Origin of the sequence: Flavobacterium mesophilum, assembly GCF_039581405.1 — a bacterium.
Lineage (GTDB): Bacteria > Bacteroidota > Bacteroidia > Flavobacteriales > Flavobacteriaceae > Flavobacterium.
Genome location: NZ_JBCPXZ010000005.1, coordinates 346029 through 401147, shown reverse-complemented (window position 1 = coordinate 401147; position 55119 = coordinate 346029). Strand labels below are relative to the sequence as shown.

General features: G+C 36.4%; 65 protein-coding genes and 2 tRNA genes (2 of these 67 running past the window's edge). 22 read left to right on the top strand and 45 right to left on the bottom strand.

Going from position 1 to position 55119, the window contains the following annotated elements; all coding sequences use genetic code 11:
* The 5 genes from AAYQ19_RS17435 to serB all read left to right on the top strand — a co-directional run.
* Nucleotides 1-254, top strand: the 3' portion of a protein-coding gene (locus AAYQ19_RS17435; RefSeq protein ID WP_026730666.1) for an SRPBCC family protein. It extends 151 nt beyond the left edge of the window; only the last 254 of its 405 coding nucleotides appear in the window; its start codon lies beyond the left edge, outside the window; its stop codon occupies nucleotides 252-254.
* 119 nt (nucleotides 255-373) lie between these two features.
* On the top strand, nucleotides 374-781 hold the full coding sequence (locus tag AAYQ19_RS17430) for a VOC family protein (protein ID WP_343537980.1): 408 nt from the start codon (nucleotides 374-376) through the stop codon (nucleotides 779-781).
* Between the two features lie 2 nt (nucleotides 782-783).
* Nucleotides 784-1221 carry an SRPBCC domain-containing protein gene (locus tag AAYQ19_RS17425; protein WP_343537978.1) on the top strand — a complete coding sequence of 146 codons (438 nt, stop codon included), beginning with the start codon at nucleotides 784-786 and terminating at the stop codon, nucleotides 1219-1221.
* A 34-nt stretch (nucleotides 1222-1255) separates the two neighbouring features.
* The gene (locus AAYQ19_RS17420) at nucleotides 1256-1693 is read left to right on the top strand and encodes a VOC family protein (protein WP_343537976.1); all 438 of its coding nucleotides are present in this window, start codon (nucleotides 1256-1258) and stop codon (nucleotides 1691-1693) included.
* A gap of 158 nt (nucleotides 1694-1851) precedes the next feature.
* Nucleotides 1852-3081 (top strand): phosphoserine phosphatase SerB, encoded by a 1230-nt coding sequence (gene serB, locus AAYQ19_RS17415; RefSeq protein WP_343537974.1) that lies wholly within the window; start codon nucleotides 1852-1854, stop codon nucleotides 3079-3081.
* A gap of 311 nt (nucleotides 3082-3392) precedes the next feature.
* Here the strand turns inward: serB and AAYQ19_RS17410 are convergent, their stop codons facing one another.
* From AAYQ19_RS17410 to AAYQ19_RS17395, 4 genes are all read right to left on the bottom strand, one after another.
* Nucleotides 3393-3932 carry a hypothetical protein gene (locus AAYQ19_RS17410; protein ID WP_343537972.1) on the bottom strand — a complete coding sequence of 180 codons (540 nt, stop codon included), beginning with the start codon at nucleotides 3930-3932 and terminating at the stop codon, nucleotides 3393-3395.
* 174 nt (nucleotides 3933-4106) lie between these two features.
* Nucleotides 4107-4655, bottom strand: coding sequence for an STM3941 family protein (locus tag AAYQ19_RS17405; RefSeq protein WP_343537970.1), 549 nt, complete (start codon nucleotides 4653-4655; stop codon nucleotides 4107-4109).
* Nucleotide 4656: 1 nt separating this feature from the next.
* Nucleotides 4657-4899 (bottom strand): redox-active disulfide protein 2, encoded by a 243-nt coding sequence (locus AAYQ19_RS17400; protein WP_343537968.1) that lies wholly within the window; start codon nucleotides 4897-4899, stop codon nucleotides 4657-4659.
* A 22-nt stretch (nucleotides 4900-4921) separates the two neighbouring features.
* Nucleotides 4922-6433: a GH3 auxin-responsive promoter family protein gene (locus AAYQ19_RS17395; RefSeq protein ID WP_343537966.1), complete on the bottom strand. Its 1512-nt coding sequence runs from the start codon at nucleotides 6431-6433 to the stop codon at nucleotides 4922-4924.
* 239 nt (nucleotides 6434-6672) lie between these two features.
* Between AAYQ19_RS17395 and AAYQ19_RS17390 the strand changes: the two genes are divergently transcribed.
* Entirely contained in the window at nucleotides 6673-7467 is a 795-nt protein-coding gene (locus AAYQ19_RS17390) for a DUF2797 domain-containing protein (RefSeq protein ID WP_343537965.1), read from the top strand.
* 251 nt (nucleotides 7468-7718) lie between these two features.
* Nucleotides 7719-8768 (top strand): glycosyltransferase family 9 protein, encoded by a 1050-nt coding sequence (locus AAYQ19_RS17385; RefSeq protein ID WP_343537964.1) that lies wholly within the window; start codon nucleotides 7719-7721, stop codon nucleotides 8766-8768.
* A 79-nt stretch (nucleotides 8769-8847) separates the two neighbouring features.
* On the opposite strand, the gene AAYQ19_RS17380 is transcribed toward AAYQ19_RS17385, so the two are convergent.
* The 3 genes from AAYQ19_RS17380 to sppA all read right to left on the bottom strand — a co-directional run bounded on the left by AAYQ19_RS17380 (nucleotide 8848) and on the right by sppA (nucleotide 14335).
* On the bottom strand, nucleotides 8848-11448 hold the full coding sequence (locus AAYQ19_RS17380; protein WP_343537963.1) for an AsmA-like C-terminal region-containing protein: 2601 nt from the start codon (nucleotides 11446-11448) through the stop codon (nucleotides 8848-8850).
* A 154-nt stretch (nucleotides 11449-11602) separates the two neighbouring features.
* Nucleotides 11603-12562: an alpha/beta hydrolase gene (locus AAYQ19_RS17375; protein ID WP_343537961.1), complete on the bottom strand. Its 960-nt coding sequence runs from the start codon at nucleotides 12560-12562 to the stop codon at nucleotides 11603-11605.
* A gap of 15 nt (nucleotides 12563-12577) precedes the next feature.
* Nucleotides 12578-14335 (bottom strand): signal peptide peptidase SppA, encoded by a 1758-nt coding sequence (gene sppA / locus AAYQ19_RS17370; protein WP_343537960.1) that lies wholly within the window; start codon nucleotides 14333-14335, stop codon nucleotides 12578-12580.
* Nucleotides 14336-14503: 168 nt separating this feature from the next.
* Between sppA and folK the strand changes: the two genes are divergently transcribed.
* A complete protein-coding gene (folK, locus tag AAYQ19_RS17365; protein ID WP_343537959.1) occupies nucleotides 14504-15640 on the top strand; it encodes a 2-amino-4-hydroxy-6-hydroxymethyldihydropteridine diphosphokinase in 1137 nt (378 codons plus the stop codon).
* 1 nt (nucleotide 15641) lies between these two features.
* On the opposite strand, the gene AAYQ19_RS17360 is transcribed toward folK, so the two are convergent.
* The 5 genes from AAYQ19_RS17360 to AAYQ19_RS17340 form a co-directional block, all read right to left on the bottom strand.
* Nucleotides 15642-15992, bottom strand: a complete 351-nt coding sequence (locus AAYQ19_RS17360; RefSeq protein WP_343537958.1) for an MmcQ/YjbR family DNA-binding protein — start codon at nucleotides 15990-15992, stop codon at nucleotides 15642-15644.
* Between the two features lies 1 nt (nucleotide 15993).
* Nucleotides 15994-18156 (bottom strand): Ig-like domain-containing protein, encoded by a 2163-nt coding sequence (locus tag AAYQ19_RS17355; RefSeq protein ID WP_343537957.1) that lies wholly within the window; start codon nucleotides 18154-18156, stop codon nucleotides 15994-15996.
* Nucleotides 18157-18212: 56 nt separating this feature from the next.
* Nucleotides 18213-21215 (bottom strand): Ig-like domain-containing protein, encoded by a 3003-nt coding sequence (locus AAYQ19_RS17350; RefSeq protein ID WP_343537956.1) that lies wholly within the window; start codon nucleotides 21213-21215, stop codon nucleotides 18213-18215.
* 106 nt (nucleotides 21216-21321) lie between these two features.
* Nucleotides 21322-21864, bottom strand: a complete 543-nt coding sequence (locus tag AAYQ19_RS17345) for an RNA methyltransferase (protein WP_343537955.1) — start codon at nucleotides 21862-21864, stop codon at nucleotides 21322-21324.
* An 80-nt stretch (nucleotides 21865-21944) separates the two neighbouring features.
* Entirely contained in the window at nucleotides 21945-22373 is a 429-nt protein-coding gene (locus AAYQ19_RS17340; RefSeq protein WP_343537953.1) for a DUF1573 domain-containing protein, read from the bottom strand.
* Between the two features lie 156 nt (nucleotides 22374-22529).
* Here AAYQ19_RS17340 and mutS point away from each other — a divergent pair, with 156 nt between their 5' ends.
* From mutS to AAYQ19_RS17320, 4 genes are all read left to right on the top strand, one after another.
* The gene (gene mutS, locus AAYQ19_RS17335) at nucleotides 22530-25136 is read left to right on the top strand and encodes a DNA mismatch repair protein MutS (RefSeq protein WP_343537951.1); all 2607 of its coding nucleotides are present in this window, start codon (nucleotides 22530-22532) and stop codon (nucleotides 25134-25136) included.
* 159 nt (nucleotides 25137-25295) lie between these two features.
* Nucleotides 25296-25368: transfer RNA gene (locus AAYQ19_RS17330), tRNA-Gly, on the top strand.
* 14 nt (nucleotides 25369-25382) lie between these two features.
* Nucleotides 25383-25468, top strand: a tRNA-Leu gene (locus AAYQ19_RS17325).
* Nucleotides 25469-25522: 54 nt separating this feature from the next.
* Nucleotides 25523-26812, top strand: a complete 1290-nt coding sequence (locus tag AAYQ19_RS17320) for a tyrosine-type recombinase/integrase (RefSeq protein ID WP_343537950.1) — start codon at nucleotides 25523-25525, stop codon at nucleotides 26810-26812.
* Nucleotides 26813-26874: 62 nt separating this feature from the next.
* Here AAYQ19_RS17320 and AAYQ19_RS17315 read toward each other — a convergent pair whose 3' ends face one another.
* The 23 genes from AAYQ19_RS17315 to AAYQ19_RS17205 all read right to left on the bottom strand — a co-directional run bounded on the left by AAYQ19_RS17315 (nucleotide 26875) and on the right by AAYQ19_RS17205 (nucleotide 43534).
* Nucleotides 26875-27516, bottom strand: coding sequence for an RloB family protein (locus AAYQ19_RS17315; protein ID WP_343537949.1), 642 nt, complete (start codon nucleotides 27514-27516; stop codon nucleotides 26875-26877).
* Complete coding sequence (locus AAYQ19_RS17310) at nucleotides 27516-28799, bottom strand: AAA family ATPase (RefSeq protein ID WP_343537948.1); 1284 nt, start codon at nucleotides 28797-28799, stop codon at nucleotides 27516-27518. Before AAYQ19_RS17310 ends, AAYQ19_RS17315 begins: the two co-directional genes overlap by 1 nt.
* A gap of 416 nt (nucleotides 28800-29215) precedes the next feature.
* Complete coding sequence (locus tag AAYQ19_RS17305) at nucleotides 29216-29380, bottom strand: hypothetical protein (protein WP_343537947.1); 165 nt, start codon at nucleotides 29378-29380, stop codon at nucleotides 29216-29218.
* 31 nt (nucleotides 29381-29411) lie between these two features.
* Entirely contained in the window at nucleotides 29412-32036 is a 2625-nt protein-coding gene (locus AAYQ19_RS17300) for a zincin-like metallopeptidase domain-containing protein (RefSeq protein ID WP_343537946.1), read from the bottom strand.
* A 25-nt stretch (nucleotides 32037-32061) separates the two neighbouring features.
* Nucleotides 32062-32535, bottom strand: a complete 474-nt coding sequence (locus AAYQ19_RS17295; RefSeq protein WP_343537945.1) for a hypothetical protein — start codon at nucleotides 32533-32535, stop codon at nucleotides 32062-32064.
* Nucleotides 32536-32571: 36 nt separating this feature from the next.
* Entirely contained in the window at nucleotides 32572-33105 is a 534-nt protein-coding gene (locus AAYQ19_RS17290) for a hypothetical protein (RefSeq protein ID WP_343537943.1), read from the bottom strand.
* A 206-nt stretch (nucleotides 33106-33311) separates the two neighbouring features.
* Nucleotides 33312-33830 (bottom strand): hypothetical protein, encoded by a 519-nt coding sequence (locus tag AAYQ19_RS17285; protein ID WP_343537941.1) that lies wholly within the window; start codon nucleotides 33828-33830, stop codon nucleotides 33312-33314.
* Between the two features lie 34 nt (nucleotides 33831-33864).
* A complete protein-coding gene (locus tag AAYQ19_RS17280) occupies nucleotides 33865-34206 on the bottom strand; it encodes a hypothetical protein (RefSeq protein ID WP_343537940.1) in 342 nt (113 codons plus the stop codon).
* A gap of 97 nt (nucleotides 34207-34303) precedes the next feature.
* Nucleotides 34304-35932 (bottom strand): polysaccharide deacetylase family protein, encoded by a 1629-nt coding sequence (locus AAYQ19_RS17275; protein ID WP_343537939.1) that lies wholly within the window; start codon nucleotides 35930-35932, stop codon nucleotides 34304-34306.
* Nucleotides 35933-35935: 3 nt separating this feature from the next.
* Nucleotides 35936-36148 carry a hypothetical protein gene (locus AAYQ19_RS17270; protein ID WP_343537937.1) on the bottom strand — a complete coding sequence of 71 codons (213 nt, stop codon included), beginning with the start codon at nucleotides 36146-36148 and terminating at the stop codon, nucleotides 35936-35938.
* A 19-nt stretch (nucleotides 36149-36167) separates the two neighbouring features.
* Nucleotides 36168-36668, bottom strand: a complete 501-nt coding sequence (locus AAYQ19_RS17265) for a hypothetical protein (protein WP_343537936.1) — start codon at nucleotides 36666-36668, stop codon at nucleotides 36168-36170.
* 57 nt (nucleotides 36669-36725) lie between these two features.
* On the bottom strand, nucleotides 36726-37268 hold the full coding sequence (locus AAYQ19_RS17260; protein ID WP_343537935.1) for a hypothetical protein: 543 nt from the start codon (nucleotides 37266-37268) through the stop codon (nucleotides 36726-36728).
* 86 nt (nucleotides 37269-37354) lie between these two features.
* Nucleotides 37355-37723 carry a carboxypeptidase-like regulatory domain-containing protein gene (locus tag AAYQ19_RS17255; protein WP_343537934.1) on the bottom strand — a complete coding sequence of 123 codons (369 nt, stop codon included), beginning with the start codon at nucleotides 37721-37723 and terminating at the stop codon, nucleotides 37355-37357.
* Between the two features lie 3 nt (nucleotides 37724-37726).
* Nucleotides 37727-37972 carry a hypothetical protein gene (locus AAYQ19_RS17250; RefSeq protein WP_343537932.1) on the bottom strand — a complete coding sequence of 82 codons (246 nt, stop codon included), beginning with the start codon at nucleotides 37970-37972 and terminating at the stop codon, nucleotides 37727-37729.
* A gap of 2 nt (nucleotides 37973-37974) precedes the next feature.
* Nucleotides 37975-38397 carry a hypothetical protein gene (locus AAYQ19_RS17245; protein WP_343537931.1) on the bottom strand — a complete coding sequence of 141 codons (423 nt, stop codon included), beginning with the start codon at nucleotides 38395-38397 and terminating at the stop codon, nucleotides 37975-37977.
* A gap of 15 nt (nucleotides 38398-38412) precedes the next feature.
* Nucleotides 38413-38859, bottom strand: coding sequence for a hypothetical protein (locus tag AAYQ19_RS17240; protein WP_343537930.1), 447 nt, complete (start codon nucleotides 38857-38859; stop codon nucleotides 38413-38415).
* A complete protein-coding gene (locus AAYQ19_RS17235) occupies nucleotides 38860-39051 on the bottom strand; it encodes a hypothetical protein (protein WP_343537929.1) in 192 nt (63 codons plus the stop codon).
* Nucleotides 39038-39886 (bottom strand): hypothetical protein, encoded by an 849-nt coding sequence (locus AAYQ19_RS17230; RefSeq protein ID WP_343537928.1) that lies wholly within the window; start codon nucleotides 39884-39886, stop codon nucleotides 39038-39040. The genes AAYQ19_RS17235 and AAYQ19_RS17230 overlap by 14 nt, the downstream gene beginning before the upstream one ends.
* Nucleotides 39887-39907: 21 nt before the next feature.
* A complete protein-coding gene (locus AAYQ19_RS17225; RefSeq protein ID WP_343537927.1) occupies nucleotides 39908-40171 on the bottom strand; it encodes a hypothetical protein in 264 nt (87 codons plus the stop codon).
* An 11-nt stretch (nucleotides 40172-40182) separates the two neighbouring features.
* Nucleotides 40183-40539, bottom strand: coding sequence for a hypothetical protein (locus AAYQ19_RS17220; RefSeq protein ID WP_343537926.1), 357 nt, complete (start codon nucleotides 40537-40539; stop codon nucleotides 40183-40185).
* Nucleotides 40540-40624: 85 nt separating this feature from the next.
* A complete protein-coding gene (locus tag AAYQ19_RS17215; protein ID WP_343537925.1) occupies nucleotides 40625-41212 on the bottom strand; it encodes a hypothetical protein in 588 nt (195 codons plus the stop codon).
* A 69-nt stretch (nucleotides 41213-41281) separates the two neighbouring features.
* Entirely contained in the window at nucleotides 41282-41752 is a 471-nt protein-coding gene (locus tag AAYQ19_RS17210) for a hypothetical protein (RefSeq protein ID WP_343537923.1), read from the bottom strand.
* A 51-nt stretch (nucleotides 41753-41803) separates the two neighbouring features.
* Nucleotides 41804-43534 carry a hypothetical protein gene (locus AAYQ19_RS17205; RefSeq protein WP_343537922.1) on the bottom strand — a complete coding sequence of 577 codons (1731 nt, stop codon included), beginning with the start codon at nucleotides 43532-43534 and terminating at the stop codon, nucleotides 41804-41806.
* Nucleotides 43535-43855: 321 nt separating this feature from the next.
* On the opposite strand from AAYQ19_RS17205, the gene AAYQ19_RS17200 reads away from it, so the two are divergent.
* The 6 genes from AAYQ19_RS17200 to AAYQ19_RS17175 all read left to right on the top strand — a co-directional run bounded on the left by AAYQ19_RS17200 (nucleotide 43856) and on the right by AAYQ19_RS17175 (nucleotide 47803).
* Entirely contained in the window at nucleotides 43856-44068 is a 213-nt protein-coding gene (locus tag AAYQ19_RS17200) for a hypothetical protein (RefSeq protein ID WP_343537921.1), read from the top strand.
* A 91-nt stretch (nucleotides 44069-44159) separates the two neighbouring features.
* Nucleotides 44160-44621 carry a LexA family protein gene (locus AAYQ19_RS17195; protein ID WP_343537920.1) on the top strand — a complete coding sequence of 154 codons (462 nt, stop codon included), beginning with the start codon at nucleotides 44160-44162 and terminating at the stop codon, nucleotides 44619-44621.
* A 1-nt stretch (nucleotide 44622) separates the two neighbouring features.
* Nucleotides 44623-45882 (top strand): Y-family DNA polymerase, encoded by a 1260-nt coding sequence (locus tag AAYQ19_RS17190; RefSeq protein WP_343537919.1) that lies wholly within the window; start codon nucleotides 44623-44625, stop codon nucleotides 45880-45882.
* Nucleotides 45883-45886: 4 nt separating this feature from the next.
* Nucleotides 45887-46735, top strand: coding sequence for a hypothetical protein (locus tag AAYQ19_RS17185; protein WP_343537918.1), 849 nt, complete (start codon nucleotides 45887-45889; stop codon nucleotides 46733-46735).
* Nucleotides 46736-46737: 2 nt separating this feature from the next.
* Nucleotides 46738-47388, top strand: a complete 651-nt coding sequence (locus tag AAYQ19_RS17180; protein ID WP_343537917.1) for an SOS response-associated peptidase — start codon at nucleotides 46738-46740, stop codon at nucleotides 47386-47388.
* A 10-nt stretch (nucleotides 47389-47398) separates the two neighbouring features.
* Nucleotides 47399-47803: a hypothetical protein gene (locus AAYQ19_RS17175; RefSeq protein WP_343537916.1), complete on the top strand. Its 405-nt coding sequence runs from the start codon at nucleotides 47399-47401 to the stop codon at nucleotides 47801-47803.
* On the opposite strand, the gene AAYQ19_RS17170 is transcribed toward AAYQ19_RS17175, so the two are convergent.
* The 9 genes from AAYQ19_RS17170 to AAYQ19_RS17130 form a co-directional block, all read right to left on the bottom strand.
* Entirely contained in the window at nucleotides 47800-48138 is a 339-nt protein-coding gene (locus AAYQ19_RS17170) for a hypothetical protein (RefSeq protein WP_343537915.1), read from the bottom strand. The genes AAYQ19_RS17175 and AAYQ19_RS17170 overlap by 4 nt on opposite strands.
* 31 nt (nucleotides 48139-48169) lie before the next feature.
* Nucleotides 48170-48433 carry a hypothetical protein gene (locus tag AAYQ19_RS17165; RefSeq protein ID WP_343537914.1) on the bottom strand — a complete coding sequence of 88 codons (264 nt, stop codon included), beginning with the start codon at nucleotides 48431-48433 and terminating at the stop codon, nucleotides 48170-48172.
* Between the two features lie 15 nt (nucleotides 48434-48448).
* Entirely contained in the window at nucleotides 48449-49237 is a 789-nt protein-coding gene (locus AAYQ19_RS17160; RefSeq protein WP_343537913.1) for a DNA adenine methylase, read from the bottom strand.
* Between the two features lie 31 nt (nucleotides 49238-49268).
* Nucleotides 49269-49610, bottom strand: coding sequence for a hypothetical protein (locus AAYQ19_RS17155; protein WP_343537912.1), 342 nt, complete (start codon nucleotides 49608-49610; stop codon nucleotides 49269-49271).
* Nucleotides 49607-49834 (bottom strand): hypothetical protein, encoded by a 228-nt coding sequence (locus tag AAYQ19_RS17150; protein ID WP_343537911.1) that lies wholly within the window; start codon nucleotides 49832-49834, stop codon nucleotides 49607-49609. The genes AAYQ19_RS17155 and AAYQ19_RS17150 overlap by 4 nt, the downstream gene beginning before the upstream one ends.
* Nucleotides 49834-50139 (bottom strand): hypothetical protein, encoded by a 306-nt coding sequence (locus tag AAYQ19_RS17145; RefSeq protein ID WP_343537909.1) that lies wholly within the window; start codon nucleotides 50137-50139, stop codon nucleotides 49834-49836. The genes AAYQ19_RS17150 and AAYQ19_RS17145 overlap by 1 nt, the downstream gene beginning before the upstream one ends.
* Nucleotides 50140-50172: 33 nt before the next feature.
* Nucleotides 50173-51912 (bottom strand): hypothetical protein, encoded by a 1740-nt coding sequence (locus AAYQ19_RS17140; RefSeq protein WP_343537908.1) that lies wholly within the window; start codon nucleotides 51910-51912, stop codon nucleotides 50173-50175.
* A gap of 22 nt (nucleotides 51913-51934) precedes the next feature.
* Nucleotides 51935-52354: a hypothetical protein gene (locus tag AAYQ19_RS17135; RefSeq protein WP_343537907.1), complete on the bottom strand. Its 420-nt coding sequence runs from the start codon at nucleotides 52352-52354 to the stop codon at nucleotides 51935-51937.
* Between the two features lie 283 nt (nucleotides 52355-52637).
* The gene (locus AAYQ19_RS17130) at nucleotides 52638-52835 is read right to left on the bottom strand and encodes a hypothetical protein (RefSeq protein WP_343537906.1); all 198 of its coding nucleotides are present in this window, start codon (nucleotides 52833-52835) and stop codon (nucleotides 52638-52640) included.
* Between the two features lie 196 nt (nucleotides 52836-53031).
* Between AAYQ19_RS17130 and AAYQ19_RS17125 the strand changes: the two genes are divergently transcribed.
* Nucleotides 53032-53355 carry a hypothetical protein gene (locus AAYQ19_RS17125; RefSeq protein WP_343537905.1) on the top strand — a complete coding sequence of 108 codons (324 nt, stop codon included), beginning with the start codon at nucleotides 53032-53034 and terminating at the stop codon, nucleotides 53353-53355.
* A 130-nt stretch (nucleotides 53356-53485) separates the two neighbouring features.
* Here the strand turns inward: AAYQ19_RS17125 and AAYQ19_RS17120 are convergent, their stop codons facing one another.
* The gene (locus AAYQ19_RS17120; RefSeq protein WP_343537903.1) at nucleotides 53486-53665 is read right to left on the bottom strand and encodes an IS630 transposase-related protein; all 180 of its coding nucleotides are present in this window, start codon (nucleotides 53663-53665) and stop codon (nucleotides 53486-53488) included.
* Nucleotides 53666-53822: 157 nt separating this feature from the next.
* On the opposite strand from AAYQ19_RS17120, the gene AAYQ19_RS17115 reads away from it, so the two are divergent.
* The 3 genes from AAYQ19_RS17115 to AAYQ19_RS17105 form a co-directional block, all read left to right on the top strand.
* Nucleotides 53823-54209 (top strand): helix-turn-helix domain-containing protein, encoded by a 387-nt coding sequence (locus AAYQ19_RS17115; protein WP_343537902.1) that lies wholly within the window; start codon nucleotides 53823-53825, stop codon nucleotides 54207-54209.
* A gap of 62 nt (nucleotides 54210-54271) precedes the next feature.
* On the top strand, nucleotides 54272-54745 hold the full coding sequence (locus tag AAYQ19_RS17110; RefSeq protein ID WP_343537901.1) for a hypothetical protein: 474 nt from the start codon (nucleotides 54272-54274) through the stop codon (nucleotides 54743-54745).
* Nucleotides 54746-55067: 322 nt separating this feature from the next.
* Nucleotides 55068-55119 carry the 5' portion of a DUF1508 domain-containing protein gene (locus tag AAYQ19_RS17105; protein WP_343537900.1) on the top strand. 323 nt of this gene lie beyond the right edge of the window, so the window shows 52 of its 375 coding nt (coding positions 1-52); the start codon lies at nucleotides 55068-55070; the stop codon falls past the right edge of the window.

Below are 55119 nucleotides of genomic sequence, written 5' to 3'. Positions count from 1 at the left end.
AATCGACGATGGCGGCTAAAGATGGCAGTATGAGTTTTGATTTTGGAGGCGAATTTACATTGGTAAAACCTGAAGAAGCACTTTCATATGTTTTGGGCGATGGCAGAAAAGTTGAAATAACGTATACAGAAACAGCAGACGGTGTAGAAATCGTTGAACGTTTTGATCCTGAAACGGTAAATCCTGAGGAGATGCAACGCGCGGGCTGGCAGGCAATTTTGGATAATTTTAAAAATTACGTCGAAAATAATTAGTTTTAGGCGAAAAGGCTTAAATATACAGAGGTTCAGGATATTATAATACAGATTTAAACTTAAATTGACTTACATAACTAATGATTTAAATAAATTGTTTAACAAAAAAATCTAAAAAAATGACAAAACAAATATGGTTGAATCTTCCTGTAAAGAGTGTAGCAAAAGCGAAAGATTTTTTCTGGAAAATAGGTTTTTCGTTTAATGAACAGCACGATACGCCAAGTTCTACTTGCATGGTAGTGGGTGAAGGACATTTTGTTGTAATGCTTTTTGAGGAAATGCTTTTTTCTAGTTTTTCTCAACATGGACTTACAGACACAAAGTTAAGTTCTGAAGTTTTGATTTCTATTGATGCCGAAAGCAGAGAAGAAGTGGACGAGTTGGCTAAAAAAGTGACAGAAGCCGGCGGAACCGTTTTTGCAGCGCCAGCAGAAAGCCAAGGATGGATGTACGGCTGTGGATTTGCAGATTTAGATGGCCATAGATGGAATGTTTTGTATATGGATTTTAGTAAATTATCTTAATTATGGAAACATTAGAATTCAAGAGTAGGATTAAGGCTCCCGCGACAAAAGTGTGGGAGGTTTTATGGAATGATGACACGTATAAAGAATGGACTGGTGCTTTTTGTGAAGGTTCATATGCGGTAAGTGATTGGAATGAAGGAGACAAAATTCATTTTATGTCACCAAATGGAGAAGGAATGAACAGTCTTATTGAGAAAAAAATCCCAAATGAATACATGGCTTTTAAGCATATTGGAGAAATTAAGGATTTTAAAGAACTTCCACTAGACGAAGAAACCAAAAAATGGAGTGGCGCAATGGAAACCTATCGTTTAACATCAGAAGATGGATTTACTGATTTGACTGCGAAAGTAGATGTTGTTGAAAAGTACATTGATTATTTTAAAGAAGCTTTTCCTAAAGGTTTAGAGAAAGTAAAAGAATTATCTGAGAATTAAGAATAAAACATTAACAATTAAAAAATAAAAAAAAATGGCAACAGTAAACCCTTATTTGTTATTTAACGGAAATTGCGAGGAAGCATTTTTGTTTTATAAATCCGTTTTTGGAGGTGAATTTCCTTATATCGGAAAATTTAAAGATATGCCAAAAGAAGAAGGCTGTGACGAAGTTTCTGATGCAGATGCTGACAGAATCATGCACGTTTCACTGCCAATTGGCGACACTATTTTAATGGGAAGCGATAGCTCGACAAGATTTGGAGATTTGCCTTTTGGTGAAAATTTTTCAATTTCAATCAATACAGAAAGTACTGAAGAAGCAGACCGAATTTTCAACGGACTTTCGGCTGGAGGAAAAGTCGAAATGCCGATGAACAAAACTTTCTGGGGTGCTTATTTCGGAATGTTCAAAGATAAATTCGGAATCAACTGGATGGTGAATTTTGATGAAAATCAGCCAGGGAAATAATCATTAAAGTTATGTTATTCTAAAAGCGGAACATAATTGTTAAATTACTCGAAAAAGCACATGTTTATGTGCTTTTTCTTTTCAAAAAAACAATGATTATTCTTTTTTATCAATTATAGATTGCCGATTTTTGTCGCTTCAAAATCAATAAAGAAAAAATGGCAATAGAGGATAAAGAAATTATTTTATTAAAAGTTTCAGGACATGATAAAATAGGGGTTACAGCAGGTTTGACAGCTGTATTGGCGGCTTATGATGCTAATATTTTAGATATCGGTCAGGCCGATATTCATGATACACTTTCTTTAGGAATTTTGTTCGAAATTGCTGCAGGTTCTTCTTCGGCGCCAGTTTTGAAAGATCTTCTTTTCAAAGCGTACGAGCTTGAAATCAAAGTGAAATTTATTCCAATTTCTATCGACGATTACGAAACATGGGTAAAATCACAATCAAAACAACGCTACATTATCAATATTTTAGGCGAAAAACTAGCGGCTTCTCAGTTGGCGGCAGTGACTAAAATCATGTCAGATCAAAACCTTAATATTGATTCTATTATACGATTAACGGGACGAACTTCTATTGTTGAAAAGGAACAATATCCACGTTCTTGCATTCAATTATCGGTAACGGGTGAAATTGTAAATAAAATTGTTATGACGGCAAGTTTTATGGAAATTTCAAGAACGTTGAATGTTGATATTTCTTTCCAAGAAGATAATATATACAGAAGAAATCGCCGTTTGGTTTGCTTCGATATGGATTCAACTTTGATTCAAACTGAAGTTATCGACGAATTGGCAGAATTGAATGGAGTAGGAGATCAAGTACGAGCGATTACAGAATCGGCGATGAATGGCGAAATTGATTTTAACGAAAGCTTCAAACAACGTATGGCACTTTTGGAAGGTTTGAGTGAAGAAGTTTTGCAAAATGTAGCCATCAATTTGCCAATCACACAAGGTGCGCATCGTTTGATGAAAGCGCTGAAATATTACGGTTATAAAACTGCAATTCTGTCTGGAGGATTTACTTATTTTGGAGAATACCTGCAAAAAGAATTAGGAATTGATTACGTTCACGCTAATCAATTAGAGATCAAAGACGGAAAATTGACAGGAAAATATATAGGTGATATTGTCGACGGACAAAAGAAAGCCGAGCACTTAAAAGCAATCGCTGAGAAAGAAGGAATCCATATCAACCAAACAATTGCTGTTGGAGACGGAGCAAATGATTTGCCAATGCTAAATTTAGCTGGCTTAGGAATTGCTTTCCACGCAAAACCAAAAGTAAAAGAAAGCGCTTCAACCTCAATTTCAAGTTTAGGTCTTGATGGTGTTTTATATCTTTTAGGTTACCACGACAGATATATTGATATGATGTAAGCAATTTGTCACGCTGAACGAAGTCGAAGGGCTTAACGTTTAAAGGACTTCGACTTCGCTCAGCCTGACAAATGAAATTCAACCCATTTTTGTCATTTCGACGAAGGAGAAATCGCACTAGTGACTCGACAAAGATTGCCAATATACTTTATGGAATTTCGAGTGCGATTTCTCGTTCCTCGAAATGACATATCTGGTGTTAATAAAAAACAAAACCTCAGTCTTTAAAAAAGAGCTGAGGTTTTTTTATTTGGGCATGTCCCTCCGGGGGCTCATGAGAGTTTACTGGAATTAACGTTTTAAAAGAGAAATTAAGTGTTGTAATTTATTTGCCTTTTGCGAGTATCGTAATTGTTGTCGTAGAAATAAAAATAACTATTAAATACTTTGTTATACAATCTATTGTTATGAATGTCAAACGAAAAAGGAGAACTTGTGCCTAATTTTTTATAAATCTTTAATAGTTTTTCCGCAACAATTAAGTCGTCTTTTTTTAAACATCTTATGCCAAAAAGAAACATATCATTTTGATCGGTCGGATCTTTTTCTAAATCAAAATACGCAAATACCTGTTCGTCGTTTTTTGAATGTAAGACTTCAACGTCATGATTTTTTGGATCTATGTATTTTTCTATTATATACTCTTTATCGAAATTTATATTTAAAAAATCAAGTAACTCAGCTATTTCTGTACCATCAAAACTAGTTTCCCAATATGAATTTTCAACATTCAAGATTTCAAAAAAACAAGCGTGAAAATAAAATTCCACATAATTTATGGTATGTAAACCATTTCTTTTTCCGTAATGTAAGTCAATTTTTTTTCTTAATTCAATATCTTCCGAATCCATTTTGTAATACTTTTTCTAGATTTAATATATCCTTTCAAGTCAGATTGTTGTAACATTTAGCTTCGAATTAAAATTTAAATTCTGCATAATTTCATTCAGACTTTTTTGAAAGTTACTTCCTCAATTTCAATTCCTTTTTAATCTCTTTCAAATTATTCAGATTCAAGAAAAGGATTATATTGGTTTAGTGGAATCTTCCTTTTTGTATTTGTCCCATTCTTTAAGTATTAATTTTTCAAGATCATCGAAATTATAATTTAAACTATTAGAAGTAATTGATAAAGGAGTTCCATACATTTTTAAATTAGCTTTCATCAGTGACGCTTTAAAACGCGAACTATTTTCAATAAACGCTTGGGGATTTGAAACATCAATTAATAAAAATTTAGTCGACATGACTTGACGTGTTCTTATTCCTTTGATTTTCGACCAATCAATTAATCCAACACTTCCATAATGGGAATTGTCAGTAATTCCATTATCATTAATTATTAATCCTGGCTTTTTGTCAAAGATTTTAAAAAGCAAAAAAATCAAACATATTCCAGAAAAAATGATTGAGGCAAAACCAGCAATTTTTATAAATCCAGGATTTCTATAGGAGTGTGAAACAAAATGTTCGGGATTTAGAATAAATTGAATTCCTAAAAAAATAAAGATTATTGAACCTATTAAAGCTAAAAATATTTTTCTTTTGTTTAAGTCAATTCTGATTTCACTCATTTTACTTCCTCGAATCTAGCTCCTTTTTAATCTCTTTCAAATTATTCAGATTCAAGAAAAGAATAGGCAATAAAGCAATTGGAACAACACTCATTGCACTGAAGCCTTTATTGAAAATAATGAAGATGTTAAGTGCAAACAACACAATTAATGCGATAGCAAAAATAGTATTAACAGTTTTCAATGTTTTGTGGTTTTTGATGAGTTCTTCAGTACTCATTTCGCTGAATTTCGTGTTTTTCATTTTCTATAAATAAAAGTTGTTTTTAACACATTTCCTTTAATTGCTCCAAATAATCCCTTTGATTTGAAAGTCTTGGAATTTTATGTTGGCCACCAAGTTTGTCTCTTTCTTTCAACCAATCATAAAAAAGATTTTCTCTAGCAACATTAATTACCAAAGGATTTAAAGTCATATTGTTGTAGCGTTTCGCTTCGTAATCAGAATTTAAAGTTTGTAAAGTCTCATCTAAAACTTTTTGGAAAAGACCAACATCAGCTGGATTTTTCTTGAATTCGATCATCCATTCGTGCGCGCCTTTTTCTTTGTCATGCATAAAAATAGGGGCAACCGTATAATCGATAACTTCGGTTTGGGTAATTTGGCAAGCTTTTGCGATAGCTTGATCGGTGTTTTCGACCATTAATTCTTCACCAAAAACATTAATATGATGTTTGGTTCTTCCCGTAACTCTGATTCTGTATGGATTTAATGAAGTAAATCGAATGGTGTCGCCAATTAAATAACGCCATAAACCAGAATTGGTTGTAATAACAATTGCATAGTTTTTATTCAATTCAACGTCTGCTAAACGAACTACTTTTTGATTTAGAGTTCCAAAAGTGTCCATCGGAATAAATTCATAGAAAATTCCATAGTCCAGCATCAGCAATAAATCGCTCGAATAATTTAAATCCTGAATGGCAAAAAAGCCTTCAGAAGCATTGTAAATTTCGTAATATTTAAAATCAGAACTTGGCAGAATTTTTTTGTATTGGTCTTTATAAGGAGAAAAACTCACACCTCCATGAAAGTAAACTTCAAGATTTGGCCAAAGTTCCAACAAGTTTTGACTTCCCGTATTTTCTAAAACTTTATTCATTAAAACCAGCATCCAGGAAGGAACTCCAGCAAAACTGGTTACATTTTCGTTTTTGGTTTCATTGATAATCGCCGCAATTTTGCTTTCCCATTCGCTCATTAGCGAAGTTTTGCTGCTTGGCGTACTACTGAATTCGGCCCAAATTGGCATATTTTCAATTAAAATTGCCGATAAATCACCAAAAAAAGTATTGTTGTTTTCGTATATCTGAGAACTTCCGCCCAAGCGAAGACTTTTTCCTAAAAACAATTCAGAATCTTCATTATTATTCAAATAAAGGCAAAGTAAATCTTTGCTCCCTTTATAATGACAATCTTCAAGCGCTTCGTTGCTTACGGGAATAAATTTGCTTTTAGCATTTGTAGTACCGCTTGATTTGGCAAACCATTTAATTGGTGTTTCCCAAAAAACGCCTTGCTCGCCTTGACGTGTGCGTTCAATCAAAGGCTGTAATTCTTCGTATGTTGAAATCGGGACTCTTTCTGAAAAAGTTTGATAGGAACTTATTGAAGCAAAATCGTATTTTTTTCCCACAACCGTATTTTCTGACGCTGTCAATAAATTATGCAACAGTTCTTCCTGAACTTCATTCGGATATTTTAGAAAAAGTTCAATTTGGTGTATCCTTTGTTTAAGGACCCAAGATGCGAAAGAATTGATGATAGATACAGGCATGCAGATTTTTATTTTAGATTTTGAAATTTTGCCCAAAAAGCAAAACTCATAAATTTAAGATTTGAATATCGACCGACAAATAGTAACTTTGTCCTTGTATCAAAAATAGTATTTTTTTGGAAAAAACAATTCTATTTGAGACAAGATTCCGAGCTAAAATTTGGAAATTTAACACTAAAAACTCTATTTTCTCAGAGTTATTATGAATCTAAAATAAGCAATTTAAAATTAAAAATTCTATGCAATATCAAGGAGTACTTACAAAAATGCAGACTGAAATGGGAAATCCAATTCAATATTATTTGGTTTTCGAAGATAGTTTCTTAAGTATGAATCAATTATTGAATAAAGATATTGAGATAAATTTTGCAGGTTTTCAATGTTTAAATTGCGGTAAAAAGAAAAAGATTTACAGACAAGGTTTTTGTTACGATTGCTTTTATTCAAGTGCGGCTGTGGGCGACTGGATTATGCGCCCTGAATTGAGTACCGCGCACTTAGGAATTGCAGATCGTGATTTAGAATTTGAATCAAAAGCGCAGTTGCAACCTCATATTGTATATTTAGCTTTTTCAACAGAAGTGAAAGTAGGGGTGACGAGAAAATCTCAAGTTCCAACAAGATGGATCGATCAAGGGGCAACACAAGCAATTGCAATTGTTGAGGTTCCAAATCGTTATTTGGCAGGAATTACCGAAGTTGCTCTAAAAGATCATTATACTGACAAAACCAATTGGAGAAAAATGCTTCAATGTACCTCAGAATCATGTGATTTAATTCTTGAAAAATCAAAAGTAGAAAGCTTGATTCCTGAAGAAGTAAGGGATTATTTTTACAGTGAAAAGAATGATGTTTACGAATTAAATTATCCTGTTTTGAGTTATCCGGCAAAAATCAACAGTTTGAATTTAGATAAAACGCCTTCGTTTCAAGGAAAATTAGTTGGAATCAAAGGGCAATATTTATTATTTGAAAACGGAACAGTTTTCAATATTCGTGGTTCAGAAGGTTATGTAGTTACTATAAATGTCTAGTGTAATTCGTTATTCGTCTATTTATTTTTAGTCTCTGTCTATTAAATATAAAAAAGCGCCAAAATCCTTGTATTTTCGGCGCTTTTTAAAATTATTGATGTGAATATTGTTAAATTAATTTACAATTATGTAATGTTTACTTATTCAAACATTTTAATTTTAAGAAAAAATTAACTTATATTTGGTTGGTTCAATACTGCTGAATTACCATTTAAGGCAAGAACTTTTTTTAATTCTAAAAATAAAAATGAATGAGTAACTTAAAAAAAGTTAACGGATTCAGACGCAGTTTAATGCGTGGTTTAACCAAGAACATTGGCCGCTCAAATATGCAAAAAGGCGAGCCAATAAATACGAGCGAAATCAAAAAAGTATTAATCGCTAGGCCAAATCAGAGATTAGGAAATTTGATTTTAATTTCCCCTTTAGTCCAGGAAGTGACCAAAACATTTCCGAATTGTAAAATCGACTTATTTGTAAAAGGAACGTTGGCCCCGATTGTTTTTGAAAACTATGAAAACATTGACAAGGTAATTGATTTGCCTAAAAAGCCTTTCAAGGAATTAGTAAAATATTTGAAAGTTTGGACCTTGATTCGAAAGCAAAATTATGATGCCGTAATCAATGTCGATCAAAATTCTTCTTCAGGAAGATTGGCAGTGAAATTCTCGGCAGCAAAATATAAGTTTTTTGGCGACTTGCCAGAAAATGTTCAACTGCCTTATGATGACTATGATCATATTGCAAAATATCCAGTTTATAATTTTAGATATGCTTTGAGCCAGTTAGGTGTTGAAGATAAAAAAGAACCTGTAGGTCTTATTGATTTAAAGCTATCTGAAGATGAAATTGCAAAAGGAAAAACAATATTAAATGGTATCGTAGACCAAACTAAAAAATCGATTGCCATATTTACTTTTGCAACTGGCGAAAAATGCTATAAAGTTGATTGGTGGGAAGAGTTTTATGCCGCGTTGAAGAAAGAATATGCAGAGCAATATAATATTTTCGAAATTTTACCTGTTGAAAATGTATCTCAAATAAACTTTCAAGCACCTTCATTTTATAGTAAAGATGTTCGTGAAATTGGTTCTGTGATGGCTAATAGTGCAGTTTTTATTGGAGCAGACAGCGGCATTATGCATTTGGCAAGTGCTTCAAAAGTTGCTACAGTTGGGTTGTTTTCGGGTGCAAATATTAAAAAATACGAACCGTACGGGAACAACAGTATTGGAGTTGATACTAACACAAATTCGATTCCTGATTATATCCGAATCATTAATACAATTTTGAATAAATAATAACATTACATTCTGCTATAAATAAAAAATCCTGCCCTATAAAGAGCAGGATTTTTTTATGAAAATCATTTGAGATGATTTAGTTTTTCTTCTTAAATAATCCATTAAGCAAGTCGCTTGCTTTTTTGGTTACTTCTTGAGTTTTTTGTTCTTTCTCAGTTTTTGCAGCCTGAGTGGTATCTTTTGCTTTTGTGTTTTTGTTGATTAAATCAGTTAAAGCTGCAGTACCTTTTTGCGTTAATTTTTCTTTTTGTTGATTGGCAACTTGACCCGCTAAATTGCTCACAGCGGCTTTCATATCAGTGCTGATTTTTGGGCTAGAAAAATTACCGGTAACCATTGCATTGATCGGAATGTTTTCCAATTTCGCTGCATCAGCAGGAGACATTTTTGCAATCAAAGCATTTGCTTCGCTTCCTAAATATTTAGCTGGAACATCAAATTTTAAATTGTAATTCATCGTTTGGTCAAAACCGTGCGTTCCGCCAACTGTTACTTTAATGTCTTGATATTTAATATCGAAAGGTTTTACATTTACTTTTCCGTTATCAAAAGTCAAGGCCGCTTTAATGTCATTTAAATTTACCTTATTCATGTCGATAAATTTAATGTTTGAGCTAAGAGAATTAAGTAAAGTTGAATTTTTAGCATTTACAGTTGTCGAAAGCAATTGACCGATCAAATCTCCTGAAATAGATTTTAAATCTGGCGTTAATTCATTTGCATCAAGATTTCCGTTTAATTTGATTGTTGAATTCAGTTTTCCATTGATAATTCCTGCAATCGGAGCAATTTTTTTCATCATGTCTAATTGCGTAAAAGTCTGCGCAATGTCAACTTGATTGAAACCTAAATTCATATCAAATGTTGGTACTTTTTCTTTTGTTGAAACCGCTCCAGTCAAGCCAATTGTTCCACCAAAAATTGAAGTTTTGAAGTTTTCCAACAATGCTTTTTCATCTTTGATGATCAATTTTCCAGAAACATCTTTCAGTTTCAAATTGTCATACAAAACAGTTGTTGCTTTTGCGTTTAAAGTACAATTTAAGAAAGCTGGAATTTTCATTGCTTCAGCAGGTTTTGCTGGAGTTTTTGTTTCTGTTTTTGTAGGCTCGCCAGCAGTCATAAAATCATCAACAGCTAATTGATTTGAACTCATATTGAACTTTCCTTTCAATTCCTGTTTTTTGAACATGAAACCATAGAAGTTTTCTAAAACTCCATTAATAGCAAGATCACTTTTTCCAGTAGTGGCATTAAATTGTTTTAAGTTGATTTTGCTTGGGTTGAACTCAACTAAAGCAGTACTGATGTTCATTGCTTTGCCATTTTCGTCAGTGTATTTAAACCCTGACAAACTCATCGTTCCAGCATTTTTGATATTTTGATATTGGCTTTTTTCAACAGAAGCCATATCAAAGTTAGTCGTAACATCAGCTTTCAAAATACCTGCAAGAGGTTTATCCATTTTGATTGGATAGGCTTTTGAAAGATTTGCCAAGTTGATTGTTCCTTTCAAAGCTGCGTCAACAATTGGGTTTACAGTAATGTTTTTAATATTTGCTTTAGCGTTAAAAACGTCTTGATCAATTCGGAAAGAAAGTTTGTCTAAATTAACGTAGGTGTCGTTTAGAATCCCTGTTTCGTTTATGATTTTAGTGTCAATTACGATATTTTGAACTGATTTTGGCAAGTTAGGATATTGAAATGAAGAATTGCTTGAAGCAATTTCAATATTGAATTTAGGAACCGTTGTATCTGTCAATTCTCCTTTCGCAAAACCATTAACTGTAAAGTCTCCAGTAGTTTTTACACCTTCCAAACTTGATGCATAAGCCGAAGGAATCAATCCTAAGAAGTTTGTAAATGATGAAGTTGGCGTTTTAAATTTCAAATCATAGATCTGCGCTTTTTCAGTCATCTGAATAAATCCGTCAAATTCTAATGGCAATTGATTGATTAAAGCTTTGTTTTCTTTAAAAGTATATTTGCTCTTTTCAAGATCGATTCCTAAAATCGCGTCCAAAGTCAATTTTACATTTTTCATGTAATTGATTTTGTCCATATCCAAAGATACTTTTGCAGTCGATTTTGTAGTTAAATCTAATTTTGAATTGGTAAAATCTCCAGTACCTTCATGGTTTAAACTATCGATTACCATTTTAATTTTAGAACCTTGATCGATATATCTAAAAGTGAAATTTTCGATTTTGTAGTTCTGAATTTTTAATGCAAGCGGTTTGCTTTTTTCGTCTTTAGTTTCTTCTTTTTTGTCCTTTAAAGCAATGTCAAAGTTTCCAACACCGTCTTTATTAAAAATAATGTTGATTAAACCATTTTCAGAAGTGATTCCTTGAATGCTTAAGGGTTCATTTTCTCCTTTGAAAAGTTCTTTAATGCTCATTTTTAAGTTTAATTGACCTAAGGAAACCAATGTGTCACCTTCAAAAGGTGCTTTGTTGATGATTACCAATTTTTCAATTCCAACGGCCGCATTTGGGAAGTTTCGGAACAAACTTAAATCGGCATCAGCAAAACTTACTTTGGCATCAACGCTTTCATTGATTGCTTCAGAAATTTTTGCTTTGATCTGATCCTTGAAGAAGTAAGGAATGGCGAATAGCGCGGCCACGAAAACCACAATTACAATGGCGGTTATTTTTAAAATTTTCTTTAACATATTTATAGATTTGAGGGTTTTACTTAAAATCAGACTCTGCAAAAATAGTTTTTTTTACTACAGTTTGACGATAAAGTTTTCTTAAAAATGTAAGAAATGCTTTCTATTTGTGAATAAAAAAATCCGTTTGACGATTTTCAAACGGATTGGCTCTTTAATGTGATATTGGCTTTTTTATAAAGGAAACAATTTTATTCGTCAATACATCTGAAATCGGCAATGTTTCATTATTGTAGCTGTCAAAATTTGCTTTATTGTCACCTTCAATAATTTTTAGAACGTGATTCATTTTGTCCACAATTACCAATTCAGAATTCTTATTGGCTTTTGATAAATTTTCAGCATCAGTAACGCTTACTTGCAAATCACTATTTCCTTGAAGAATTAAAATAGGAACGGTAAGTTTTTTAAGTTCTATTTGAGGATCATATTTGAACCAAGAAATCAAATAAGGCTGAATACTTGGCCTAAACAGCGAGTTTAAAAGTGGGTCAACTTTGTTTACTTTATTTCCCGCTTTTAAACTGTCAATAATCGGGAAGGTCATATTCTCGATTTGTTTGTTTGATTTCGACGAAATTTGCTCTTTTAACAATTTATCTGCTGATTCTCCTGCACCTGCAATCGAAATAAATTTGTTGGCTTTTGCTCCTGCAATCATTCCAATTAATGATCCTTCGCTATGCCCAATAACCGTTAATTGTGAAAAACGTTTGTCTTGCTTCAAAAAGTTGATCCAGCTTTTTGCATCTTCGGTATAATTTTCAAAAACCAAACTCGACTCTGTTGTTGCTGCTGTTTTGCTTTCGCCAATTCCTCTTTTGTCGTATCGCAATGATGCAATTCCGTTTTTTGCCAAAGCTTCTGCGAGCATTTTCAACGAATTGTTTTTCATTGTAGGGTTATTTCCATTTCTGTCGGTTGGGCCAGAACCTGCAATGATTAACGCAACGGGGCATTTTTTTGTCACATCAGGAACTGTCAGCGTGCCGTAAAGTTGATCAACATTGATTTTTAAGGTAACGTTAGTTTCTTTAAAGGTATGTTGCTCTGTATTTTGCGCATTTACAGATGAAAGAAATAAAATACTCAAAAACAAAAATATCTTTTTCATTTTTTAAGATTTGAATTACTTAATGTTAATTCCAAAAGGCATCATAGCCTGAACTCCTTTTTGTTTTTGAAGTTTTTTGATTTGCTCAATCATCAAGTAGTTTTCTTCTCCAATTTCTTCTTTGATGAAAGTTTCTTTTGATTTTGCAAAAGGCATTTTTGAGATCAAATCGCCAAAAGTTTTTTCGTATTCAGGATAGTTTTGAGTTGAGTAAGTTTTTACTTTAGCCATTTTAGCCGCTTCTGCGATAGCATCATTTAATCCACCGATTTTGTCCACCAAACCAATTTTTAAAGCTTCGCTTCCAGACCAAACTCTTCCTTGCGCAATAGCATCAACTTGATCAAAAGTCATTTTTCTTCCTTCGGCAACATGCGTTACAAAAGTTTTGTAAATATGCTCAACTCCTTCTAAAGTAAAGGCTTTGAACTTTTCATCAACAGGAACAAACGGACTGTAATTAGCCGAGTTTTCGTGTGTTTTTACTTGTTCTGTATTGATACCTAATTTATTGGCTAATGGGCTGAAGTTTGGTAATATTCCAAAAACTCCGATAGAGCCTGTAATTGTATTGCTTTCAGCGAAAATTTTATTAGCGTTGCAAGCAATATAATAACCTCCAGAAGCCGCATAATTACCCATTGAAACTACGACCGGTTTTACTTTTTTGGTAACTTCAATTTCTCTCCAAATCAAATCTGAAGTCAAAGCGCTTCCTCCTGGGCTGTCAATTCTCAAGACAATTGCTTTTACATCTTCATCTTTTCTAGCTTCTTGAAGGGCGCGTCTCATTGAACCTTCGCCAATTACATTTACATCGCCTTCACCACTTTCAATTTCGCCTTGAGCGTAAATAATTGCAATTTCGTCAGTTGCTGTATTTGTTAGTGCTGTGGTAACGTTGTTTTGTGTATAATCTTCAATCGAAATTTTATTGTAATCGTCATCACCAGTTACTTTTAATTGTTTTTTGATCGCGTCATGATAAACATCTTCATATGCGATAATGTCAACTAAGCCATTAGCTTTTGCCAATTCGGGAGTTCTTGCCAACAAACCGTTTGCAATTTCATTTAACCTCGGAAGTGGAATATTTCGGCTTTTTGAAATATCAGTAGAAACTGTTGACCAAATTGAGTTTAACAAAGCGGTCACTTGTTCTCTATTAGCGTCGCTCATTTTGTTTTCTAAAAATGGCTCGACCGCACTTTTATATTTTCCATGACGAATCACTTCCATATGAATGCCTGATTTGTCTTGGAAATCTTTGAAAAACATCACTTCAGATGAAAGCCCTTTAAAATCTAAATCTCCGGCAGGATTCAAATAAATGGTATTAGCAACAGAATTTAAATAATATTCTTTTTGCGAATAAGTATTGGCGTAAGCCCAAACAAATTTTCCTGATTTTTTGAAGCTTTCAAGAGCATTTCTCAAATCTTTGTATTGCGCAAGACCTAATGAAGATTCATCATTTAAGATAGAAATTCCTTTGATTTTGTCATCTGTTTTCGCTGCTTCGATGGCATTGATGACATCAGTTATACCAATTCCTTTTTGTTCTGAAAAAACAGTTACCCATGGATCTTTATATTTTCCTGCGTAGTCATTTTTGATTTCTTTTAAATTCAATTCGATAACCGAATCTTTTTTAACCGAAACCGTATCGTCGCCTCCAAAGATTGCTCCAATAAGGATTACTCCAAAAAAGAATATCATGATAAATACAAAAATACCAATCACTGTGGCAATTACATTTCCTAAAAACTTCATAAGTATGTTTTTTTTAAATAAGTAGCTAAAAAGACTGCTTTGTTACAAATATATAAATGCGATTTAATTCTGTAATCCAAATTATGAAATATTTGTAGATTTTACATTTTCAAAGTCGATAAATAATACGGCCAATTCTAAATAGTTTTTAGTTACTTTGCATTAATTATGAAGTCACAGCATCAAGTCGTTTTATCAATAGGGAGTAATCAAGGAAACAGATTAGCAAACATCGAAAGTTGTATTGCGTTAATACATCAAGAGATAGGAACTGTTATCAAGGTTTCAAAACTATACGAAACTCCCGCTTGGGGATTTGAAAGTGATGCTTTTTATAATTGCGCATTGCTTTTGCATACCACTTCATCGGCACAAAAAATACTGAATCAGGTTTTAAAAGTTGAAAAACAATTAGGAAGAATTCGATTGAATCAAGAAGGGTATCAATCCAGAGTTATTGATGTCGATATCATTGCTTTTGATGATGAAATTATTGAGACCGAAAAATTGCAGATTCCGCATCCGTTAATGCAAAACCGGAATTTTGTTTTGTTGCCATTTAACGATTTGAAGTTAGATTGGAAACATCCAGTTTTGCAAAAAACAATTCAAGAATTAATTGCAGTTTCTCCAGATGATAGTGTTTGTACTGTTGTTCAAAAATTGAAAAGCCCGTTGCAAGAAATTGCTTTGGAAAATTTCAATTATATTGCTTTTGAAGGAAATATTGGAGCAGGTAAAACAACATTGGTACACAAAATTGCCGAAGATTTTAATGCCAAAACTGTTTTGGAAGGTTTTGCAGATAATCCTTTTTTGCCGAAGTTTTATAAAGACCAAAACCGTTATGCTTTTCCTTTAGAAATGTCTTTTTTGGCCGATCGTTATCAGCAGTTAGCTGATGATCTAAAGCAATTTGATTTGTTTAAAGATTTTATTGTTGCCGATTATCACATTTTTAAATCGCTAATTTTTTCAAAAATAACGCTTGGCGAAGACGAATATCGATTGTACCGAAATCTGTTTGACATTATTTACAAAGAAATGCCAAAGCCAGATTTGTACATTTATTTATATCAAAATACAGAAAGATTGCTCCAAAATATTAAGAAACGTGGTCGCAGTTACGAACAAAATATTGAAGCTAGTTATTTGGACAAAATCAATACAGGTTATTTGGATTACATCAAATCGCAAACCGATTTGAATGTTTTGATTATTGATGTTTCTGATCGTGATTTTGTAAAAAAACACGAAGATTATCTTTTTATTCTAAATGAAATTAAAAAGAAAATAGCTTCTTAAATTATATTATTCCGAGTTGTTTTCGAAGTTTCGCTGATAATTTTTCCTGAACAAGATTATACGATTGCTGAATGTATTTTTCCCATTCAGACTTTTTCATTCGCGTAATATCATCAATTAAAACCCATTTGTATTTTGCGACATAAGGCGCAGGTTTGAAACCAGGTCTATTCCTCATTTCTTCAAATTCTTCATCTAAAACTTTAAACGAAGCCGAAGTTGGATTTTGATCAAGCCCAACAACACAATACATTTTTGTTCCAACCGAAAACACAAGATCATGATCCCATTTTATGTCTTCAGTTGTGCCAGTTAATTTTTGGCAAATTTCGCGAATTGTTTCTATATCCATTTTATCTTTTTAATGTAAAGTGTCCTCTTAAAATAGGATGATTGTCGTCAATTTTTAGAGCATACCAATAGTCTGACGCAGGTAAAGGTACTTTATTTAGGGTGCCATCCCAATATTTTTTTGAAGTACTGAGTTGCGCAATTAATTTTCCGTAACGATCAAAAATAGTAATTTGTGCTTCGGGATAATTCTCAATTCCTGTTACTTCCCAAACATCATTATATGAATCATTATTTGGTGTAAAAAATGCAGGGAAAACGAGAACAATAAAACTTTTTGAAGCAGTTTTGCAAGCACTTTTTTCTCTGGCATAAGCCGTTTGCAAACCGCCTGGGACATTATAAAAAACATTAGAATCCTGAAAGTTTATTCCGTCAATAGAATATTCAAAATAACTTTGAGGATTGCTAAGGACAATAGTTACAGTTCTATTGTCAACTTCGATTTTTTGAATTTCGGGAGCAGGGAGTTCAATTACTTTGATGGTTTTTCGGTTTGTACAATTCCCAGCTGTTGAAGCTGTAACGTCAACAAAATAAGTTCCTAATTGCGAAACTGTGATTTTTTGAGTCGTTTCTCCAGTTGACCACAGGTAACTCATATTCTTAATTCCTGCATCAAGTGTAACCGAATTTGGAGCGCACAAAACAACTTCCTCATTTTGAACATCAGGAAGCGGGAATATTTCTATTTTAATTGGTGTTCTTGTTAGGGAACGGCAATCATTATTGTTGGCTTCGACATAATACATTGTATTTGCAGAAATAGAAGGTGTAATGAATAAGGGGCCTGTTCCTAAAACTGTTCCTCCTGTTTCAGAATCATACCAATTTGCGTCACCTTCAGAAACAGTAGCTTCTAAAAAAAATATTTCAGAACTACATTCAGGTGCAGGATTTGAAACAGAAGTTACTTCGGGAACTTTATTCACTCTTACTTCAACAGGAATTCTTTTAGAGAAACAACCGTTGTATTCGGCACCAACAAAATAGGTTTGATTTGTATTTAAAACCGGAGTAGTAAAACTAGGGCCAGTTGCAATTAAACTTGATCCAGTTTCATCGGTATACCAATTTATGGTTCCTGCTGCACTTTTCGCTTCTAATATTGTTGTTCCTGATCCACAAATATCAGGAGCTTTTGTTTCGGTAATTGAAAGCATAGTTAGGGAGGTACTTGCAGTTATTTGTGGGTAAACATCACCTGGCATTCCTCCATATTCAACAATATAGCCTCGAGGATAATTTACATTTGTTGGGTCAGAACTTCCATAAAGCGAAGCATCATTCCATCTTCCTTTTTGGCCATATCCTGGTGGTGTGATATAAGCATAATCTTCAACACCGATTAATTTTATTTCCCCTCCGTTATCAGGTTCTTTAAAATTGTTCCAATAAGCAAAAGTTGTTGTTGATCCACTTTCGCGACCATACCAAAATTGAGTTCCTTCTTCTGGACCTGTTTCCCATCGCCATTCTGGTTCTTTCCGAGTGTCGCTTCCGCCAATCCATCCCGTACCCGAAAGTTGTTCGCCTACAAAAATTGCTTCATCTAAAGTTGTAATGGTTACCAAATAACCTTTTAATCCAAAATAATTGCTTGCCGCAGCAGCTCTTTTGGCTTCTCCCCAAGAAATTCCTGGACTAGATACAAATTTGTAATAATGTTTAGACGAAGGCAAATAATTAGCTTGTCCTAGACTTATCGAAAAGTTTCTAATGCCTTTTGGGCTTGCTGAACTGTTTTTGAATTCAACGGCCTTGATTGCGGTAATAAAATCAGAAAGTGAAGCTGTTTTTCCGGTACTATTCAAAATAGTGAGAGTGCCAGAATCAGAATTCCAGTTTGAGGTCAAATTAGGATGTGTGCCGATTAAAGTTAATAAGTCTTCATTGATCACATAGCCAGAAGAAATTTGAATGTAGATTGCATTAATTTCTTCTGTTGCATTTATGGCAACATCAGTTACAATTTTTATCGAGCTTTGCGGGCAATATACTTGATCTCCGGTTGCAGTAATTACTGATGCAACTGCTGTTGTTTTTCTTGCGGATTCTTTTTTAGGTTTTCTTTCAGGCAGACTTCTTGTATTAAAAGCAAATAGTATATTACAATAAAGTAATATAAGTGCCAAAGTAGAATTGCTAAAGAATTTAGTCTTCATATCTAAAAATACATTTTTTAATTGAAAACCGCCTATCGAACGTTCAAAAATGAGTTTTATCTTTTTAAAGAAAAATGACCTCTCAAAATAGGATGATTGTCATCAATTTTCAAAGCATACCAATAGTCAGAAGCGGGAAGAGGAGCATGGTTGAAATTCCCATCCCAACTCATTCTTAAAGCTGATAATTGAGCTAATAATTTTCCGTATCGATCAAAAATTGTGACTTGTGCTTGTGGATAATTCTCCATTCCCGTTACTTCCCAGACATCATTATAGCTATCATTATTTGGAGTAAAGAAAGGTGGGAAAACCAAAACAACAAAGTTTTTAGTAGTGCCACCACAGCCATTTTTTTCTCTTACATAAGCAGTTTGCAAACCACCTGGAACATCATAAAAAATATTTGAATCTTGAAAATTTGAACCATCTACAGAATATTCAAAATAAGGTTGTTCTTTTTTAAGGTAAATTATTGCCCTTGTTCCTTCTACATCAATACGATCAATTTGTGGGATTTCATGCTCTTCTACGACAATTGTTTTTCGGCTTGTACAATTTTGAGGAGCTGGACTGGTTACATCAACAGTGTAAGTTCCTCCAGTTCCTATTTCAATAGTTTGAGTTGTAGCGCCAGTGGACCACAAATAGCTCATTCCTGAGATTCCCGCGTCTAGCATTTTCTTTTGAAATTGGCACAATGCAACAGTTTCGTCAGTGACTGCGGGTGGTGTGTAAATGGTAATGGTTACGGGAGTACGAGTAGTATTTAAACAGCCATTGTTTGAAGCTTCAGCATAATAAGTTGCTGATGTTGTAATTGTTGGGGTTGTAAAATTATTTCCTGTAAAAATGCTTGTTCCTCCAGTTGAGGATGTATACCAATTGATTACTCCAACATCAGTTGTAGCTTGAAGATCTACACTTCCTGGTCCACATCTTGAAATATTTGAAGAAGGTACGGTTGGAGTGTTTGGCGTTTTATTGATTACTACAGTAACTGATTTTCGGTTGCTTTCACATCCAGCATCGACGTAATAAGTTGTAGTAGTATTTAATACAGGTGTTGTATATGGGCTACCTGTTGCAACTGCAGTTCCGCCGGTTGCTTGAGTGTACCAGCTTATTGTTGCTCCTGTGGTAGCTGTTGCATTTAACGTAAAACTTCCTGAGTCACAAATAGGACTAGGAGTCAATACATTTGCTTCTGGAATTGTAATTTTTGTACTTGCCGCTATTTCTAAAGGAGCTTCACCTGCAGATCCGCCATATTCAACTACATAACCTTTTGGTTGATAAGCATCTCCGGATGTTAAAGATCCAGTATTTGACAAATCATTCCAAGAACCTCTAACTCCAATTCCTGGTTGTGTAATATGTGCGTAATCTTCATCTCCTTGATTGTTTGGTTCTCCACTGTTCCAAAATGCAAAATTCGGTGTCGATCCATTTGCAGCTCCATTCCAAAAAATAGTTCCAGCTTCTGGGCCAGTTACCCATTTCCAAATGCCTTCAGCTTCTGCATCGCTTCCGCCAATCCATCCTGTTCCAGAGGCTTGTTCTCCAATTAATTTAGCCTCATCAGCGGATAGGATAGTGGCTAAATATCCTTTTAGGCCGTAATAAATGCTTGCGGCCGCAGCATCTCGTGCCGAAGTCCAAGTAATTCCAATACTCGGAACAAATAAATAAAAGTGCTGTGTTGAAGGCAGGTAATTAGCATTTCCAATCGTAATTGAGAAAGTTCTCGTTCCAGATGCAGTCGCTGATGAATTTGTAAAAACGACATCTTTTACTGCGTCAACAAAATCTGAATACAAAACATCTGCTCCAGTTGGGCTTGATAATTGTAATTTTCCTGCTGTTTGGTCCCAGCTTGTTGTAATGGTGGGGTGAAGTGCAGGATTTGAAAGGGTTAATAAATCAGAGCCATTTGAATAACCTGAAGAAATTTGAATATAAACCGCTTTGGTTCCTGGTTCTGTTAGATCATTTTTGATACTGAAATCAGTTACTATTTTTATGCTAGTTAATGGACAATAAAATTGATCTCCGGTTGCTTTGACAATTGGTGCAGTTGTTGAGGAAGGTTTACTGCAGTCATTTGAATATTTTGTTGCATTGTCTTTAGAGGTCGTCCAGTTTGAATTTGAATAAGCTTCATCATCTACTTGTATACAGGTTAAGCCAGAGTTTGATTTAAAATTTGCAAGGATTATTTTTGCGTTCTGTCCGTTTTTAAAATTCAAATTTGTTAGCTGGTTATTATTACATGCAAAAATGGTTAGATTAGGATTTTTAGAAACATCTAAACTAGATAGTTGATTGTTTTGACAGGTAAAGTATGTTAATTTTGAATTATTAGAAATATCTAAAGAAGTTATTTGATTATTCTGAACATCTAAAATATCTATTAATGTGTTTTTAGAAACATCAATATTTGATAAATTGTTACTGCTGCAGTTTATATCTGTTAAAAGAATGTTTTTCGATACATCTAAAGTTGTTAGCTGATTAGAATTGCAATTAAAAGTTGCTAAAGAAGTATTTTTAGTAATGTCTAGGCTTGTTATAAGATTGTTGGGGCAATAAAGCTTGTCTAAAAGTGTGTTTTTTGAAACATCGAGGCTGCTTAATTTGTTGTTTTCTATAAATAAAACTTTTAATGCTGTATTTTTGGAAAGATCTATATTCACTAACGCATTGTGACCGCATGCTAAATAAGTAAGGTAAATGTTATTTGTAAGATCTAAATTGACAAGATAGTTTTTTTTACCCGGATCTGAGTCAATTACCCCAACATCTAATCTTGTCAGTTTTTCAAAATCCTCAATGCCACTTAAGTCAGTAATGTTTTTGCCTGGAATTTGCAGTGATGTTATGTCTTTGATATTTGCCGTCAAAACTTGACCATCAGGAGCGCCAGAATCAATGTTTAAATCAATTAAAGCCTGCTCAAAATTTCGATCAGGAATACTGGTATATTGCGCAAATCCAAAAAAATTGGATAGCAATGAGACAAATAAAAAAGATATTTTTAAGAAGTAATTTTTTTTCATTTTATAAAAGTATCACTTTTATAATAATAAAAAAAAATATTTCAATTTCTAACAATTAAAGTCTGAAAACAACTATAAAATCACTTTTTTTTAAGTGAAATACGCTTTAATTGCCCGCAGGCCAGTTTAGTTTTTGAAATAAATCCCAAACCACAATTCCAGCACTTACAGAGATGTTCAAAGAGTGTTTTGTTCCGAGTTGCGGAATCTCAATACAGCCATCACAAATTGCAACAGCTTCCTGTGCTACACCATAAACTTCGTTTCCAAAAACCAATGCATATTTTTGGTTTTTCTCCACTTTAAAATCTTGAAGAAAAATAGCGCTTTCAACTTGTTCTATGGCAAGTGTCAAGACGTTTTCTTTTTTAAGGTTTTCTATAACTTCCAATACATTTTCATGATGTTCCCAAGTTACGGTTTCCGTTGCGCCAAGAGCAGTTTTGTGGATTTCCTTATTTGGAGGAGTAGCTGTAATACCGCATAAAATGATTTTTTCAATCAAAAAAGCATCGGCAGTTCTAAAAACAGAACCAATATTATGCAAACTGCGAATGTCATCCAAAACCAAAATTAAAGGTGTTTTGTCTGATTTTTTAAAATCTTCAATTGATTTGCGTTCTAATTCGCTATTTTCAAGTTTTCTCATTTTAGTTGTATTCAGGTCATAAAAAAAGCTTCCAAAGATAAGGAAGCTTTTTCAATTATTTTATTTTGTTTTCTTTCAGATTAGCTTTTTACTGGATCTGGTAAAACAGTACCTTTAATAGTAAGTACTTTTGTTGGTTGTCCTTCAGCATTTGAAGTAACAGTTACTGTTTTTGTAAAAGCACCAACTCTGTCAGTAGCATATTTTACACCAATAATTCCTTTAGCACCTGGAGCGATTGGCTCTTTTGGTGTAGTAGGAACAGTACATCCGCAAGATCCTTGCGTGTTTGTAATGATAAGTGGTTTAGTTCCATTGTTAACAAAAACGAATTCACGTTTTCCGTCAGCATTGTGAGCGATTGTTCCGTAATCGATAGTTTCTGTTTCAAAAAGCATTCCTGCTCCTTCAACTTTAGCAACTTTAGTTGCTCCTTTTTTAGTGCTTTGTGCGTTAGAAGCTGTAACTCCAGCCACCGCTAGCATTACAAATAAAATTATTTTTTTCATTTTTATAGTCTTTGTTTAAATGATAAAACAAATCTATGTAAAATTCTGAAATGTAGGCTTAAAAAACTCTTAAAAATTTTTAATTTTTGAAGCCTTCGATATGCCGTTAAAAAATTATAAATTCGCTGTCTTAATTTTCATTTAAAACATATCGATTTGGCAGCTAAAGAAAAAGTGGTGAAGGAAACACCTTTAATGAAACAGTACAACGAAATCAAGAGAAAATATCCTGATGCATGTCTGCTTTTCAGAGTGGGGGATTTTTATGAGACTTTTGGAGAAGATGCGATTAGATCTTCTAAAATTCTTGGAATTACGTTGACCAAAAGAGGTGCTGGTTCTGATACAGAAACGGCTCTGGCTGGTTTCCCGCATCATTCGATCAACACCTATTTGCCAAAATTGGTTAAAGCAGGACTTCGTGTAGCGATTTGTGATCAGCTTGAAGATCCAAAAATGACTAAAACGATCGTGAAACGTGGTGTTACCGAATTGGTTACTCCGGGAGTTTCTTTAAATGATGAGGTTTTACAATCTAAATCAAATAATTTCTTGGCATCGGTTTATTTTGCCAATAAAAATATCGGAATTTCTTTTTTAGATGTTTCAACCGGTGAGTTTTTGACGGCTCAAGGAAATGTAGAATATATTGATAAGCTTTTGCAGAATTTCAATCCGAGTGAAGTTTTGGTTCCAAAAGCAAATAAAGGAGATTTTAAAGATGCTTTTGGAGAAGATTTTCATAGTTTTTATTTAGAAGATTGGATCTATAAAGAAGATTACGCTTTAGAAACATTGACAAAGCATTTCCAGACCAATTCATTAAAAGGTTTTGGTGTCGAAGAATTGAAAGAAGGAATTATCGCCTCTGGAGCAATTCTTTATTATTTATCGGAAACACAGCACAATCGTGTGCAGCATATTACCGCAATTCAGCGAATTGCTGAAGATGCATATGTTTGGATGGACCGTTTTACGATTCGAAATTTAGAGTTGTATCACAGCTATAATCCAAATGCGGTTACGCTTTTGGATGTTATTGACAAAACGCTTTCTCCCATGGGAGGTCGTTTGTTGAAGCGTTGGCTTGCTTTGCCTTTAAAGGATGCCAATAAAGTAAAAAGCCGACATGAAGTTGTGGCGTACTTAAAGTCAAATGCTGAAATTCTCAATAATATTCAATACCAGATAAAGCAAATTTCAGATTTGGAGCGTCTGATTTCTAAAATTGCAGCAGGAAAAGTTTCGCCACGGGAAATTGTGTATCTGAAGGAGTCTTTAGATGCTATTATTCCGATAAAAACATTAGCGCTCGAAAGTCCGCAGGAAGCTGTAAAAGTTATTGGGGATAGTTTGCATGCTTGCGATTTGCTTCGCGAGAAAATAAAAGTGACCTTAAATCAAGATGCGCCAGTTGCGATTGCGAAAGGAAATGCAATTGCGAGCGGTATCAATGAGGAATTAGATGAATTGCGCGCAATTTCAACTTCTGGAAAAGAATATTTAGAAGGAATTGAAAGACGTGAATCAGAGCGTACCGGAATTTCTTCTTTGAAAATATCTTTCAATAATGTTTTTGGATATTATATTGAAGTTCGAAATACACACAAAGACAAAGTTCCTGCAGAATGGATCAGAAAGCAAACTTTGGTCAATGCGGAGCGTTATATTACAGAAGAATTAAAAGAATACGAAACCAAGATTTTAGGTGCAGAAGAAAGAATCTATAAAATTGAGGCCGATCTTTTTGAGCAATTAGTAGCTTGGATTGCGACATATATTAAGCCGGTTCAAATGAACGCGAATTTAATTGCGCAATTAGACTGTCTGTGTTCATTCACGCAATTGGCGATCGAAAATAAATATGTATGTCCGGAGATTGATGATACATTTGAATTGGAAATCAAAGAAGGAAGGCATCCGGTAATTGAAAAACAATTGCCAGTTGGAACTCCGTATATTTCTAATGATGTTTATTTGGATAGAGAAACACAGCAAATTATCATGATTACAGGGCCAAATATGTCGGGTAAGTCGGCAATTTTGAGGCAGACTGCTTTGATTGTGTTATTAGCTCAAATGGGAAGTTTTGTTCCGGCCGAAAGCGTTAGAATGGGGATTGTAGACAAGATTTTTACCAGGGTAGGAGCTTCTGATAATATTTCAATGGGAGAGTCTACTTTTATGGTGGAAATGAATGAAACGGCCTCTATTTTGAATAATATTTCAGACAGAAGTTTGGTGCTTTTGGACGAAATTGGAAGAGGAACAAGTACGTATGACGGGATTTCGATTGCTTGGGCAATTGCGGAGTTTTTGCACGAACATCCTTCAAGAGCCAAAACATTATTTGCTACGCATTACCATGAACTAAATGAAATGACGGAATCGCTTCCGAGAATTCAGAATTTTAATGTAGCGGTGAAAGAATTGAAAGATACGGTTCTTTTTGTTCGTAAACTGGTAAAAGGAGGAAGTGCGCATAGTTTTGGAATTCATGTGGCGAAAATGGCTGGAATGCCGCAATTGGTGATTTCGAAAGCACAAAAGCTTTTGAAGAAATTAGAAAAGAATCATTCAAGTGAAGCTTTAAGCGGTGTAAAATCGGCTAATGATGAAATGCAGATGAGTTTCTTTAATTTAGATGATCCTTTGTTAGAAGAAATAAAAGAGGAGATTTTAGGTCTTGATATTAATGCAATAACACCAGTTGAAGCCCTAATGAAGCTGAATGAGATCAAAAGAATGTTGGTCAAAAAATAAAATCAAATTTTTTCAATTTTAAAGTTTAGGTTATCAGAAGGTTATAAAATAAGTAAACTTTTTTTTCAAAAAACGCTTGTGTAATTGAATAAATGTCCTAAATTTGCACTCGCAATACGAAACAAATCAAGTATTGCGGTTCTTACAAAGAATTGAAATGCGAAAATAGCTCAGTTGGTAGAGCGCGACCTTGCCAAGGTCGAGGTCGCGGGTTCGAGCCCCGTTTTTCGCTCAAAACCATATAATGCTCGGATGGTGAAATTGGTAGACACGCTGGACTTAAAATCCAGTGAACAGCAATGTTCGTGCGGGTTCAAGTCCCGCTCTGAGTACAGAGAAAACCCCTTATTTTAAGGGGTTTTTTTGTTTTTGGCTCGATTTGAATTATGAAGAAATTTGAAATCATCATCAAAAGCGAGCCTGCAAACGAGCCTGTTGTAATCAGATTGAACGTTGGTATGCGAGACTACTCCGAAGTTAAATTATACATCCCGAAAGTTGACGGAAAACCGTCTGTCCTGCCAAAACACCGCTGGTACGTTTACTACTATTTCCGCAATCCGGACAACGGGAAGATGGAGAAGCAGAAGGACTACTGCAAGATAAACACCTACAAGACAGTCGAGGAAAGAAAGGAGATCGGCAGGGTATGGGTCGATGCCTACACCGTGCTTCTGAATCAGGGCTTCAATCCTTATATAGAAAACACCATCGAGCCGGCGAAGCCTTTCGAGGAGCAGTTCTACAGCGTACGCACCGCTTTCGAGTACGCCTACGACAACAAGCTTGGCTCTTGGAAGTCCGCCACTGCAAACGACTATAGGACACGCCTGAATGTATTCCTTGAATGGGCCGCCAAGAACGGCATGGCGCACAAGGACATAAAGGAGCTGAAGGACGTCCATATCATAGCATTCATAAACTGGCTTATTAAGCCAATCAAAAGGGGAGGCCGTGGCGTCGGAGGAACTTCTCAGGACAACTACAAAAGATGCCTGTCTGGATTGGTAGGAAAGCTTGTTTCGGACAAGATAATCGCAAAGAACATCGTTTCGGATATTTCGACCGCTAAGGACGACCCGATCAAGAACACGCCTTTTACAGGTTATCAGGTAAAGGCTATCAGGGATTATCTTTTGGAGAACGACAAACAGCTATACCACTTCATCCAGTTTGTAATCTTTACGTTCCTGCGTCCGCGCGAGATCATCAGGCTGACGGTCGGGGATTTCAATTCTAGGGAAAAGTACCTGGCTGTCGAGACGAAAACCAAAAGGAAGCAGATCAAGAAGCTGGTTGCGCCGATTCTGAACTACATCGACGAAATCCAGATCGACAACCTGCCAAAAAAGGCGCACCTTTTTACCAACACCGGAAAGTTTGAAATATGGTCTGCAACCGAGAAAAGCAAAGTCGATCATTTCGGAAATAGATTTGCAAAAGTAAAGACGTATTTCAACTTCGGCGCTGAATACGGAATCTACAGTTTCAGGCATACTGCGGCACTGGATCTGTTTCATTCCTTCATAAAGCAGGGATTGACCGAACGTGAGGCAATTTTGAAGCTTATGCCGATTACCGGCCATTCGACCGAAGCGGCACTCCGCAATTATCTTCGTGATATCGGGGCTATGCTTCCTAAGGATTATGGAGAGGATTATACATTAGAATTTTAATAAGTACTTGCTTGATGCAAAAAGCCTCTTTTTGTAAGAGGCTTTTAATGATTGTATTTATATTATTCTTTTTTTGTTATAAGTTCGTAAAGGTAATTTACAAGTTCATGTATATTTGAATAAGAAGAAAGATTGTAGATTTTTGTGCCTATTTCGATGTCGTCTTCACATCGTTCACATACCCATTCGCTATTTGCAAGACCAGTGTCCTTGTGTGGAGCAAGTATTTTGAAAATGTTTGTTGCTTTCTCGTAATCAGGAATATGGTTCTTTTTGATTTCAGATATAACATCGTCGCATTTAGTGTATGGTTTCATTGTTCGATCGAAATGCAATAAAACATAATATTCGAAACACGGAGTTGTAAAGGCAATATTAATTTCTGCTACTCTTGCAATTTCGAAAGCTTTCGCAATTCCTGCATGGCCGTCTTTGTCAAAAACGACCCAAACAAACGCATAAGGGTTTTTATCCTGTCGTTTAGCTTTTTTGATTAATTCCTTTGCTTTGTTGACTAATCCAACTGGAGAATGATCCTTAGGTTTGAATATTTCTACACTAATTGATGAAAACTGACGGCGGTATTTGTCCTGTGTAATTAATCCTCTAAAATAATTTTCTTCTGTTTCTCCTTCACATAGAATTAAGCCTCTTTTACCGAGAACCACCGATTTGCGTGGTTCTCTTTTTGAACGCCCCGCCATTAATATTGGAAACTTAATTCGTTAGTATTTATAACTGGCGTTGCTCCAAATCTGCCGCTCATGTAATACTTCTCGAAAGGAACATTTGCTCGCACTCCGGGAACGTCGGATAAAGAGTAATAATGACTATTTCCTTCGTATTCTTTTTCGGCAAACCATATTTGGTCTCTCCTGAAGATTTCATTATCTAAAAGTGATACATCATGTGTAGCGAAAATAAGCTGGGCATTTTTCGGGTTGTTTTTTTTGCAATGGAATAATTTTATAAGCGCTCTAGTTAATTTCGGATGCAAGCTTTTGTCAATTTCGTCAATGATCAATACTTGACCAATTTCCAAAGCTTCGATGATCAGGCCTCCAATTGCTAATAACTTTTTAGTACCTGTCGATTCGTCGGTCAGCCTCATTTCGACCGGCTCCATTTCGGTATCACCATCAAATCTTTTATGTACAGTCCTGATTTTATATTTGAATCGTTCAATTATCTCCTTTTTTTTCTCGTCGCTCATGTCCTTCGGGAAATTGAATGTGCTTGCGTCTTCCTCTTTGATAGTTAGTTCTTCAATTCCAGTATCTGCAACACGCATCAAAGTATTGATATTTTGTGTAAAGAATGGATTGCTATTTTCACCTAATTTATTAGAGAATACTTGAACTAAAGCATCTTCATAATCAGTATCGTGGATATTTGATATATAAATTTTTTCTGTAAAAAATTTATATACCTCTTTTAGCTTGTCAATCTTTTCAGTACCAACTTTCGACAAAAAAAGCTGATTTGGATAAAGTAGGTTTTCTATATCTTTTTTTCGACCCAAAAGTTGATCAGAATACTTTATTTTTTTGCCGTGTCTACGATCGAACAACAATGCGCTTTGTTTTTTTGGATAGTATATTAAATTCTCATATGTGATTTCTTTATCAGTGAAGCCTATTGAATAAATATATCGAATAGAATCACTACCCATGAATTCTAGGGAAAATTCTATAGGTTCGTTTATACCATTCTTGTTTAATAAAAAAGGTTCGTACGGAGGGATAATTTGGTCTGCCTTAAAACGATCTGAACTGACGACAAGATATTCGAATGCAGCAAATGCCCTCAAGAGATTGCTCTTTCCTGAAGCATTTCTTCCATAGATCATAGCTGTTCGTAATACGTTCAAATCTGGAAAATCAGCTAAATTTTCAGGATGCTCGCCAACTTTGCCTTCAGCAAGCATTGAAAAGCTTTCCCAGTCTGATATGGAGCGAAAATTTCTAACTTTAAATTCTAGTATCATTATCGGTAATTTGAGGGTTTTTTGAATTTTTTTTACAATTATAGGGTAAATATAGGTAATTGATGTTAATTAAAACGTAAATGAAGAGTTAAATTTTCAGTTGTTTCATTAAATAGGTCTAGAATAACTAAGGGATTACATCAAAATTAATTCAGTTTTCTTAATTAGAATAAGGGTTGTCAAGTTGCTTTACAAACATGTTCGGGGTGTAAAATCACGTAAAATTACTTGCTACGGTCACTTATTAAAATTCAACATTTGATATTTATAATGAATTGCTAATTAATTGATTGTGAGCCTTATTGTATTTTTTAATTCAAGAGTTGTAGCCCAATCATGCAAAACAGAACAGAAAACAAATTACTTATCATGAATTTAAATAGTCAAAAAAAAACGTCCACGATTGGACGTTTTTTTTATTTTCTCTTTGCAACGCTTTTTCTTTTAGTTGCGGTTTTCTTTTTGATAGGCTTTTTAGCTGGTGCAGTTTTTACAATGCCTCCTCCTTTTACATATTTGAAGCCTTTTTTTAAAGTTCCCGATGCTTTTAATGCATCTTTTTTAGTTGCTCTTGTTGCCATAATGGTTTTGGTTTAATGGTGATATTAATTATTAAATTCTTTCTATTTCTGTAAACTCGTAGGCTGTCTTTTCTTCCTCTTCCTGAATAAGCCTACCGGTTGCAATGTTATAGTGAAGCCCATCAAGCGACTGTTCCTGGTATCTGTTTTTATCGGCATAAACATAATTGTCGTTGAAATTTGGAAACTTCTCAACGAACAGGATGACGTCGCCGTCAAACTGCGAAGCCGAACCACCACGCATAGAGCCGTCTGTTGTCAGCTGGTAGATGATAATGAACAGTTTTCCGTCATACTTCTTTCTGAATGTGTCATCAAGTGTTATGCGCCTGTCCATTGAAATAAGCTTGCTGAAACTGTCGATTACGATTACATCATTTCTCATTATAAGTTCGTGAATGTCCTGCATCGAATTTATCTCAGGGGAATCGATCACGTTCTTTGCGTGTTCGCTCCAGAATCTTTCAGCCTTGTTTTCATAAAGTGCGCTTTCCGGATGCTCTTCGATTGATGCATGGCCGACACGGTAATTGGACGCAAAGGCATCCATTACCTGAAAGACAAAGCTGGTCTTTCCCGAGCCTTGACCTCCAGCAATAGTTACCGCGACGCTTTCCTTTTTCTTGATCTCGATTTTTCCTAAAAATTCAGCAAGATCAGGATTGTCGATCTTGTAGTATTCGCGCTGTGAATCAGTGCGGTTCTGCCTGCGGTAAGCCAATGAATTTATATTGGCCGGTGCAGTTGTTTGTACGATCGCTTTTGCCGGTTCAGGAATGATCTCAGAAATAGGCTCGACCGTTTCAAAAACTTGCTCATGCGTAATGATTTTCTGTTCCTGCGGTACATAAGAGGCAGTCGGCGTAATATTTTGGCTCGATTCCGTTTCATTTGGAGCGTTCAGGCTTCCAAACAATGCCACTTGGCCGTTTGCATCCACTTTTATTTTTTCCCATTTAACAGGCACTTTTTTGCCTAATTCGTTCTTATCTCCACTGCGGATTATTTCATGCACGAGTACAGGCATGTCTTCGATGAACACATCGAGCCTCTGGTAGACCTTTTCAAGTTCAGGAAGCGTTTTTTTGCTTGCCACGATCGAGCCGTCGATATTGTCTATAATTGCATAGCCGATAATTTCAGCCTGTTTGTCTGCTTTCCTTGCAACTGGTTTTGGAGCTGTTTTTTTTGCCTCTTTTTTTGCGGGCAGATCTGCTCGCGTTTTTTGGGCTCTTTTTTTTGCTTCAGGCTTCTCATTTGCATATGAAATTCCATCCAAAATATAGTCGGATGCTTTTTGGGCCGCCGAACCGGCTCGAAGCAGAAAACGGTTGTCTTTCTTCATCTGAGGCACAAGCACCTCGTTCCATCCCTTCAGATAGCCTGCATGGTTCTTGTTGGTGTAGAACATGATACCCGATTGTGCAGACAGGAACACGGCTCCGAATTCCGCTATAAGTTCCTCATAGGCATATTCCTTGCTTCCGAAGCTTCCTGAAAAATCACGCTTCAGACGGCTTTCATGTCCGGTGCTGTGGCTGAGTTCATGAAAGAATGTCCTGTAGAAATCCTGCGAGCTTTTGAATTTTTCAATCGGCGGCAGGCATACTAAATCCTTGCTGGGAGAAAAGAAGGCCTTGTTTCCTTTGAACTCGATTGCCGGCGGGTTTGGATAATTTTTTACAATCTTCTCGGCAAGATCGATCTTTTCATTTTTTCCGCCTGTAATATCGCTTTCGACTTTTCCTGCCATATCGAAATTAGCAAGATCAAAGTCGATTCCTTCCACGTCCGAACCGCTGAATACATTATAGTACTTCAAGAAATAGAATTCCTTCTTGTCGCCTTTTTTGAGAGCTTCCTTTGCGGCCGCTTTGTTTATTTTTTCGATTTCATTGTCAGTATAATCCCTTTCGGTTTTGGAGTAGTAGACAACCTGGCTTGCTTTGCTTCCTTTTTTCAGAGTTCCGCCGTTTTCCTTGATCTGGTTGAAAGTCAGATAATAGGGGTTGTCAAGTGTGCCGAAAATAGGGGTAAGCATTAGGCTGTTTACGCCTTTGTACGGCTTTTTTGATTCGAAATTATAGGGTATCAGGTAGCCCTCGTCGTTCCAAGCCCTTTTATAATCTCCTTTGTTTGCCGACTTGATAAGATCAAGCATGCGTTTTGTGATCATGTCATAGATCGCATCCGGCGTAACTGGTTTTCCAAGGCCGTGAGTTTCTTCGTGGTCTGCCGTTTCCTGTTCCAGCCCGTGAAGCATTTCAGCATCGCAATCCTCTTCCTGCGGTGCATTCAGCCCGATGACCTGCGCATCTTTTCTGATCTTTCTGCGGTGTTTAGGCTCGATTCCTTTTTTGTGCCAAGTGATTGTGCCGACTTTGTTGATGCTGGCGACTTTCACAGAATTATGCATATAATGAAGCTCTTCACCTTTTTTTTGGACTTTGAGCGTAAGGCTGACTTTTTTCTCAACGACAATGGATTCGACCTCCAGTTCAAAACTGGAAGCATCGGGATATGTGTTCAAAAGTTTTGTTACGCGCCTGTAAACCTCGGTGTTGCTTTCGGCTTTTGCCTGCAATTGCAGTTCGATCAGGCTTTCGCGCGTGGCAACTGTCCCGCCAAGGCCGTTGAAGATTTTGGTAGATGACATTTCGGAGTGGTTTAATGGTGTATTGTTATTGTTCGATTACCCAGTTCTTGCCCAGCGCATTTACATAAATCTGCGCCGTATAATTGTTCATGTTTCCGTCAAGTCCGTGGTTGATGAACTGGTCGGCAACATTCAGGTACTTTATTGTAAGCGTGATGTTGGTGACAAGATAATGGCTGTATGCCGGAAGCTCGAATGTGTCTTCGCCTTTCACTGAATCAGCAGAGCCGATCTGCACTTTTTTGTAGAACAGAATGATCTTTTTGAGCGTGATAAGTCCGGCAGTATAGACCGTCATGTCGTACTTTGTCGGGTTGTGGATTCCAAGGTCGATATCAGCTAGGAGCTGCGAGCCTTGCAGGCGAAGATTCCTGATATTGCGCACGTCGATTGTCATCTGCTCGATGACTTTTGTAAAGTCGTTCTTTTTCTTGAAAGCGAACAGAGTGGTAAGTACTGCGCCTCCGGCCAGTACTGCAAGAATGGTTTTTCCCTCCATCGGTTAAATGGTTATGTGGTTGGTTTAATGGTGTCGTCAAACAGCTTTTGACCTTATAAAGATAATGATTTTTATGATAAAATACCCAATTGTAATCAAGCCTATATACAGCAGGATCTGTTTCCAGCGCGGAATAGGCTTCTCGACCGGAACGTCGGTATGGGAATACAATGTTTTTATAAGCCCGATGTATTTGTACTCCTTTTTTGAGCTGCTTTCCGTCGCGCCTATCTTGGCATTGAAATTCACGCTGTTGTCCTTTTGGTCGTATTTCAGATCATAGGAATTAGTGCCTGATTTCTTGCTGGTGTTCAGCTGAGAAAGAAGCCTCTCTATTGCAGACTGGCATACGCTGTCGCATTCCTTTTTTTCTGTCTTCACTTTTCCAAGACTGATCTTCAGGCTGTCGATTATCTCCAAGTTTCTTGTGGTCGTTTCGGCATTTGAAATGCTGTCGTAGTTGGCAGTATTTTTTTCGATTGTTTCCTTTAAAGGCTTGGACGTTCCGCATCCTGCAACTGCAACCAGCAGAAGCAAGGCCAGAATATTTAGTGCTAGATATTGTTTCATCTTTTTTTGTTTCTTTTTTTGAATTCGACATGCATGATATACCAGCGGTGCAGATTGTAGCCGATGAATATGATCGCACTGATTATTGAATATATTAACTTTACATTTTCTTGGTTCAGCAGTACGAGCATAAATGCGTATAAAGAGGTTAGTTTCAGGTCAATTATATCTAAAAAAAATGTTTTCATTTTAGTCTTGTTTAATGGTTAATCGCCCAATTCATAGCAAAAAGAGAGATCACAGACCAGCAATTGGTTGGAGCCTCCTGTTGTCATGACTGCACGCATTGTGATGAAATTCGATGCTGATGCTGAAAAATCCACTACACCGCCTTTTGCACCCGATGTAAACACTGCATGAGTTCCTATCATCATTCCTCTGTTCTTGCTCGGAGTCAAAGGCAGAGGTACATCGAAGTAGGAATCTGTATTGGTGTTTGCAACAATCATCCTGACGTTCACCATTCCCTGAACGATTTTGCCGACCCTAGCGTAAAAACCGTGGTTTGTTGTTCCGCCTGCTGTAGCGGATGTATTTGCGCCATATCCTAGAACCGGCTCATAAGTGCCTGATTCTATATCGGCAGGAGTTCCGCCTCCATGATTGCCGAGCGCATCGTCGATGCCTTTTATATGCGCAGCCAAATTGTCGCCCGCAGTCTCATAGTTCTGCGGTTCGTATTTAAGGCCTTGGCTTCCTTTTGAATTTTTAATGAGTTTGGTCATGCTTGTATGTATTTTTGAATCAGAACCAGCCAGGTTATTTTCTGGCTGATTCTTCCAATTTTGAAATGCTTCCTGCGATCTTTTGGAGCGCCAAGCCTACGCCAAGCGCATACCACATCGTAAGTTCTACGCCGGCATATTCTACTGAGAAGCGAAGCGCAATCACTATAAGCAGGAATCCAAGCATGATTTCTCTGAGATTATCCAAGAACAGGAATCTAAGGCTGAATCTGAAAGGAGTCGCCAAGCTTGTCTTGTTTCTCTTTCTGCTTTTCAAAAGCAGAATGATCAGAACTCCGATCATTGAGAAAAGAAAAGCGGCCGAATAGGTCGGTATATCGTAAGTGCCTAATAACAAGCGAATAAATTTTTGCATAATATTAATTTTATACTAGTTGCTGTAAAGGAATCGAAGGTGTGAAAATTTGCTGCCGCAAATGCATTTTAAAGCGTCATATCTCGCGAAAAGATTTCTAATTAATTCGAATTATTTTTATGAAATTGTAAGCCTCGCCACCCAAAATTGTTTTGCTGCTTCCAGAATCCTGAAATATTTTTACTTTGATTTTCTGCCCTTTGACCAAGGTCAGGGAAGAATAGCCGAAACCGCTGTAAGATTGTGCACTGGTGCCGCCGATAGAGCCAAATCCGTTGTGCCTATTTCTGTAAATGCCGGTTCCGTCTATTTCTAATCCTGTGACTACCCTAGTAGCAGTAGCACCGGTAAGCATAATGCCTATTTCAACATTATAGATGCCTGATTCCTTAATTGTGAAAGTTCCGTCTGCTTCTGCCTTAACGTCTTTTGATTCGACGCCACTTGCTATCTGTGCTGTTGTGAATGTATTGTTTGAAAGAGTCAGGCTGCTAAGAATTTCAGTAAATAGTGTTCCTCCAGTCTTTACGGCATTGAATCTAGCGGGAATTTCACTGGCCTTGATTACATTTGAAGCGCCGACTGCACTTATTGCATAATCAACGACCTCCATAATATCGGCTAAACTTGCAGATGTTGGATAATAAGCTCCTCCGGGGTCGTGGTCATAAAATGTTACGACTCCATTTGTTGCGACTGCTCGATCTATCATTGCCTTGCATTCTGCTACAGTGTGTTGATACAGGCTTGCCCTATTCATCAAGGTTGCATAAATTGGCGAATTCATGACTTGAATATCTGGATTCGCAGCACCGGCATACGTGCCCTGATAAATTGTATAGGCATTGTTATACAAATTATTGATAATTGGCATGAATTCACGTTTTATTGCAGAATTGGGGGCGACAAATCCTTTAGGAATCAGACCTAATCCAACAAAATTGGAATGTCCGCCGTTTATCTCGTTGTACGCGTCGGCAAATGTGGCAGTACCGGAATCTCGCATATCAAGGTGCGCCTGCCCGTGATTCAACACCTCGAATCCTCTGCTTTGCAGATTTAATACTTGTGCTAAAGTCATTTTGCCAGCAGTTCCCAAGTAATTGATGGTTACTGCTTGAGAAAATCTTACGCTTCTCGCTTCAAATGCACTAGCTAAAGGAATTTGGCTGGCAAAGGAATCATCGAAAGTGAAGCATACTGCAGCGTGCGGTGTCGACGTTACAGAGCCTGAATTTGCCAAAACAAAGTCCAGAGTAGCAATTTGATTGCCTGTTGCACCAGCTGGAGCAGTAGGCGCTGAAGGAACACCTGTAAAGGCTGGTGATGCCTTTGGAGCATAGGCGCTCAAGTCCTGATCGCCAGTGTTAGAACCTGACAAAGTTGAAATGCCTAAGATAGACTTGATTTTAGCAGTTGTCAACCAGTCTGCAACGCCTTTTACGCTTGGATACAAGGTTGTTGATGCTTCTTGTCCGCTTATGATGTTTGTTTTATTGGAAATATTCTCTTTTCCTGAATCAGCGCCAGTTGAAAACTCACTTCTTGGTATGAATTTTACAATCTTATCAGCGCCTCTCACCAAAACACTGTCTGATTTTGAACCGTGATCAACAGTCTGCAGCTGTAAAGGTTTTTTTATTGAGTATTCTTGTGGAATCTGGACTTGCGCAATTCCGGAAAATGATATGATAACAAATAGAAATAGAATGATTTTTCTTTTCATGATCTAAACTGGTTGATTGGTTATATTTTCGATATCTGTTTTTTCTGTAACAGATCTGGTTTGTATTTCGTGCTTGTAGTTGCCGTTTTCTATACCGATAAAAACGGTTTTGTTTTCATCGTCTGGACTTGTCAGAGTAATGGAATTTTTCTTGACTATTTTTTCAAGTGCGTCGATTCTCTGTGTGAGTTTTTTAATGATTTCCTTTTTTTTCATGTGGATTTATGGTTAATGATTAAGAGCCTGTAATCTGGTCATAGCTTTCCGGCTGGTCGAAATCCCCGCCCATGTAGTATCCTGAAATGAAATTCTCGCCAATGAAGCCGAAAATAAGATCGTTGATCTCCTGCGTATTTTTCATTGCAGGATTGTCGTTTGTGGGATGCTTGAACACCAGTCTTTTTCCAGAAGGAACAAAAATGCTTTCAGGATTCTCAGGATTTGCAGCTCCACTGAAATTGAATGTTATCGAAATCCAGTAATCCTCTCCCAAAATCATTTCGTCCAATATCTCCAGTTCGGTAGGGGAGTTCATGCGGTATTGGAGCGGCGCTCCAGCAGTTCCGTTCAGCGGTATGTTGTCGACTGTAACCAATACGACATTTTCTGCCGGTTCAGAAAGCGTGAAAATCTTTGAGCCTGTAAATTCGAAGTTTTCCGTTTTCAATGGCAGGCCGATTCCGCCTGATCCGTTTTTGGGTTTCTTATGGATTCCGACTGCAATTATTTCAGACATTTTGCTTGTGTTTTTTTATGTAATACTTGATTCCGAAGCCGATTGCTGTGAGCATCATCAGACCGATAAGGATGTTTTTTTTTTAAGAAACATTTCAGCAAATTCGCTGGGGATTCGCTTTACCATCACTTTCTGTATTTCGGCAACTGTGATCTGCTTGTTTTTGTCCAAGTCGAAAACGGGATTGGCCTTTGCGAGCCTTTCTGCTGAAATCGTTGCAGATTTGATCACATAGTCCAATGGCTTGTTTACTGCAGCAGGAAAGAAGGTAATCAGATACATATCTACAAAGCTGTCGGGCTTTGTGATGCCAAGACGCTTGTACCAAATCTTGTAGTACTTCTCAACATAATCCAGTTGTCTTATTGCTGTCATGGCGCGAAGCGCATCCGTGGTAGTTCCCATTTCCTTTGCAGCTGCGGCCCCGAATTGGATAAGTCCGGTATAGCCCAATGAGTTTGTGATGCTGGGTGAGAACGTTCCCGCTGTCTCGAAGTTGATCACGGCCATAAGCCAGTTGGGATTTACTGAAAGGTTTTTGGCGACTTGGACGACCTTGTTAGCAAAGTCTATTGATACTTGGTTCTGATATAGTAACATAAGTTTTGGTTTTATTAAAATTGCCTTTTGCCGTTCCTAATGGCGATGAACGGCAAGGACAATTCCACGCAATGAAATAATTGAGTTTAAATTTTTGCTTTTACGGCCTTTTTGCTGTCGTTGGCTTTCTTGTACGCATAGATTGCAGTCGCTCCTGCACCTAAAGCAAGCCATAAAAACCAATTTGTTCTTTTAAATACATTCTTTATAACAACATCATTTAAAGCATATCCGCTTTTGTCCATGTAAACAGTTTTCGGAAAAGTCGATGCTAAATAAAAAGCATCACCATAACCCAAATAAGTAACATTAACTAGGTCGTCGTTTTTGATGTTTAAAAGTGTAAATTTCCCGTTAGCATCGGTTTTACCTTTTGACACTTCATTAACCCATACGTTTGCATTTGCAATAGGATTTTTTGTTTCGCTATCTAGTACTATGGCAGTTAAATTCATAATCTAAGGTGTTACGTTCGTATTGCTTATATCGCGATAATTTGGATTTTCTTCGGGTGAAAAAATTACGGCTGCGAAATAACTGGCGGCCCAAATCCACAGTGTTGATCGTTTTTTTGAAACAGTTGGTATTGCTGTCTGTGTTTCTTCAGTTTTTTTTCCAGCCTGATTAGTCGGCAAGACCGTCGTAGTATTGTTTGTGCTGGTTGTATCGGTATCGTAAAAACTATTACATTCTTTATTTTCCATAGTTATAAGGCATAAGGATATTTCATTTTCAAGACTGCATAATCTTTCACGGATAATTCTTCTTTCAGCCAAGTCTTCAAATCCAGTTTCGGTAGATCAGAAAAAGGATTGAAATTGTATTGGTTTCCAGTTGTGGTGTTGTACGGCTTCTTTCCAAAAGCTTCGACTACTTGCGTAAATTGAGCCTGAGTAACTGTCTTAAGCGCTTCAAAAATTGCATCTTCCTCTGTACCGCTGTCCTTCATGGCTTCATAGAGGGTCTGGGCGATATTTTTAGCGCTGAATATAGGCTGAGGCGGTATATAGTCTGGGTTGCCTGTCGGGTCGAACTTCTCATCCTTATTTCTGAATATGAAATATAGAAGCAGGCCACCTGCAACAACTCCAGCTAATATTTTTGCGTTTTTTTTATCAGTGTCAGTCATTTTTATTTTGTTTTTTTATTGGAAAAATGCACCTCCAAGCAGAAAGGACAATTGCTGGATCTGGTCTTTTGTGAACTGGTTGTAAATCCATTCCTCCAAAGTGAGTTCTCCTGCCAATAAAGTTCCTCTGCGGTGTCCGAATGCATTGTAGACTCGAACAAATCCGTTATAGTTTAGTCCTGTAAGCTGGCTGGCTACATTTTCAAAATCATTAGAGACCCATCCAATCGAACTGTAGATTGCATCTGCTCTTGCTTTAGCCTGTGCAAGGCTGACATTTGCTGTGGGATAAGAACTGTTTTCCTTTCTTTTTATAAAACGATTGGTGTACTTGTAGTAGACAAAATAGCCTAATCCCAGCACCACAATTGTCTTGATCAAAAAAGGAATAACCTCCGTCGTTTTTTCAATGGCTTTTTCAGCTATAACCGGATTTCCTAATTTTGATTTTCTTTTTTTCATCTATAAAAATTGTTTCAGCATTGCGAATTTTATGTCGCTTGATAAATAGCTTATTGCTTTTTCTGATTCGACAAGCTTTAAAATACGCTTCAGCTGGTCGGTTGATAGCTGGTTTACTTTTTCAAGGGCATTTTTTCTTGTCAGAAGCTCCATTTCGGAACCTGCTTTGACAGTTACGTTAATTTGTGGCATAGCGTTCTACAAGGGTTTGTAATTCTATTCGAAAAGGTTCATTAGTCATAAGCGTACAGATGCGGCCTAAATAGTTTACTTGGCTCTCTGATAGGTGATCATTTATATATTCAATAAACTGGTCATGCGTATCTGAGACGCTTGGTGCAGATAATCCGGCAGGAACTCCCGCAGGAACTCCGCCTTTCATCGCGGCTATACCGGCCAATACCTCTGGTGCTTTGTCTATGATCGATTGAAAGACTGGGCTGTCCGCGAATGATCTGTTTTCAGCTTTGACCATCATGACCGCCATTTCTTTTTTCGATTCCGCAATTGCAAGATCAGCGCTTAGTTTTCGGTTGTCGATTTCAAGAAGATTGTACTTTTGCTTCAAATCTTTGTATTCTTCCTTCAATTCTGCCAATTGCTCTTTTTTGTCCTCCAGCTGGTTTGCTTTGACCTGCATTCCCAAGATTTCAGGAAAACCAAGGCCAAAGACATTATTAGCCATTGGAGATGCCAAAAAAGAAGGCTGTTGCACTGAAGGCGTAATAGGCTGTTCCTGAATTGCGGGAAGAGGAGTGGCATAATTCTCAGGCATGACTTCGATTTTGCATGAACCCTCTTTTTTGGAAGTTACGCCCTGCTTGACGCGCATTTCAATCCACACCAAGGTAGGTTCTGAAATCTGCCCCAAATTGAACTTGATAAAATGCTCTAGATTCTCGTTCGGGATATCCGACAAATAAATATTGTTCTTACCAACAGCACGGCCATTATCCTGATTGGTAATAGTTATAAATCGAGATTCATTTCCTTTAAGATATTGTATAATATTTGAAATATTACTCATAAGTATTGCGTGATTTGAGTTTTAAATGACAGATACAAAGCCTATGTATAGCATGCGTTTTTTGCTTTTGTCTTCTTCAAAAACGATCGGTACATTGCCTTGCAATACAAGAGGCGCAAAAACAGTATAAGTTTCATCCGGTAATAGAATCCTTCCATCGATTGTAACTGCTGCAGTGCCTTGATTCTGGAAAGTAGGGTTGAGCATTCCGTTTAATGAATATGCAGAATGATTGTCCTTTATCAAGACATTTCTAAGACTGCCGCAATGAAGCAATTTTGACATAGCGACCAATATTAGTTTTCAATCATGAACATTACCTGAATGACAACTTTTTCAGTAGGCGAATCAGTTGTAGCAACAACTCGAGCCTCGTAGGTTCTGCCTCCTGACAAGTTAAGAGGACGCATGCTGTCTTTGTATGTTCCTCCGCTTGTTCTTTCGCTGAAACGGACATCCGCTGCTCTGACTACTTCAGCGTTGTTCTGAAGCACAGAAAGGTTGAAAATCCTTGCCTCCGGATTTCCTGAAATAATAGCCGACATTGCTACTATATTTCCATCGGGAATCTGAACATTTTCTGAATCCTGTGTCTCTCCTGCCTCCAAAGTCAGAGTAGTAGTGATGTATTCGTATTTTTTTGTGTTTTCCATTACGATAAAAATTAAAAAGCCCTGCCTAATTAAGACAAGGCTTTTTTGGTTATACTATTTGGTTTAATGGTGTAAAAGGGTGCTGTTACGATTTGATGGTAGTCTGCAATCCGTTTAATCTGATGTACACATAGTGTTTGTCTGTCGTGTCATCCATTGCAACGTTAGGCGGGAATTTTAACTGGATTTGGATTGTTTTGTCATCCAATAACAAGCGCAACGATTTCAATTGCGTATATTGATCATTTGTGCTGTTTCCAGCTGCCAAATTGTGCAGATCAGAAACCGGCTTTCTCAATACTTCTTTTCCGTTTTGCGTGATAATGAACAAAGCGTTCAATAATGGTGCAGGCGCCGCAACATTGTACTTCAAGCTTCCTTCTTTTCCGACAGCGTTGTCTTTTGCATAACCAATAGATACTTGATCAAATACAAATGCCCTTCCTGTCTGCAAGATATTTTTGTCGAATGAACAGATACCGTCAATACGGTTTGTTGTCGCATCGATAAGGTCGATTGTGCCTCCTCCTGTAATCTGTTTTTTAAGTTCTAATGTCTGGTCTTCCAAAGAAGCTTTTCCGGCTGCCAAATCGCCTTGCAACTGTGCTGATAAATTAGCCGCTACTAATTGCAGGAAAGCTAATACTGTGTGAAAAAATGTTGAATTATACATGATTTTTATATGAATTAAAGGTTTTACTTAATTTAGTTATTGTGATAATTTTATAGATTAATTAGGTTGTTACACACCTGTAAATTGTGCCAGTTTTGCCGGTTGCTCTTCTTGGAAAGAATCTCTATCCCATAAGTCTGACGGACTGCCCAGCCATGGAGCCGCGACACCAGTTTCTGCTGCACCGGTAGGAACTAAAGCAGGTCTTTGAGTTGAAACAATTGCATTTACGAATTTGTTTGTAGTAGTCGAAGCTTCCTTCACGGGAACTGCATCTGCCAATGCGTCTGAAAGCTCGTCGTAAAGCTGTTTTGCGCCTAGGCCGATCAATGCGCTTTGCGAAGCCTGCCCCATAGTGGTTTTGCCGTCAACACATGCTGCGCCCAAAAGACCAACCGCAGCAAGAATGTATCTTTTATAGCTAGCCATTGAATCTGGTACTACTGCCGCAATACCGTCTCCAAGTTTAGCACCGATCACGAACGCACCACCAGTTACGGCTACAGATGCGATGTTTTTAGAATTTGGTTTTGTAAACATTTTTAATTGGATTAATGGTTTTTACTTTTTAATATTTGATTTTATGGCTCTTCACAGCAAAAACTTCGCAGCGACCAGTGCAACAGCGCCGATCGTCAATGCAGTTCCTGCTCCCGATTTAGCAGCAGTTGTCTCTGTCGTCGTCTTGCCGTCAGCTGTAGTCTTGGTTATTGTAGTGCTTCCGTCTGCATTTTTGGTAGTCGTGGTCTGAGTGCCGTTTGCGTCAGTTGTTGTGCTTGAAGTGCCTGAAGTCGGCTCTGCTTTAGGAGAAATTACGTTGTAGGAATCCCACTCAACGTCTGGGTTTGCCCAGCCAAAAACAGCGCCTGCACCATAGCCCGGCAATGTCACTGGAAGCTTTGCGCCTTTTTTCTTTCCAGCGGGAACCAGCTGGAAGTTTTGGGACTTGAATTCCTCAAATACATTCTTTCTAAGTTCCTCGACTGTTCTTTCTCGAAGTGCGTGGCCTTTGCGTGTACAGCTTGCATATTTTGATTGTTGGCCGTTCTTTGAATCGTTGATGTATGCCTGAGTCAAATACATAAAGCGGTCAAGATTTGCAGTTGATGGCTCTTTGTAGATTCCAGACCATTCCAAGATGAAAGGCATATCCGCCTCAACGTGGACTTTTGCTTTCTGCTCGCTGTATGATGCGCCCCAGCATGACAAGTCGAAGCCGTTTGCGAAAACCGCCCCAAATGTCTTTTCGATCGGCAATACGTTTTTCAATACTCCGATAGCGGCCCCGACATAGTTTCCAGATGCAACATCCGAAACAGCCGAACCAATGTTCACGCCACCGACTTTCAGGCCTCCAGAACTTGAACTCCCTGTATTGGTCGTCGTGACTCCGGTATTGATCAGCGCTGCGCCTAATCCGCTTGGAGCATATCTGCTGTCGCCATAAAATGAAAGTGAAGCTGCGGTACTGTAAGGGGTGATTGGCGCATTTAATGCGGGGCTTGCAGGAAGTTCATTCAATGCCTTTCTTAGAATTTCCCCCATATTCGGGTCGATTCCATTCTGCACATTGTATTTTACCAAATCAAGCATTTTGTTGGTGACATTTCTAGGGATTCCAATTTCTTCCGCATCATTTAAGAACCTGTGAAAGTTTGCAATTGTTTTGGAAAAAACTGCTGGCGCACCTAGACCAGTGTGTGCAATCGGCTTGCCTTGGCAGGCGCAGCCTAAACCGTTAAATTTAACGTACGGGGATGCTAGACCTCTGTGTTTCATGTTATAGTCGTGTTTTTGGGTAAATGCTACCTCTTTATTATCATGCGTAGTCGCATCAACTATATAATGAGCGCTTCCGTTTGGAATGACTACATAAACGTGCGACCATTGGCCAGCTTTCATGCCCGCCTGCTGTATCATCCTGAATGAATGCGGTATTTGCAGGTTCTGCAAAATTGTGCTGGCTAGTATTGAATAAGTCTTGCAGTCGAAGCCTTTTGCTCTGTAATGCCATGCGGCGCTTGGAGAATAAAGGTTCTGCATTCCTTCATCAATCTTATACTGAAAATGGCTGTACAGAAACTTGTAAACGTTGCCTGCCGTCTCCTTCAATGTCCTGCCTTTTAGAAGCGGTGCAGCCTTGCTCATTTGTCCAGCGTACTTCTCTGACCACTGCGCCATAAAGCGGAGCGTGTCGTAAGTGTTGCTGTTGTCTTCCTGCTTGTCGAAACTGAAATCGATTCCTTTGTATGGCGGTATAAGCTTCTCGTATTCCTTGCCTGATTTTAAAGGCCTGTAGCATGCGACATCAATAGGATTCATATAGTTGCTTTTTGAGGCATTTTTTGAGGCAGAAAGATTTTGATATGAGATTTCGTATCTTTGATTTACTACGATCCATAAAAATCGTTTCTGCCTGTTAACTAATTAACTAATCAAAAAATTACCATGAATTGAAGACCAAAGATGCATCAGGTTTTCGATTACAAAATCGGATTCTGTCGCTTTCTGTCGCTTTCTGTCGCTTTCTGTCGGATTCTGTTGCATTCTGTTGGATTCTGTTGGATTTTGTCGGATTTTTAGATTAAAAATCAACTGATTTTATTTATTTTTGATTCACCATTAAACCAACCGTTCTTATTTATGACCAGAAGCCTACTCCAACCAAAAAGAAAAGCAGAACTACAGGACTTGTTAAAAGGTTTCGGTCGTGAAACCGTTAAGAATACCGTTATCGAGGTCATTGTTGAGTTGCGAAAAGTTCCCAAAAAAGAAGCGCAGAACATCAAGACCGTTTATCCAGCCGAAGTGAAGGAAATACTTCATCGTTTTGATTATGAGTTGATAGAATCGTAAATTTCAAAAAACAGTGACATTATTTTGTTACAAAATGGAACTGAAAATTATCATTGCCGTTCTTAACTTTGCATTTTAAAAAGCAATGATGATGAAAGAAAGACATTTGATTACTAATACTCTCCAGTTTTACGCCTTTTGTCCTTCTGATATGGCAGAGGTAGCGTATTTTGATGACGGCATACCCGCAGGTTTTCCTTCGCCTGCTGATGATTTTCAGGAACTGACAATCAGTTTCGACAAGGAGGTTTTCGGCACATCGCCGTCAACTATTTTTTGTGCGCGCGTCAGCGGTTCGTCAATGGAGGGAGCCGGAATATCAAACAATGACATAATTGCTGTTGATCGTTCCCTGATTCCAGAGAATGGGGATATTGCCGTATGCCTCATTTACGATGAATTTACATTGAAAAGATTGCGTGTTGAAAAGGATTGTGTTTGGCTGTTGCCTGAAAATGATAAATTCCAGCCTATCAAGATTACTGACAATGAATCATTCCAGATCTGGGGGATAGTGATTAATACATTGAAGTTTCACCGTAACAGAAGATAAGATGTACGCACTGGTCGACTGCAATAACTTTTACGCAAGCTGTGAGCGTGTTTTTCGTCCAAAGCTTCGCAATAAGCCTATAGTTGTATTGTCAAATAATGACGGTTGTGTTGTAGCTCGCTCTAATGAGAGCAAAGCGCTTGGCGTTAAAATGGGCGTGCCAATCTTTCAGATCAATGATCTGGTTAAGCAGCACAATATCGTAGTCTGTTCATCAAATTATGTATTGTATGGGGATTTGTCAAACCGAGTTATGACACTTATAAAACAGTTTTCTCCAGATGTTGAGATTTACAGCATAGATGAGGCGTTCTTGAAATTTGATGGATTCAAATATTTCGATTTTAATAAAATCGGCCTAGAAATGCATTATACCGTTAAAAAAGGAATTGGGATTCCAATATCCATTGGATTTGCACCAACAAAAGCATTGGCCAAGGTTGCAAATAAGATTGCTAAAAAGTTTCCGGAGCGAACAAATAATTACTACATCATAGATTCTGAAGAAAAAAGAATCAAGGCTTTAAAATGGACTAAGATAGAAGATGTTTGGGGAATCGGCGGCCAATTCGCAAAACGATTAAAGTCAATAGGTGTTCATAATGCTTACCAGTTTACAGAACTTAACGATGCTTATGTGCGTAAATATTTCACAGTTGTTGGATTGAGATTAAAAAAAGATCTTCAGGGAGAACCAACAATAGATTTTGAAGATATCAAACCAAAGCAAAATATTGCAACAACTCGAAGTTTTGATGTTATGATGGAAAACAAAAATGATCTGCGTGAAAGAATTTCAACTTTTGCGACACTGGCGGGTGAAAAACTTCGTAAACAAAACAGTAATTGTGAACTGGTTAATGTGTTTATTTATACCAATAGATTTAGGAAAGATTTACCCCAGTATCACGGTTTCAAAAATGTAAAATTGCCATTTCCAACTTCATCGACATTTGAGATTAACAAATATGCTCAAATAGCCTTAAATTCGATATTTGAATCTGGTTACAAATATAAAAAAGCTGGTGTTATTTTAATGGGAATATCTCAGGATGAAACACAACAGCTTTCGATGTTTGAATATGAAAATCCAAAACATAAAGTTTTAATGAATGTACTTGATAAAATGAATTTGAAACTTGGTGATAAAGTAAAATTTGGTAGCCAAGACTTAAAGCGAAAATGGAAAATGCGTCAAGATAGTTTGTCGCCTTGCTTTTCAACGAATTTAAATGATATAATAAATGTAAAATCTAGCTAGTACCATGACAAGAAGTGAACTTAGAAATTTGTTAAGATCAAAAAAAGATAGAAATGAAATTTTGGGTCTTTTGTTTTTTTTGTTCTTAGTTTTAGTTTTTTTAATTTTTGCAGATAATTCAATTTTTCATAAAGTTGCATTCTATTTGCTATTATTTGAAATTTTACTTTGCATTTCAACTATTTATAAGCAGTACAATAATATTAATAGGTTTTTTGTTTTAGCAATCTTTGTGATTATCATTTTTCCACTTTCTCATGACATTCTATTTCAATCAACAAAAGGTAATTACACTTTTAGCGATGATTATTTAAGTTATACAAAACATCAAACGGCTTTATCGTTGCAAAGACATAAAACCGATAGTGTATTAATCAATATTTTGCATGATTTACCTAATCATTTAAAGAATATGGAATTCTATCAAATGACAGGTAAAAAGAAGATAATTTATAATAATGGTTATTTTATTATTGATTCTCATATCAGTTCTAATTCATTGGCTGGTGGTGGTCTTAAAACACCTGATCCAAGTATAGAATTTTATAACAAAGAATCGAAAAAAACTTCCTCATTAGTTTTATCATCTGGTACAATAAAAGAATCAATTAAAGAAAGATTAATTGAAAGAGAAAATTTAGAAAGGAAATATAAGAACCCTAAATTAGATCTTCATTTTTTCGATATTTGGTTAGATTCAATGACTATTTTTGTATTTAGTAATATTAAACCAATTGGAAGAATAACTCAACTAATTCAATTATTACAAGTTATTTTTTCCTTCTTCTTTGTTTATATGTTTTCAACATTTTTAGATAATTTTAAAGCATTAAAGATTACTAAAAAAGAATAATTATGTGCTTTTTCACTCAACAAAATGCGCCTGCTAAAAATGTCAAACAGCGATTTAATGCTGATATAGATAATGAAGAAAATTATCTACAGGCAAATGAACTCAATGGTTTCACTTTTCCAAATATCCCAATTATTTTAAATACAACTCCCAAATTAATCACAACAGATTTTACATGGGGATTACTACCTTTTTGGGCAAAAGCGGAAGAGTTTAGAAAAAATACTTTAAACGCAAGAATTGAGACTATCGATGAAAAAGCATCATTTAGAAATATTACTCAAAATCGTTGCTTAATTATCGCAACAGGATATTATGAATGGCACTGGAACGATTCTAAAGGGAATACAAAAGATAAATATCAAATTAATTCGCAGGATGATGAAATTTTCACCTTTGCTGGTTTATATACAAAATGGAAAAATCCTGTTACAGGTGAAATAAAAAATACTTACACAATGGTAACAACAGAAGCAAACGAACTAATGAGCAATATTCATAATCATGGTAAGCGAATGCCGATTATGTTAAAAAGAAAAGATGAAATCGCTTGGCTCGATTCTTCAATAAAAATTTCTGACTTTGCTTATCCTTATGAAGCAAATCTGGAAGCAATCAACCTAAACAACAACAGAAACTACGAACTATTCTAAAACCTGTATCATGGAGATCATAAATAATTTTGACGGCACAACAAATGAAGAATTTGTCCAAATCTTCAAAGAAGCATTATATTGCAGAATGGAACTGACAAACTACACATATCCTCATGAACTTTTTGATGAAGATTATGCTTTTGGAGAACATCTGGACAAGTGCTACAATATTTTATATCATAAAATTAATGAGCTAGCCGGAGCAGATTTTACAACCAAATGGGCTGAACGTTTGGCGATTGCGGAACAAGAAGAAAATGAGGCTAAAATTGAGGAAATCAAAAAAGAGCATTTCTCAAATGAAGATCGCCAAGCAGTTTTTGATAAAAAGAAAGAGGAAATATCACCAATGCTGAATGAATTGGTTGATAAATATTATCAAGAGGTAAAAATTACATACATTGATCTCTAGTAATGCAGATATATCAGCAGATCTTTTTCATCAGATTTAATCTCGATTTTTGATGAATCTGAAATTGTCTTTAGAATATATTCATCAACTTGCACTTCATTCAATGTATCATATTGAATCTCTGATTCAGTCTCGAAGAAGAAGTCAAAATAAGAAATGGTTTCGCTTACAGCTTTCATGTCTTCTTCCACAAAAGATTCAGGGTTGTCGATTTCTTCACCAAAATAGTCTATTGCAGTAAGGCCACGATTAATTAGGTTGGTTACAAAATCTATAGTAACCGGTTGGGGAATCGATACTTTTGCAGTGGATAATATTAGAGTGTGGCATTTCATAATGTAAATTTAATAAAAAAAGCCACTCGTTTTAAGTGGCTTGTAATAAATTTAGTCTTTCGATTTTGCGTTGTTTGTACTCTATAATTCTGTTGAGCCTTTCAATCTCTTTTTTCTGTTCTAAATGACTATCTAATGCAAAAAATAGAATTTCAGGTACGGTTTTTATTTTTTCTTCCTGCTGAACTTTTTCCAGCTGTTCACGTTGCTTTTTAGTAAAGCCTCTTATGTAAGTACTTTTTTTTATCATTTGATATTGAAATGTAGATTTTTTAAATGTAGTTGATGATTTCATGCAAACGTATGACGTTCACGTGAGATTCATTTTGAAGTCGAAAGAACCTTGCTTGATTTGGTAATTCGTAATTAAAATCTCTACTCGACGGTTTTTGATGTTTGCACGTTCACGCAGGAAGATCACATTGAGGCCACGTTTTTCAGCTTCAGCAATCACAAACGGATGATCAAATTCTGACATGGCCGATTTAATACCGCAATTAAGCATTATATCCAAACAATCAGTTGTGTCTTTCGCATTCCATTTTGGTACACGGTAATAGTGCTCAGTGCCAAAATAGATCGGGTCGAGATAAACGAAAGCCTCTTCTTTGTCGTTTAATCCTTTACTGAAAGAAATTGCTGGCAGAACTTCCCTAAAATCTCGGTTCATTATTTTTACGTTCTGCAATTTTTTAAACGTTTCATACATATTCTTTAAAATATTTGTTTTGGCATTGTCAAGTCCTGCTCGTAGTGTGTCGCCCTTTCCCATATAAGAGAAATTGGAGAGAAGCAAAAAACGCACAGCCTTTTTAACCGGATCTGTTTCCTGATTTTGTTTCCAGTATTTAATCAGACTTTCCGATATCGGAACTTTTTCAATTTCCTGCTTTAGGCATTCAATATCATTTTGGATCAGCATGTAAAGATTTGTCACATCATCATCAAGATCGTTTACAATAGCATATTTTGGCTGTGGCAAATAAAAATAGCTTCCGCCTGCGCCAAAAAACAATTCAATTCGCATGCGGTGTTTTGGGAAATATTTTGCGAGATCTGTTTTCATTCTTCTTTTGTTTCCTAATCTTGTTAAAATCATTTTATCGGCTTTTGGTTGATTCACGTTAACGTTAAATAAGGATGCTTTTTAACTGCTGGTCTAAGTCAGACGAAAGCTTGATCTTTACATTTTTGCTGAAATCTGTTTTTACAGGATTGTCATAAGTACAGCATTGTAATAATGTTGCAGCTTCACTTATAGTTAAATTTAAACTGTAGTTTTCCTTTCGGTTTTCAATCTTCGTTCTGAATTTATAGTACAATGCTCTAGCAATGTCAATTGAAATGATTGTATTTAGGAAGTCGTCTTTTATGTCAATTGCGGATAAAAGAGAGGCAAACATTCGCAATTCGACATTCAGCACTTCAAGTTCATGCCAGCTTATTTTTTTGATAGTTATTTTGTTATTCATGGCCGTTTGATTTGGTGGTAAAGAGTTCCATTTTCATAAAATTGATAAACTACAACTGTCTTTGCTTCTGCTTTTTTCTGGAAGCGTCTCAGCATGCCGTTTATGATCGTATCGCTTGGCTTTTTGTTCTGATCTATCGGAGAATACCAAGTGATATTTTTTACATTCGGTGGCATTAATGCTACCATTTTTATCTTCGATTTTTCTTGCTGATAGAATGGCATTACTTCGCTTTTTTAAGGGTTCTAAATGCTTGTCTCGAACGATGGTTCATTTTTTTGTAGTCAGCAAGGGCGATATTGCCGTTTTTGGCATAGATGATCGTTTTTCCGTTGTCAAATTCAAAAGGCTTCAAGCCTTTCTTTTCCTGAGCCTTGATAAAATCAAACTTGTCTTTCTTGTTTTGCCCTTTGATCTTTGCAATTTTCCAGTAACGGACAAGCATTTTCCATTTCAAGGTGCAGAAAAGAAAAATCAGCGTTGCTGCCATAAAGAAGTAGGATAGGTTGAATAGAAATTGTAAATACATGGTTTAATGGTGTTTAAGTTTTGTAATTATTGTTTAGCAGTTATAGTTTGTTGAAACTTTCAAAAGCCTGTCCGAGAGTGCTTGCAGATAATTTGCCGGCAAATTCTCGTTGACATAATCGATCAGTTCGGGCAATTCGATACGGTTTTTAAAGAATGCATTGATCTTTGCATCAAATTTTTTCGAATTGTTGATCTGTGTTTTTCTGATTGTAGATTTTTTGACAGCTGACTTGGCAAGTTTAGGCTTGTTTTCTAGGTATTTCAAATGGTTTTTCCAAGATTTGGCTGTGTATTCGAATCCGATTTCCTGTTTTTCAGTTCTCGTAAAGTCAAAATAGTCTGACGGGAACAAAGGATTTATCTTTGTTTTCAAAAACCATTTGTTAGCCGTGTTGATTCTCCAGATCATTTCGTCCAGCTTGTCGACCATCAATTGCTTGTTGTACAAAGAAATTGTGCCATTGTTGACTGTAAACAGTTTTTCTTCGTACGAATTGATTGCTTTTTTCCAAGAGCCTAGGTAAGGAGTGCGGCCCCTATATAGTTTAGCGGCATTTTTGAAAAATTCCTGAATTATAAGTGTCTTGAAATCCTCACGACTCATAGTTCCGTGTAATGCCTCTTTGTGCAGGATTCGCTTATCAAGACGCTTGTAGTTGTTGTACTGGCCGATTGTCAGGTTTTCAGCAAGAACTTGACTGGGTAGAATCGTGGATTCGAGTTTTTCGCTTAAAGTTTTTTCAATTTTAACATTTTCGCCGCCGCCCGTAGTTTGCAAATCTTTACCTTGCTTTGGGGTGTTCTTGTAAAAAACAAATGAAAAACCAGCCGAAGGCGTTCCTTTCCCAAGAAAATCGGCTTGTCCGTTTTCTCTATTCTTAATATTCCTTTTTAAGGTTCTTGTAACCTCATTATTATCTGAACATTCTTTCCTCTTTTTGAGGCTAAAGTGTTGATTTTCAGGAATTGTTATATTTTGGGTTTTCGCATCAAAAACGCTCAAAATTTGGCTTGATATGTTCATTTTAAGGCCTTTTTTGTGTCCTCTGAATAGATAATCCGTAAATACACCTGCTTCCTCTAATCGTTCGCGGTGCGCTCGAATTGTTTTGTTTGTAACGCTGATCGACGAGACGCCGTTTCGTTGCAGATTGGTGATGTGATGCGCATTGATCTCCATTTGGCGAACTGGTGTGGCTTCAGATATTCCTAATTTTATATACTCGCTTGTAGTCTTTTGGAGCTGCACTGAATAGGCATACAAAATCTGTTGAAAAACGATCTCTGTTGCATATTTTACGGTCTGGAATTTCTTTTTTTCCAGAACCAATCCTCGTTCATCGTTGAAGTCCTGTACTAGTTGATTATATTCTTTAGGTTTTTTGGCTGAATTTCGAGCCAGAAAAATGCGCGAAAATGAAATCTGAACCTCGTTAAGCGCATTCTCGTTTCTGAACCTTCTGACGCTGGCATTATACTTTTCGTTTTCCTCGTTAAGTTTGGAGATCAATTCATTGTAATGTGCAATGTATAGTCTGTAGTTGTCCATCGTTGCGGCAAAAGCTGACGAGTCTATAAAAGGGTGCACTGCCATGACTGGCGTATCATTTTCAGAAAGTGCTGGAATGATCTGTTTGTCTTGACGTGTTTTTTTATTGCTTCTGGTTTTGGCCTTTGATTTCGCGTTGACGTCAACGTCGACGTTGTTTCCGAATATAGTGCCCGAAAACAAGTTGCCTATGCTTTGAGGCTGTTGGTTGTGTGGTCGCATTGTGGTTGGTTTAATGGTGTGGTTAATAGTTCAGACAAACAGATGATTCGTCCAAATAGAGTGCATGGAAAAGCTTGTCGGGAATTTTAATCCAAACTCCGTTGTCAAAGAGTAATTCTTTCCGACTTCCTTCGCGCGTTTGGACATTTCTTTTTGCTGTTGGCTTGCTATTCTTGACAAGTTCAAAAACCAGTTTTTCGCTTCGGAGAAGGTTGGCGAGCCAATCCGCATAATATGCTGTATGAAGTATCTGCTGTCGCTCGGAAATAGAGATTCTCTTATATGAAAAATCCAGTTTATCTATTGATTCAGAAGTCAAAAATGGATGCAGTTTCCTAGAAACTGTTTTGACGTGCTCACCATTGACAATAAGGCGGATGCCTCGCTTCTGATCTTCCCAAGCAAAGTTCATAAGCTTGAAATTTTCCCAAACCTGATCCATTAGTTTTTGATTAAGGTGTAAACAGATCGCGCGATAATTTCCTCCTGAGTAAGGATTGAGTTCATGTCGGAATGAATCTTCTCGCAGATGGTTGAGACTTCTTCATTCGAGGTCTGGAACGAGTTGATTTCATTGTTGATGATCACAATAGCTTTGGGTGTCGCAATAAGGATGCATGCTATTTTGATGCGTTGCAAGAATTGAGCAAAGGACGTAGCCTCATACTGCTCAACACAATTAAATGTCGGCTTTTGCATAATTCGGTGGTTTAATGGTGTTATTATTAAATTGACGAAAGGTGGTTTATATCTTCCGTGGAATTCAATTTAGCAATTTCATTGGCGATCTTTCGTTTTTCTTGCTTCAGATATGTCAACGTTGGTCTTAATACTTCTTGGTCAGGAAGTTTTATAATTTCCTCCAAGCTTTCAATTCCCGTTTTGAAGGAATCGCTTTTCCTTATGAGTTCTTCTAATATCATGCCTAGAATTGTGATTTAAAAAAATTATGCAGAGGTCTTTTTTTGTGAATATTACACTTAGGGGTAAGAACGTATTTTGCCTCTGCATTTTTGATTGACCTTTCAGAACCGCTGTATATTGCATACAGCGGAACTTCTAGGGAATTATGCAAGTTTCGCTTGCTTCGAGGTATTGTGTTTCGCTTTAATTATTGCCATGCATTCTTCAATGGTCGGTTTTACCAAAGCGGGTTTTATTTTTTTTGGCCTTGTTTTTGCAACTGGCTTTCGCATCTTGTCGAAAGCTTCAGTAAATACCTGCATATCCTCCTCCGAAAAGGTGGCTATGATATTTAGAACTGAATTTGCAATTATTGACGACATAACTTATCTTTGTTGTAGCAGGGGTGGTTCCTTGCTAAATTATCCCATTCGCATCGAATGGTTTAATGGTGAAAAGGGGCGTGGTTGCCCCTTTTGTTGTTTTAAGGGTGGTTTAATGGCGCAAGATGATTTCTTATTTATACCTTCAAATTTTTAATTTTTTTCAATTTCCTATCTTCTTTAACTATTTCATTTACAAGGTAAATCGCTTTGATTGTTGCAACTGTGAATATGAAAACTAAGATTTCTGCGTAATTTTTGGTTATAAAATCCATAATTGGCATGATTTAGGCTTTGTTGATTTTGGTTCTGTACACAGCATTGTGGACTGTACTAGGTGAAACTTGGAATTGCTTTGCAACAAACTGCAGGCGCTCGTCTCTATTCTTAGATTTATCTGCTCGAACTAGCTTCCAAGCTTCTTTTATCTTAAGATTTCGATCTTGGATAAATTTATGTACGCTCATAGATATTGGCTTAAGAAAATAATTTGTTGTACTTTTCTACAGCAAACGTACATATATAATTTGAAATTACAAATATTATATGAATATAATTTCATATAAAATATGAAAAATAAACCTAAAATATTGATTATTAAACGTTTGTGAAAACATAAAAAATATGAAAAAAAATTATTTTTCTCAAAATATCAATTATTTAGTTGGAAAAAGTGGACTTTCGCAAGATGATTTTGGGAGTTTATTAGGATTAAAAAGAGGTGCTATAAATAATTATATAAATGAGAAGGCATTTCCTAAAATTGATACTTTATTGAAAATTTGTGATGACTACAATATTTCGTTAGATCAATTGATCAGGATTCCATTAAATGATAATGTCTCTTATCTGTCAAATGATGTCAATATCGAACATAAATTACCTGCGGGATTTGTTATGATTAGCGAAAAGCATTTAAGTCTTTTAGAGCACACCATAGATGATAAAAACAAGATTATAAAAGCTCTTGAGCTGAGATTAGGTGAGAATGATAAAAGTGAGACCGCATGATTCTATAATGTGGATTGTGCGAGATTAAGAGTGTAAATTAACTGAAAACAAAATAAGATAATATGAAAAAAACATTACTAATTGCTTTGTTATTTGTAGGGTTAAATTGTCTTGCACAAGGAACTACATCATCTGAATATGTTTATGCTTCTAAAATTTATGCTGATGCTATGAAGGTAGGAGCTGAAGTGGCGCCCGAATATAAAATAGAGCCAGTTTTAACGCCTAAACAATCTAAAACAATTGAGTCAATTGGAGGTAAAAAACAGGAGGTCGCGAGATATTCGTTTCTTTTTAAAATGATTAGAGTTGAAACAGGCAAAGTAGCCGCGTTCATTCTTCAGGAAAAGAGGCCGGATACTAATTATAGTAATTATTATGCGATTCCAAATAAGGAAGCGGCTAGCTATATTTGGACTCAGGCACAAAATGATTTTGCCAAAAGAGCGGAATCGAATAAGTGTGAAAATTCCGGTTCAGTTTTCTCTTATGACTGGAATTTAGTGAGGTATTTAGCAGAAGCTTTGAGCAATTAAAAGGTAATTTTCCCAGCCTACAAACGAGCCTGTAGGTGGTTTTTTTTGGAAAAACACAAAAATATAGGGGGTTGAAAAACAAGTAGTTATGTTTTTCAAAAGTACTAAAAAATGAGTTGGTAAAACTTAAAATCCAGTGAACAGCAATGTTCGTGCGGGTTCAAGTCCCGCTCTGAGTACTAAAGCCTCTTCTTTTGAAGAGGCTTTTTTTATTTCGTAAAACTTGCGTTTGATAAATTTACGAAGTAGATTTATTGAAAAATCAAAGAATCTTAAGATTCAGTAAATCTGAAATCAACAATCTAAAATCTAAAATTTGTAAATGGGTGCTTTTGTAATTAGCAGACGATTTAATGATGAGTATAAATTTACGT

Coding starts and splice junctions, on each gene's coding strand:
- AAYQ19_RS17405 (WP_343537970.1), bottom strand. CDS start 4,655: ATGAGTGAAATCAGAATTGACTTAAACAAAAGAAAAATATTTTTAGCT.
- AAYQ19_RS17390 (WP_343537965.1), top strand. CDS start 6,673: ATGCAATATCAAGGAGTACTTACAAAAATGCAGACTGAAATGGGAAAT.
- AAYQ19_RS17315 (WP_343537949.1), bottom strand. CDS start 27,516: ATGGCGGGGCGTTCAAAAAGAGAACCACGCAAATCGGTGGTTCTCGGT.
- AAYQ19_RS17145 (WP_343537909.1), bottom strand. CDS start 50,139: ATGTATTTACAATTTCTATTCAACCTATCCTACTTCTTTATGGCAGCA.
- AAYQ19_RS17425 (WP_343537978.1), top strand. CDS start 784: ATGGAAACATTAGAATTCAAGAGTAGGATTAAGGCTCCCGCGACAAAA.
- AAYQ19_RS17160 (WP_343537913.1), bottom strand. CDS start 49,237: ATGATTTTAACAAGATTAGGAAACAAAAGAAGAATGAAAACAGATCTC.
- AAYQ19_RS17250 (WP_343537932.1), bottom strand. CDS start 37,972: ATGGAAAATAAAGAATGTAATAGTTTTTACGATACCGATACAACCAGC.
- AAYQ19_RS17320 (WP_343537950.1), top strand. CDS start 25,523: ATGAAGAAATTTGAAATCATCATCAAAAGCGAGCCTGCAAACGAGCCT.
- AAYQ19_RS17340 (WP_343537953.1), bottom strand. CDS start 22,373: ATGAAAAAAATAATTTTATTTGTAATGCTAGCGGTGGCTGGAGTTACA.
- AAYQ19_RS17295 (WP_343537945.1), bottom strand. CDS start 32,535: ATGGAGGGAAAAACCATTCTTGCAGTACTGGCCGGAGGCGCAGTACTT.
- AAYQ19_RS17395 (WP_343537966.1), bottom strand. CDS start 6,433: ATGCCTGTATCTATCATCAATTCTTTCGCATCTTGGGTCCTTAAACAA.
- AAYQ19_RS17375 (WP_343537961.1), bottom strand. CDS start 12,562: ATGAAAAAGATATTTTTGTTTTTGAGTATTTTATTTCTTTCATCTGTA.
- AAYQ19_RS17385 (WP_343537964.1), top strand. CDS start 7,719: ATGAGTAACTTAAAAAAAGTTAACGGATTCAGACGCAGTTTAATGCGT.
- AAYQ19_RS17275 (WP_343537939.1), bottom strand. CDS start 35,932: ATGAAAAGAAAAATCATTCTATTTCTATTTGTTATCATATCATTTTCC.
- AAYQ19_RS17380 (WP_343537963.1), bottom strand. CDS start 11,448: ATGTTAAAGAAAATTTTAAAAATAACCGCCATTGTAATTGTGGTTTTC.
- AAYQ19_RS17110 (WP_343537901.1), top strand. CDS start 54,272: ATGAAAAAAACATTACTAATTGCTTTGTTATTTGTAGGGTTAAATTGT.
- AAYQ19_RS17220 (WP_343537926.1), bottom strand. CDS start 40,539: ATGGAAAACACAAAAAAATACGAATACATCACTACTACTCTGACTTTG.
- AAYQ19_RS17235 (WP_343537929.1), bottom strand. CDS start 39,051: ATGCCACAAATTAACGTAACTGTCAAAGCAGGTTCCGAAATGGAGCTT.
- AAYQ19_RS17195 (WP_343537920.1), top strand. CDS start 44,160: ATGAAAGAAAGACATTTGATTACTAATACTCTCCAGTTTTACGCCTTT.
- AAYQ19_RS17165 (WP_343537914.1), bottom strand. CDS start 48,433: ATGAAATCATCAACTACATTTAAAAAATCTACATTTCAATATCAAATG.
- AAYQ19_RS17430 (WP_343537980.1), top strand. CDS start 374: ATGACAAAACAAATATGGTTGAATCTTCCTGTAAAGAGTGTAGCAAAA.
- AAYQ19_RS17270 (WP_343537937.1), bottom strand. CDS start 36,148: ATGAAAAAAAAGGAAATCATTAAAAAACTCACACAGAGAATCGACGCA.
- AAYQ19_RS17175 (WP_343537916.1), top strand. CDS start 47,399: ATGGAGATCATAAATAATTTTGACGGCACAACAAATGAAGAATTTGTC.
- AAYQ19_RS17360 (WP_343537958.1), bottom strand. CDS start 15,992: ATGGATATAGAAACAATTCGCGAAATTTGCCAAAAATTAACTGGCACA.
- AAYQ19_RS17255 (WP_343537934.1), bottom strand. CDS start 37,723: ATGAATTTAACTGCCATAGTACTAGATAGCGAAACAAAAAATCCTATT.
- AAYQ19_RS17210 (WP_343537923.1), bottom strand. CDS start 41,752: ATGTTTACAAAACCAAATTCTAAAAACATCGCATCTGTAGCCGTAACT.
- AAYQ19_RS17410 (WP_343537972.1), bottom strand. CDS start 3,932: ATGGATTCGGAAGATATTGAATTAAGAAAAAAAATTGACTTACATTAC.
- AAYQ19_RS17420 (WP_343537976.1), top strand. CDS start 1,256: ATGGCAACAGTAAACCCTTATTTGTTATTTAACGGAAATTGCGAGGAA.
- AAYQ19_RS17345 (WP_343537955.1), bottom strand. CDS start 21,864: ATGAGAAAACTTGAAAATAGCGAATTAGAACGCAAATCAATTGAAGAT.
- AAYQ19_RS17350 (WP_343537956.1), bottom strand. CDS start 21,215: ATGAAAAAAAATTACTTCTTAAAAATATCTTTTTTATTTGTCTCATTG.
- AAYQ19_RS17280 (WP_343537940.1), bottom strand. CDS start 34,206: ATGCAAAAATTTATTCGCTTGTTATTAGGCACTTACGATATACCGACC.
- serB (WP_343537974.1), top strand. CDS start 1,852: ATGGCAATAGAGGATAAAGAAATTATTTTATTAAAAGTTTCAGGACAT.
- AAYQ19_RS17400 (WP_343537968.1), bottom strand. CDS start 4,899: ATGAAAAACACGAAATTCAGCGAAATGAGTACTGAAGAACTCATCAAA.
- AAYQ19_RS17130 (WP_343537906.1), bottom strand. CDS start 52,835: ATGATATTAGAAGAACTCATAAGGAAAAGCGATTCCTTCAAAACGGGA.
- AAYQ19_RS17170 (WP_343537915.1), bottom strand. CDS start 48,138: ATGAAATGCCACACTCTAATATTATCCACTGCAAAAGTATCGATTCCC.
- AAYQ19_RS17240 (WP_343537930.1), bottom strand. CDS start 38,859: ATGAAAAAAAGAAAATCAAAATTAGGAAATCCGGTTATAGCTGAAAAA.
- AAYQ19_RS17205 (WP_343537922.1), bottom strand. CDS start 43,534: ATGAATCCTATTGATGTCGCATGCTACAGGCCTTTAAAATCAGGCAAG.
- AAYQ19_RS17290 (WP_343537943.1), bottom strand. CDS start 33,105: ATGAAACAATATCTAGCACTAAATATTCTGGCCTTGCTTCTGCTGGTT.
- AAYQ19_RS17300 (WP_343537946.1), bottom strand. CDS start 32,036: ATGTCATCTACCAAAATCTTCAACGGCCTTGGCGGGACAGTTGCCACG.
- AAYQ19_RS17135 (WP_343537907.1), bottom strand. CDS start 52,354: ATGGATCAGGTTTGGGAAAATTTCAAGCTTATGAACTTTGCTTGGGAA.
- AAYQ19_RS17225 (WP_343537927.1), bottom strand. CDS start 40,171: ATGTCAAAATTGCTTCATTGCGGCAGTCTTAGAAATGTCTTGATAAAG.
- AAYQ19_RS17185 (WP_343537918.1), top strand. CDS start 45,887: ATGACAAGAAGTGAACTTAGAAATTTGTTAAGATCAAAAAAAGATAGA.
- AAYQ19_RS17355 (WP_343537957.1), bottom strand. CDS start 18,156: ATGAAGACTAAATTCTTTAGCAATTCTACTTTGGCACTTATATTACTT.
- AAYQ19_RS17155 (WP_343537912.1), bottom strand. CDS start 49,610: ATGAATAACAAAATAACTATCAAAAAAATAAGCTGGCATGAACTTGAA.
- AAYQ19_RS17150 (WP_343537911.1), bottom strand. CDS start 49,834: ATGCCATTCTATCAGCAAGAAAAATCGAAGATAAAAATGGTAGCATTA.
- AAYQ19_RS17200 (WP_343537921.1), top strand. CDS start 43,856: ATGACCAGAAGCCTACTCCAACCAAAAAGAAAAGCAGAACTACAGGAC.
- AAYQ19_RS17305 (WP_343537947.1), bottom strand. CDS start 29,380: ATGGCAACAAGAGCAACTAAAAAAGATGCATTAAAAGCATCGGGAACT.
- AAYQ19_RS17120 (WP_343537903.1), bottom strand. CDS start 53,665: ATGAGCGTACATAAATTTATCCAAGATCGAAATCTTAAGATAAAAGAA.
- AAYQ19_RS17265 (WP_343537936.1), bottom strand. CDS start 36,668: ATGTCTGAAATAATTGCAGTCGGAATCCATAAGAAACCCAAAAACGGA.
- AAYQ19_RS17245 (WP_343537931.1), bottom strand. CDS start 38,397: ATGACTGACACTGATAAAAAAAACGCAAAAATATTAGCTGGAGTTGTT.
- folK (WP_343537959.1), top strand. CDS start 14,504: ATGAAGTCACAGCATCAAGTCGTTTTATCAATAGGGAGTAATCAAGGA.
- AAYQ19_RS17215 (WP_343537925.1), bottom strand. CDS start 41,212: ATGTATAATTCAACATTTTTTCACACAGTATTAGCTTTCCTGCAATTA.
- AAYQ19_RS17285 (WP_343537941.1), bottom strand. CDS start 33,830: ATGACCAAACTCATTAAAAATTCAAAAGGAAGCCAAGGCCTTAAATAC.
- AAYQ19_RS17140 (WP_343537908.1), bottom strand. CDS start 51,912: ATGCGACCACACAACCAACAGCCTCAAAGCATAGGCAACTTGTTTTCG.
- AAYQ19_RS17125 (WP_343537905.1), top strand. CDS start 53,032: ATGCATTCTTCAATGGTCGGTTTTACCAAAGCGGGTTTTATTTTTTTT.
- AAYQ19_RS17230 (WP_343537928.1), bottom strand. CDS start 39,886: ATGAGTAATATTTCAAATATTATACAATATCTTAAAGGAAATGAATCT.
- AAYQ19_RS17115 (WP_343537902.1), top strand. CDS start 53,823: ATGAAAAAAAATTATTTTTCTCAAAATATCAATTATTTAGTTGGAAAA.
- AAYQ19_RS17190 (WP_343537919.1), top strand. CDS start 44,623: ATGTACGCACTGGTCGACTGCAATAACTTTTACGCAAGCTGTGAGCGT.
- AAYQ19_RS17310 (WP_343537948.1), bottom strand. CDS start 28,799: ATGATACTAGAATTTAAAGTTAGAAATTTTCGCTCCATATCAGACTGG.
- AAYQ19_RS17180 (WP_343537917.1), top strand. CDS start 46,738: ATGTGCTTTTTCACTCAACAAAATGCGCCTGCTAAAAATGTCAAACAG.
- AAYQ19_RS17260 (WP_343537935.1), bottom strand. CDS start 37,268: ATGTTACTATATCAGAACCAAGTATCAATAGACTTTGCTAACAAGGTC.
- sppA (WP_343537960.1), bottom strand. CDS start 14,335: ATGAAGTTTTTAGGAAATGTAATTGCCACAGTGATTGGTATTTTTGTA.